This is a genomic window from Candidatus Kuenenbacteria bacterium (genome assembly GCA_012797775.1).
GTDB lineage: Bacteria > Patescibacteriota > Patescibacteriia > UBA2196 > GWA2-42-15 > JAAZMX01.
In genome coordinates, this window is record JAAZOM010000029.1 from 1 (window position 1) to 57,671 (window position 57,671).

General features: G+C 40.6%; 49 protein-coding genes, 11 tRNA genes and 2 rRNA genes (1 of these 62 running past the window's edge). 31 read left to right on the top strand and 31 right to left on the bottom strand.

What is annotated here, in order from left to right; translation table 11 throughout:
* The 3 genes from GYA54_04255 to GYA54_04265 all read left to right on the top strand — a co-directional run.
* Positions 1-436 (top strand): 23S ribosomal RNA (locus GYA54_04255); the annotation flags it as partial.
* A 64-nt stretch (positions 437-500) separates the two neighbouring features.
* Positions 501-609, top strand: a 5S ribosomal RNA gene (gene rrf, locus GYA54_04260).
* A gap of 77 nt (positions 610-686) precedes the next feature.
* Positions 687-974, top strand: a complete 288-nt coding sequence (locus tag GYA54_04265) for a hypothetical protein (protein ID NMC51908.1) — start codon at positions 687-689, stop codon at positions 972-974.
* A gap of 56 nt (positions 975-1,030) precedes the next feature.
* Here GYA54_04265 and amrB read toward each other — a convergent pair whose 3' ends face one another.
* Entirely contained in the window at positions 1,031-2,578 is a 1,548-nt protein-coding gene (gene amrB, locus GYA54_04270) for an AmmeMemoRadiSam system protein B (GenBank protein NMC51909.1), read from the bottom strand.
* 62 nt (positions 2,579-2,640) lie between these two features.
* Here amrB and GYA54_04275 point away from each other — a divergent pair, with 62 nt between their 5' ends.
* Entirely contained in the window at positions 2,641-3,951 is a 1,311-nt protein-coding gene (locus GYA54_04275; GenBank protein NMC51910.1) for a DNA helicase UvrD, read from the top strand.
* Positions 3,952-4,586: 635 nt separating this feature from the next.
* On the opposite strand, the gene GYA54_04280 is transcribed toward GYA54_04275, so the two are convergent.
* The 4 genes from GYA54_04280 to GYA54_04295 form a co-directional block, all read right to left on the bottom strand.
* Positions 4,587-4,660 (bottom strand) — tRNA-Ala (locus GYA54_04280).
* Between the two features lie 8 nt (positions 4,661-4,668).
* Positions 4,669-4,926 carry a hypothetical protein gene (locus GYA54_04285; protein ID NMC51911.1) on the bottom strand — a complete coding sequence of 86 codons (258 nt, stop codon included), beginning with the start codon at positions 4,924-4,926 and terminating at the stop codon, positions 4,669-4,671.
* 24 nt (positions 4,927-4,950) lie between these two features.
* A tRNA-Val gene (locus tag GYA54_04290) sits at positions 4,951-5,027 on the bottom strand.
* A gap of 173 nt (positions 5,028-5,200) precedes the next feature.
* Positions 5,201-5,275, bottom strand: a tRNA-Glu gene (locus tag GYA54_04295).
* Between the two features lie 136 nt (positions 5,276-5,411).
* On the opposite strand from GYA54_04295, the gene tsaD reads away from it, so the two are divergent.
* The gene (gene tsaD / locus GYA54_04300) at positions 5,412-6,527 is read left to right on the top strand and encodes a tRNA (adenosine(37)-N6)-threonylcarbamoyltransferase complex transferase subunit TsaD (protein ID NMC51912.1); all 1,116 of its coding nucleotides are present in this window, start codon (positions 5,412-5,414) and stop codon (positions 6,525-6,527) included.
* Positions 6,528-6,582: 55 nt separating this feature from the next.
* On the opposite strand, the gene GYA54_04305 is transcribed toward tsaD, so the two are convergent.
* The 4 genes from GYA54_04305 to GYA54_04320 all read right to left on the bottom strand — a co-directional run bounded on the left by GYA54_04305 (position 6,583) and on the right by GYA54_04320 (position 8,604).
* Positions 6,583-7,146, bottom strand: coding sequence for a hypothetical protein (locus GYA54_04305; GenBank protein ID NMC51913.1), 564 nt, complete (start codon positions 7,144-7,146; stop codon positions 6,583-6,585).
* Between the two features lie 31 nt (positions 7,147-7,177).
* Positions 7,178-7,254: transfer RNA gene (locus GYA54_04310), tRNA-Ile, on the bottom strand.
* 64 nt (positions 7,255-7,318) lie between these two features.
* Positions 7,319-7,395: transfer RNA gene (locus tag GYA54_04315), tRNA-Val, on the bottom strand.
* A 69-nt stretch (positions 7,396-7,464) separates the two neighbouring features.
* The gene (locus GYA54_04320; protein NMC51914.1) at positions 7,465-8,604 is read right to left on the bottom strand and encodes a hypothetical protein; all 1,140 of its coding nucleotides are present in this window, start codon (positions 8,602-8,604) and stop codon (positions 7,465-7,467) included.
* Positions 8,605-8,755: 151 nt separating this feature from the next.
* On the opposite strand from GYA54_04320, the gene GYA54_04325 reads away from it, so the two are divergent.
* The 8 genes from GYA54_04325 to GYA54_04360 all read left to right on the top strand — a co-directional run bounded on the left by GYA54_04325 (position 8,756) and on the right by GYA54_04360 (position 15,515).
* Positions 8,756-10,756: a translation initiation factor IF-2 gene (locus GYA54_04325; protein ID NMC51915.1), complete on the top strand. Its 2,001-nt coding sequence runs from the start codon at positions 8,756-8,758 to the stop codon at positions 10,754-10,756.
* Positions 10,743-11,102 (top strand): ribosome-binding factor A, encoded by a 360-nt coding sequence (locus tag GYA54_04330; GenBank protein ID NMC51916.1) that lies wholly within the window; start codon positions 10,743-10,745, stop codon positions 11,100-11,102. Before GYA54_04325 ends, GYA54_04330 begins: the two co-directional genes overlap by 14 nt.
* Before the next feature lie 33 nt (positions 11,103-11,135).
* Positions 11,136-12,119, top strand: coding sequence for a hypothetical protein (locus tag GYA54_04335; protein NMC51917.1), 984 nt, complete (start codon positions 11,136-11,138; stop codon positions 12,117-12,119).
* A gap of 30 nt (positions 12,120-12,149) precedes the next feature.
* On the top strand, positions 12,150-12,728 hold the full coding sequence (gene clpP, locus GYA54_04340; GenBank protein ID NMC51918.1) for an ATP-dependent Clp endopeptidase proteolytic subunit ClpP: 579 nt from the start codon (positions 12,150-12,152) through the stop codon (positions 12,726-12,728).
* Positions 12,729-12,787: 59 nt separating this feature from the next.
* Complete coding sequence (rpmF, locus tag GYA54_04345; protein NMC51919.1) at positions 12,788-13,012, top strand: 50S ribosomal protein L32; 225 nt, start codon at positions 12,788-12,790, stop codon at positions 13,010-13,012.
* A 75-nt stretch (positions 13,013-13,087) separates the two neighbouring features.
* Positions 13,088-13,567: a transcription antitermination factor NusB gene (gene nusB, locus GYA54_04350; protein NMC51920.1), complete on the top strand. Its 480-nt coding sequence runs from the start codon at positions 13,088-13,090 to the stop codon at positions 13,565-13,567.
* A gap of 140 nt (positions 13,568-13,707) precedes the next feature.
* Positions 13,708-14,400 (top strand): ribonuclease III, encoded by a 693-nt coding sequence (gene rnc, locus GYA54_04355; GenBank protein NMC51921.1) that lies wholly within the window; start codon positions 13,708-13,710, stop codon positions 14,398-14,400.
* Positions 14,401-14,957: 557 nt separating this feature from the next.
* Complete coding sequence (locus tag GYA54_04360; GenBank protein ID NMC51922.1) at positions 14,958-15,515, top strand: hypothetical protein; 558 nt, start codon at positions 14,958-14,960, stop codon at positions 15,513-15,515.
* Between the two features lie 434 nt (positions 15,516-15,949).
* Here the strand turns inward: GYA54_04360 and GYA54_04365 are convergent, their stop codons facing one another.
* The 8 genes from GYA54_04365 to tig all read right to left on the bottom strand — a co-directional run bounded on the left by GYA54_04365 (position 15,950) and on the right by tig (position 20,818).
* Positions 15,950-16,279, bottom strand: a complete 330-nt coding sequence (locus GYA54_04365; protein ID NMC51923.1) for a hypothetical protein — start codon at positions 16,277-16,279, stop codon at positions 15,950-15,952.
* A 32-nt stretch (positions 16,280-16,311) separates the two neighbouring features.
* A tRNA-Gly gene (locus tag GYA54_04370) sits at positions 16,312-16,386 on the bottom strand.
* 44 nt (positions 16,387-16,430) lie between these two features.
* Entirely contained in the window at positions 16,431-16,649 is a 219-nt protein-coding gene (locus tag GYA54_04375) for a DUF167 domain-containing protein (GenBank protein NMC51924.1), read from the bottom strand.
* Between the two features lie 58 nt (positions 16,650-16,707).
* Positions 16,708-17,493 (bottom strand): inositol monophosphatase, encoded by a 786-nt coding sequence (locus tag GYA54_04380; GenBank protein ID NMC51925.1) that lies wholly within the window; start codon positions 17,491-17,493, stop codon positions 16,708-16,710.
* Entirely contained in the window at positions 17,490-18,050 is a 561-nt protein-coding gene (locus GYA54_04385; GenBank protein NMC51926.1) for a DUF4202 domain-containing protein, read from the bottom strand. Before GYA54_04385 ends, GYA54_04380 begins: the two co-directional genes overlap by 4 nt.
* Entirely contained in the window at positions 18,047-18,544 is a 498-nt protein-coding gene (locus GYA54_04390; GenBank protein ID NMC51927.1) for a metallophosphoesterase family protein, read from the bottom strand. The genes GYA54_04385 and GYA54_04390 overlap by 4 nt, the downstream gene beginning before the upstream one ends.
* A 49-nt stretch (positions 18,545-18,593) precedes the next feature.
* On the bottom strand, positions 18,594-19,445 hold the full coding sequence (locus GYA54_04395; GenBank protein ID NMC51928.1) for a deoxyribonuclease IV: 852 nt from the start codon (positions 19,443-19,445) through the stop codon (positions 18,594-18,596).
* An 89-nt stretch (positions 19,446-19,534) separates the two neighbouring features.
* Positions 19,535-20,818, bottom strand: a complete 1,284-nt coding sequence (tig, locus tag GYA54_04400; protein NMC51929.1) for a trigger factor — start codon at positions 20,816-20,818, stop codon at positions 19,535-19,537.
* Between the two features lie 117 nt (positions 20,819-20,935).
* Here tig and GYA54_04405 point away from each other — a divergent pair, with 117 nt between their 5' ends.
* The 6 genes from GYA54_04405 to GYA54_04430 all read left to right on the top strand — a co-directional run bounded on the left by GYA54_04405 (position 20,936) and on the right by GYA54_04430 (position 28,816).
* The gene (locus GYA54_04405; protein ID NMC51930.1) at positions 20,936-22,378 is read left to right on the top strand and encodes a hypothetical protein; all 1,443 of its coding nucleotides are present in this window, start codon (positions 20,936-20,938) and stop codon (positions 22,376-22,378) included.
* A 628-nt stretch (positions 22,379-23,006) separates the two neighbouring features.
* Positions 23,007-24,557, top strand: a complete 1,551-nt coding sequence (locus GYA54_04410; protein NMC51931.1) for a CCA tRNA nucleotidyltransferase — start codon at positions 23,007-23,009, stop codon at positions 24,555-24,557.
* 74 nt (positions 24,558-24,631) lie between these two features.
* Positions 24,632-25,573 (top strand): RluA family pseudouridine synthase, encoded by a 942-nt coding sequence (locus tag GYA54_04415; GenBank protein ID NMC51932.1) that lies wholly within the window; start codon positions 24,632-24,634, stop codon positions 25,571-25,573.
* A 34-nt stretch (positions 25,574-25,607) separates the two neighbouring features.
* The gene (locus GYA54_04420; GenBank protein ID NMC51933.1) at positions 25,608-26,177 is read left to right on the top strand and encodes a hypothetical protein; all 570 of its coding nucleotides are present in this window, start codon (positions 25,608-25,610) and stop codon (positions 26,175-26,177) included.
* An 84-nt stretch (positions 26,178-26,261) separates the two neighbouring features.
* Positions 26,262-27,989 carry a 2-oxoacid:acceptor oxidoreductase subunit alpha gene (locus tag GYA54_04425; GenBank protein ID NMC51934.1) on the top strand — a complete coding sequence of 576 codons (1,728 nt, stop codon included), beginning with the start codon at positions 26,262-26,264 and terminating at the stop codon, positions 27,987-27,989.
* A 14-nt stretch (positions 27,990-28,003) separates the two neighbouring features.
* Complete coding sequence (locus tag GYA54_04430; protein NMC51935.1) at positions 28,004-28,816, top strand: 2-oxoacid ferredoxin oxidoreductase; 813 nt, start codon at positions 28,004-28,006, stop codon at positions 28,814-28,816.
* Between the two features lie 43 nt (positions 28,817-28,859).
* On the opposite strand, the gene GYA54_04435 is transcribed toward GYA54_04430, so the two are convergent.
* The 3 genes from GYA54_04435 to GYA54_04445 form a co-directional block, all read right to left on the bottom strand.
* Positions 28,860-28,944 (bottom strand) — tRNA-Leu (locus GYA54_04435).
* A gap of 1 nt (position 28,945) precedes the next feature.
* Positions 28,946-29,020: transfer RNA gene (locus GYA54_04440), tRNA-Gly, on the bottom strand.
* A 101-nt stretch (positions 29,021-29,121) separates the two neighbouring features.
* A tRNA-Leu gene (locus GYA54_04445) sits at positions 29,122-29,203 on the bottom strand.
* Positions 29,204-29,324: 121 nt separating this feature from the next.
* Here GYA54_04445 and GYA54_04450 point away from each other — a divergent pair.
* The 4 genes from GYA54_04450 to GYA54_04465 are packed head-to-tail and all read left to right on the top strand — an operon-like array spanning position 29,325 to position 34,389.
* Entirely contained in the window at positions 29,325-32,174 is a 2,850-nt protein-coding gene (locus GYA54_04450; GenBank protein ID NMC51936.1) for a hypothetical protein, read from the top strand.
* 17 nt (positions 32,175-32,191) lie between these two features.
* Complete coding sequence (locus GYA54_04455; GenBank protein NMC51937.1) at positions 32,192-33,124, top strand: DUF4931 domain-containing protein; 933 nt, start codon at positions 32,192-32,194, stop codon at positions 33,122-33,124.
* Positions 33,125-33,131: 7 nt separating this feature from the next.
* Positions 33,132-33,701, top strand: a complete 570-nt coding sequence (locus GYA54_04460; GenBank protein NMC51938.1) for a L,D-transpeptidase — start codon at positions 33,132-33,134, stop codon at positions 33,699-33,701.
* A 31-nt stretch (positions 33,702-33,732) separates the two neighbouring features.
* Entirely contained in the window at positions 33,733-34,389 is a 657-nt protein-coding gene (locus tag GYA54_04465; GenBank protein NMC51939.1) for a threonylcarbamoyl-AMP synthase, read from the top strand.
* Positions 34,390-34,408: 19 nt separating this feature from the next.
* On the opposite strand, the gene ychF is transcribed toward GYA54_04465, so the two are convergent.
* Positions 34,409-35,464 (bottom strand): redox-regulated ATPase YchF, encoded by a 1,056-nt coding sequence (ychF, locus tag GYA54_04470; protein ID NMC51940.1) that lies wholly within the window; start codon positions 35,462-35,464, stop codon positions 34,409-34,411.
* A gap of 129 nt (positions 35,465-35,593) precedes the next feature.
* Here ychF and GYA54_04475 point away from each other — a divergent pair, with 129 nt between their 5' ends.
* Entirely contained in the window at positions 35,594-36,049 is a 456-nt protein-coding gene (locus GYA54_04475; GenBank protein ID NMC51941.1) for a putative toxin-antitoxin system toxin component, PIN family, read from the top strand.
* A gap of 87 nt (positions 36,050-36,136) precedes the next feature.
* Here GYA54_04475 and GYA54_04480 read toward each other — a convergent pair whose 3' ends face one another.
* Together GYA54_04480 and GYA54_04485 are read right to left on the bottom strand one after the other, a co-directional pair.
* Positions 36,137-37,906, bottom strand: a complete 1,770-nt coding sequence (locus GYA54_04480; GenBank protein ID NMC51942.1) for an ABC transporter ATP-binding protein — start codon at positions 37,904-37,906, stop codon at positions 36,137-36,139.
* A gap of 1 nt (position 37,907) precedes the next feature.
* Entirely contained in the window at positions 37,908-38,738 is an 831-nt protein-coding gene (locus GYA54_04485) for a bifunctional 5,10-methylenetetrahydrofolate dehydrogenase/5,10-methenyltetrahydrofolate cyclohydrolase (GenBank protein NMC51943.1), read from the bottom strand.
* A gap of 213 nt (positions 38,739-38,951) precedes the next feature.
* Between GYA54_04485 and GYA54_04490 the strand changes: the two genes are divergently transcribed.
* On the top strand, positions 38,952-39,518 hold the full coding sequence (locus GYA54_04490) for a hypothetical protein (GenBank protein ID NMC51944.1): 567 nt from the start codon (positions 38,952-38,954) through the stop codon (positions 39,516-39,518).
* A 183-nt stretch (positions 39,519-39,701) separates the two neighbouring features.
* Here the strand turns inward: GYA54_04490 and GYA54_04495 are convergent, their stop codons facing one another.
* From GYA54_04495 to GYA54_04510, 4 genes are read right to left on the bottom strand one after another with little or no spacing between them, the layout of a single operon-like run.
* Complete coding sequence (locus GYA54_04495) at positions 39,702-40,967, bottom strand: serine hydroxymethyltransferase (GenBank protein NMC51945.1); 1,266 nt, start codon at positions 40,965-40,967, stop codon at positions 39,702-39,704.
* A 1-nt stretch (position 40,968) separates the two neighbouring features.
* Positions 40,969-41,373 (bottom strand): hypothetical protein, encoded by a 405-nt coding sequence (locus GYA54_04500; GenBank protein ID NMC51946.1) that lies wholly within the window; start codon positions 41,371-41,373, stop codon positions 40,969-40,971.
* Positions 41,348-41,857: an NUDIX hydrolase gene (locus GYA54_04505; protein NMC51947.1), complete on the bottom strand. Its 510-nt coding sequence runs from the start codon at positions 41,855-41,857 to the stop codon at positions 41,348-41,350. Before GYA54_04505 ends, GYA54_04500 begins: the two co-directional genes overlap by 26 nt.
* Positions 41,858-41,875: 18 nt before the next feature.
* Positions 41,876-43,498: a tRNA uridine(34) 5-carboxymethylaminomethyl modification radical SAM/GNAT enzyme Elp3 gene (locus GYA54_04510; protein NMC51948.1), complete on the bottom strand. Its 1,623-nt coding sequence runs from the start codon at positions 43,496-43,498 to the stop codon at positions 41,876-41,878.
* Between the two features lie 137 nt (positions 43,499-43,635).
* Between GYA54_04510 and GYA54_04515 the strand changes: the two genes are divergently transcribed.
* From GYA54_04515 to GYA54_04525, 3 genes are all read left to right on the top strand, one after another.
* Positions 43,636-44,448 (top strand): class I SAM-dependent methyltransferase, encoded by an 813-nt coding sequence (locus GYA54_04515; protein NMC51949.1) that lies wholly within the window; start codon positions 43,636-43,638, stop codon positions 44,446-44,448.
* 29 nt (positions 44,449-44,477) lie between these two features.
* The gene (gene polA, locus GYA54_04520; protein NMC51950.1) at positions 44,478-47,336 is read left to right on the top strand and encodes a DNA polymerase I; all 2,859 of its coding nucleotides are present in this window, start codon (positions 44,478-44,480) and stop codon (positions 47,334-47,336) included.
* A 194-nt stretch (positions 47,337-47,530) separates the two neighbouring features.
* Complete coding sequence (locus tag GYA54_04525; GenBank protein NMC51951.1) at positions 47,531-47,812, top strand: HU family DNA-binding protein; 282 nt, start codon at positions 47,531-47,533, stop codon at positions 47,810-47,812.
* A 119-nt stretch (positions 47,813-47,931) separates the two neighbouring features.
* On the opposite strand, the gene GYA54_04530 is transcribed toward GYA54_04525, so the two are convergent.
* On the bottom strand, positions 47,932-48,978 hold the full coding sequence (locus GYA54_04530) for a PilT/PilU family type 4a pilus ATPase (GenBank protein ID NMC51952.1): 1,047 nt from the start codon (positions 48,976-48,978) through the stop codon (positions 47,932-47,934).
* 162 nt (positions 48,979-49,140) lie between these two features.
* Here GYA54_04530 and GYA54_04535 point away from each other — a divergent pair, with 162 nt between their 5' ends.
* Positions 49,141-51,429, top strand: a complete 2,289-nt coding sequence (locus GYA54_04535) for a hypothetical protein (GenBank protein ID NMC51953.1) — start codon at positions 49,141-49,143, stop codon at positions 51,427-51,429.
* A gap of 52 nt (positions 51,430-51,481) precedes the next feature.
* Here the strand turns inward: GYA54_04535 and GYA54_04540 are convergent, their stop codons facing one another.
* The 3 genes from GYA54_04540 to GYA54_04550 all read right to left on the bottom strand — a co-directional run bounded on the left by GYA54_04540 (position 51,482) and on the right by GYA54_04550 (position 52,254).
* Positions 51,482-51,667 carry a hypothetical protein gene (locus GYA54_04540; GenBank protein ID NMC51954.1) on the bottom strand — a complete coding sequence of 62 codons (186 nt, stop codon included), beginning with the start codon at positions 51,665-51,667 and terminating at the stop codon, positions 51,482-51,484.
* 352 nt (positions 51,668-52,019) lie between these two features.
* Positions 52,020-52,090, bottom strand: a tRNA-His gene (locus GYA54_04545).
* 89 nt (positions 52,091-52,179) lie between these two features.
* Positions 52,180-52,254: transfer RNA gene (locus tag GYA54_04550), tRNA-Arg, on the bottom strand.
* 419 nt (positions 52,255-52,673) lie between these two features.
* Here GYA54_04550 and GYA54_04555 point away from each other — a divergent pair.
* Complete coding sequence (locus GYA54_04555) at positions 52,674-55,967, top strand: DNA-directed RNA polymerase subunit beta (GenBank protein ID NMC51955.1); 3,294 nt, start codon at positions 52,674-52,676, stop codon at positions 55,965-55,967.
* Positions 55,968-55,987: 20 nt separating this feature from the next.
* On the top strand, positions 55,988-57,671 hold the 5' portion of the coding sequence (gene rpoC, locus GYA54_04560; GenBank protein ID NMC51956.1) for a DNA-directed RNA polymerase subunit beta'. It continues 2,216 nt past the right edge of the window; the window shows 1,684 of its 3,900 coding nt (coding positions 1-1,684); it begins with the start codon at positions 55,988-55,990; the stop codon falls past the right edge of the window.

Genomic DNA, 57,671 nt, shown 5'->3' on the forward strand with positions numbered 1-57,671 from the left:
GATAACAGGCTAGTCTTGCCCAAGCGTCCACAGCGACGGCAAGGTTCGGCACCTCGATGTCGGCTCATCGCATCCTGGGGGTGAACAAGCTCCCAAGGGTTTGGCTGTTCGCCAATTAAAGCGGTACGTGAGCTGGGTTCAAAACGTCGTAAGACAGTTTGGTCTCCTATCTACTGTGAGCGTTTAAATCTTGAGGGACCCCTTCTCTAGTACGAGAGGACCGAGAAGGACGAACCGCTGGTGTATGAGTTGTCCTGCCAAGGGCACAGCTCAGTAGCTAAGTTCGGGTTGGATAAGCGCTGAAAGCATATAAGCGCGAAGCCGTTCCCAAGATCAGGATTTGATAGCCACCTGGAAGACTACCAGGTTGATAGGTGGCCGGGTGTAAGCCCCGTAAGGGGTTCAGCCTAGGCCATACTAATTGGCTTTGCGGATTCCTAAAAGTTTGTATTGAATTTTTTCTTCAAAAATATTGAACAATTCACCAAGGGTGGCATTGTTCTGGTGCTTCAAGAGAAAGGGTCACACCTGATCCCATCTCGAACTCAGAAGTTAAGCCTTTCATCGCCGATGATAGTCCAATAGGGCGAAAGTAGGCCAGCGCCAGAACAGTGCCACTCTTTTTAGTTTGACCAAAATGGCTGGGCAGTTTAGAATAAAGGTAGTTATTAATTAAAGTAAAAAATATGGGAGAATACGGTGATGTGTCAAAAGAGCAAGAAGCTATTTGGCAGCAGATCTCTAATTTTATAAAGGTTGATAGACTGGAAGACGAGGGTTTGGCCAGCACATTGGAGACGACAGAGGGAATAGATTTGAGTAAGGTTCAGGTCGCGGTGGAGATGGTTGATGGCGTGCCAAAAATAAAAGTAATAGTAGAGGGTGGAACAAAGGAAGGGAAAATACATTTGCAAGAAAAGATTATTGACTTTATTATAGACAAATATCCTGGAGCAGAAATAGAACTTAATTAGAGAATGATGATATTTAAAAACTCGGCTGAAAGGCCGAGTTTTTTGGTGGACAATTTTTATTTTTCTTCAAACACCTGCGCTTCAAAGGTGTAAATGTCTGCCGAACCGTCGAGCCAGCAGTTGGCAGGGAGGCCGGCTTTGTCGGCACAGAGGTGGGCCATAAAAGTATTTAGATCCCAGCCGGTTTCGGTAGCGACTTGAGGGAGGAAAACACCGGAGCGGGAACCTTTTTTGACGATGACGCCGTGACGGCCGAGCTCTATTTCTGTTTTTGGGCCAGAGATTTTTTGTGGGGGTGTGAGAACAGAAACTTCAATGGTGATATCTTTTAGTTCATTTTTTTCTAGAGACAAAAAGCGTGGATCTTCAAAAGCGGCGGCTTCGGTCATTTCAATAATGGCGGCGCTCAATTCTTTAATTGGTTCGATGAGGCCGATACAGCCGCGGAGTTCCTCATTTTTTCTCAAAGTGACAAAGATGCCTCTTTTTTCAGAGAAGACCGGATATTGTTTGTAATCTTCATTTTTGTCTGTGGTAAGGTTGAAGGCCAGTTCTAGAGTATTACGAGCTAGAGAGAGAGCGGCTGCTTGCTCGTCAGGATTGAGATTATTATTATTCATATAGTTGGATTTATTATTTGTAAAAACAACAGCACCATAGCCAACAACGCGCGACTTGTCGCCGTAATCTGGGGTGTCGCCGGAATTGGAATAATGAAGCTTATTGCCAGTGAGATTGAGTTCGTTGGCAATTATCATACCAACCTTGATAGCGGATGAGCCGCAGGCACAGGTGTCGAGATTGGGCCGGCCTTCGGCGATAATAGCGGAGAAGGTTTGATCAAAATTATTAATATCTTTAGTTAAAATTGAGTCAATTATTTTGGTGTCAGAGTAAAGGGCGTTGGCGTAGCTCGGGTAATGAGACAGGTCAGAGCTAATGATTAATAAAACATTTTTGCCAGAAATGACTTTTTCTATAGAATCGGCGATGGAAGCGAGAGTTTCATTGTCGTCGCTATTAATTAAACCCAAGATTGATTGCCAGCCGGGGACTAGTGTTTTTTGTAAAAAAGGTAGCTGGACTTCCAGCGAGTGCTCGGGCTCGTGGATTTTATTATCGGCAGAAATGTTTTGGTTGGTGGCGATTAACTCTTCGGTTAATTTTTTATCAACAGACACTTCACCAAGAGGCGTAGACACAGCATCGCCATTGTAGAGGATCAAGCCATCAATAGGATAATTGTGGCTACCGCCAAGAACAATTACAGTGTCATAAGATATATCAGCGACGGTTTTAAAAGCATAAGCAGCGGTCTCACCAGAAAAGACATAGCCGGCATGGGGAACAATAAAAATTTGCGGCTTGCCAGTAATTGTGGTAGTGGCATTGGCAAGAAGTCTCTCGATCATGGAGGATAGTTCTTTTTTGTCAGTTGGGTAGAATTGACCGGCGACTGCTGGCTGGCGGATAATTTTTGGGGTAGTCATAGTATTTTGATTATTATTTAAAATAGAGGAGGTTGGTTTTTGTTTGGGAAAAACTATGATTAAAATAATAATTGTAAAGCTTAAAAATAGGGCAAAGAGAAAGAGTTTTTTCATAAGGGTATTTTAGCACTGATTGTAGGATTTGTTTATTTGACAAATGGTGCTACACTGGAGTTATGAAAATTATAGCCGACTTACATATTCATTCGAGGTTTTCGCGGGCATGTTCGCGGGATTTGGTATTGGATAAAATTGATGAGACTTGCCGGACAAAGGGTGTGAATGTGGTCGGGACTGGAGATTTTACACATCCAGAATGGTTTTCGGAAATGAGAGAAAAATTGGCGGAGAAGGAGAAGGGGCTTTATACCTTAAAATCACAAATCCAAAATCCAAATTTCCAATCAAATCCAAAATCCAAAACCCAAGAATTTAAACAGGCACGATTTATTTGTTCGGCGGAGATTGCCTGTATTTATTCCAAGGGCGGTAAAGTAAGAAGATTGCATGTCATGGTTTTGGCGCCGAGTTTAGAAGCGGTGGAGAAGATCAATTTGGCCTTAGGAAAAATCGGAAATTTAAAATCAGATGGGCGACCGATTTTGGGGCTGGATGTGGAAAAATTGGCAGAGATAGTTTTTGGGGTTGATGAGGGGTGTGTGGTTATACCAGCCCATATTTGGACGCCGTGGTTTGCGATGTTTGGTTCAAAGTCAGGCTTTGATAGTGTGGAGGAATGCTGGGGTCAGATGGCTGACCAGATTTTCGCGATAGAAACAGGCTTGTCCAGCGACCCAGAGATGAATTGGCGGGTAAAAAATTTGGACCGGATGAGTATTATTTCCAATTCTGATGCGCATTCCTTGCCCAATATTGGGAGAGAGGCCAATGTCTTTGAAGTGGAGGAAGATAAATTGAGTTTTAATGAGATAATGAGAATAATAAAAAGCAAGAATCCAAAAGAGTTTTTGTATACTGTTGAATTTTATCCAGAAGAAGGGATGTATCATTTTGATGGTCACCGAGCATGCAGGACAGGTATGACACCAAGTGAATCAAAAAGAAATAAAAATATTTGTCCTAAGTGTAAGAAAGAGTTAACGATCGGAGTCTTGAATAGAGTAGAAGAATTGGCCGAAGAAGAAAGGGGAGAGGGGCATGTGGATAAATCACGAGTACCTTTTGTAAAGTTGGTAGAACTAGACAAAATAATTGCTGAAGTGCTTGGTGTAAAATCTAGAAATTCAAAGCAGGTAAAACTAGAATATAATAGTTTGATAAAAAATTTTGGTAGTGAGTTTGATATTTTGCTTCAGGTTGATTTAAAAAAGATTGCGGAGAAAAATAATTTTGATATTGCCGAGGGGATAAGAAGAGTAAGAGTGGGCGAACTTTTTATCAAGCCGGGCTATGATGGGCAGTATGGAGAAATAAAAATTTTTGGTTCGGAGAAAGAAAGAAAAAGACAAATGAATTTATTTGAGTGAGGTTTTTTAAAAGCCAAAAATTCCCTAACATTAGGGAATTTTTGGTTTTCTAGAGAACCTCTAGAGGTATCTAAAATTAGACTATTTCCTCTTTTTGGTCTTTTTTGCCTTTTTCACTTTCTTAACTGTTTTTTTCACTTTCTTTTTAGCTGCCATTTTTATCACCCCCTTTCTGGTAAGATGCTTTCCTCATGTTGAGCGTTGAAAAATTCAGTAGAAAATTTTTCAACAAACGACGAGCACGGGAAAGAAAATTACTTTATAAAATTTATAGAAATATTTTTCGCAAATTTTTTTTAAAATATTTTTATAAATTTTTAAAGAAAAAAGTTATCCACAAGTGAACTGATATATTAATTATAAAATTATTTTAATAAAATGTAAATAGTGAAAATAAAGTTGGAGAAAATAAAATAGAAAATTATAGAAATAAAATTTTTAAAATAAAAAACATTAATTGTTGTGTTAATGTTTTTTAATAAGATAAAATAATTTTGGCTGACCGTGTGAGATACGAACTGTTTTAAAACCCTCCTGCTCGCAAAGCAGGCGCCCCGTCTGCCATCGCCTTGAACACTACCGGGCTCGAACCGTTTGAGAGTAATACCAGGCCCTCCGCCCTGCTTTCAAGAAATTGGACTGTGCGAGATTCGAACTCGCGACCTCCTGCTTGCAAAGCAGGCGCTCTAACCAACTGAGCTAACAGCCCAAAATATTTTAGTATGGTTGAGTAAAATTGCCACCCATGCGCCCAAAGATTGAGACTAAAAGAGATTCACCAATACCGCTGATAGCTAGTAAGGCGATTATAATAATAGTAATGCCGATTAGCTTCCACATGAGGCGCGTGCCCCCATAGGTTCCAAGATAGTGATCAGCCCACTCTGTGTGCCCAAAGTTGTCAACAATGCTATTGCTATATTTGACAATAAAAAATCCGGCGACGATGGCGAGGAAGCTAAAAAAATACTTCATACTTTTGTTTTTTTAAAATTATACTGGTGGACGATGTAGGGTTCGAACCTACGACCTCCTCGGTGTAAACGAGGCGCTCTAACCAACTGAGCTAATCGTCCTTGTTGGTACCGCTACGGGGGATCGGGTCCGGGGCAGCGGCAAATCCTGCGCCAGCTCTGATTTGCCGTCGTCTCGCTCGCCAATTTCGGCGGGCTCACTTCTGCCCTTCGATTCCCTGAGAATCAAAAATGTTTTGCCTTAAATCAGAATAATCAAAATTTAAAATATTCGGTGGTACCGCTACGGGGGATCGAACCCCGATTTTCAGGATGAAAACCTGATGTCCTAACCATTAGACGATAGCGGCGCAAAAAGGTAAAGGTAGATTGTATTTTTAAAAAATAACCCTTTTTTGGGGTGAATACAAAAATATGGTATCATTATCTGGACAATTTGGCAAGGTTGAGGTAATAATATCTTTGTTATTATAAAGGATAATAAATATGTTGATTTTGGGTATTGAAACATCTTGTGACGAAACAGCAGCAGCCGTTTTGGAAATAAAGAACGGCAGTTTTAGAATTTTGTCCAATTTGGTCTCTTCGTCGGTAGAATTACAGGCACGGTATGGCGGTATTGTGCCAGAAGTGGCGGCCAGAAAACAGGTAGAATTTGTAATGCCGGTTTTAGAGCAGGTTAAAAAACTAGGAATTCCAAAAAATATTGATTATATTGCAGTAACAAGTGGTCCGGGGTTGATTACTTCACTTCGAGTGGGGGTGGAGGCGGCTAGAACATTGAGTTATATTTGGAAAAAACCCTTAATGCAGGTTAATCATTTGGAAGGACACATTTATTCAGCTTTGCTGAATAAAATTCAAAATTCAAAATTCAAAGTCCCTGCCTCGCCGGCAGGCGGGCAAAATAAACCACAAATCCAAAATAAAAATTTTCAAAGGTTGCCAAAGCTGGTATTCCCAGCGTTGGCGTTGGTGGTGTCTGGCGGGCACACGCAGTTGGTTTTGATGAGGAATTATTTAGATTACAAAATTATTGGGGAGACTCTGGACGATGCGGTGGGAGAGGCTTTTGATAAAGTGGCAAAAATTTTGGATTTAGGTTATCCTGGCGGGCCGGTTATTGCAAAAATGGCCGAAGGGGGGGATAAAAGTAGTTTTGAATTGCCAAGGCCAATGATGAATAGCGGGGATTATAATTTTTCTTTTGCAGGATTAAAGACGGCGGTTTTATATAAAACTTTAAATCATAAAAATGTTAAATCATTAAAACAAAAAAGAGATTTGTGTGCTAGTTTTCAGGAGGCCTGTGTAGATGTTCTCATCAATAAAACAATCAGGGCGGCAAAAGAATATAAAGTAAAGACAATATTGGTGGGTGGTGGTGTGGCGGCGAATAAAGAATTAAGAGAAAGATTGGAGAGAGAGGCTGGCGAATTGAAGGGAGTAAAATTATTGATACCAGAAATAAAGTATACTGGTGATAATGCGGCGATGATCGCTTTGGTAGGGTATTTTAGGACAATAAGAGCATTAAAGCGCAAAAGTATTAAAAAGGTAGACTGGGGGAAGGCAAAAGTGGATCCGAATATGGAGCTATAAATAAGAAGAATAATACCGTCGGTTATGTAACCGACGGTATTATTTTTTATAAAAGTTATATTTTATCGCGGAGTTTGAGATCGTAGATGATCGATTCTATTTTCTTGAGATTGGTGCCGATGATTTCTAGTTTGGTCCGAGTGGAATTATTTCTAGTGATACTCAAAGGAATAATCAAATCATAGATTTTGGAGACATAGTCGTGAATGGCTTTAACCTGTTTTTCGTTTTGATGGGCTAGCCGGACGAGTTCACCGGTCAGATCGGAGAGACCGCCGAGATAAGTGTCGGGCGTGACCTTGAGCGAGGTGGCAGTGGGCAGGGGTTTATTTTTTATATAATTGTAAAGTAGGACAGCCTCGACGTATTCTTCAAAACCGACATTGATGGCGGGGATGGCATAAAGATATGGATGGCGACCTAACTTTTTTTGAAGGACATCAAAGATTTTGTGCATTTCCGGTAAGTTTTTGACCACGGCCTCGGAATTATTTTTAATCAGAAAACTGATAGTTGATTTGGATAAAATTCGTAGCTTGTCGGAGAGATTCATGCAAGCGCTGCGTTCGCGGTTGTGCTCTTCGTAGAGCCTGTAGGGGATCTGGGGAAGTTTGGGCATAAAATAAATTAAAAAATAAAAGCAAGGATCCTGGTGGGCATGCTGGGATTTGAACCCAGGACCCCCACTTTATAAGAGTGGTGCTCTAACCAACTGAGCTACATGCCCATATAAATTAACCTAAAATTCAAAGCCTAAAGCTCAAAAGCAAAATAATAAAAAATATTTATTATGGTGGGTCCGAGAGGAGTTGAACCTCTGACCTCTTGCGTGTCATGCAAGCGCTCTAACCAACTGAGCTACGAACCCAATTTATTTTATTGACAATTAAAACTAGAACTATGATTATTTAAATTATAGAGTATTATGGTTTTATTTTCAATGGATGGGCCGGATAAATTCCCTTAGTTGATTTATAACTGCTTGTTCCGCCAAAATCAGTCGGGTTTCTTTTAGTTGAAAACAGGCCCGATTTTTTGTACCAGTGCCCTGCCATGGACTGGCAAGATCAAGGGCGTTGTAGTTGGGTGAGGTATAGATCTCTCCATTTATATTGCCAGTATTTGTTTCAAATAAAAGAACGGTAATTTTGATATGCGGGGAACGAGAGAGGAGTTCGTTTACTACGCCCTCTAGATCTTCAATAGAGCCACCGGATTTTTGAAAGTCAGTTTGGCTGACAAGAGACCAGGCCAGATTATAGTGGGTGTCTTGTTTGAGACGAGCCAAGATGCGGCCCCAGAGATTGAGGGTGGTGATGCTTTTGTTTTTATTGAGATTATTGATAATGTAGCTTTGATCTGCCCCGAGCTTCATAAGGTAAGAGGCATTGTGCAAACACTCCGGGGTAATAGCAGGGGTGCGGAAGTTTTCTGTTTTTAAAATAATACCGGAGAGTAGATTGGTAGCAATTTCTGAATTTATGTTTTCTGGTTGAGTGCTGTTTAAAAGATTGAAAAGCAACTCTGAGCAAGAAGAGGTGTTTAGGCTGATGTGGTTTATCTGCCCAAACCTTTCATTGGCGGGGTGATTGTCAATATTGATAATAGTAGTTTGGAAAAAAAATTCTGGCTCTTTAGAATAAAGACGCCCAAGAGATTCAAGGTCTTGGCAGCCGGCGGTAATAATTAAGTCATATTTATAATTACTGGGTTCTATCGTAATAGATTCTTTTTTAATTTCACCAGACAGGGGGGTAATATAAATTTTTAATTGATTGTTTTTGAGGTTGTAATTAAAATCTTTGACGGGATTTTTTTCGACATCTAGAGTTATGATTAGTTTTTTTAGTGGTTCATTGATTGTTTTAATGTTTTCTGAACCAAAGAGAAAAGAAAATTTATTTTTTAATTTTTCACTCACGACAATATCTGCTGGCTTGTTTATTTTTTGGAGAAACAATTTGAGCGCCAAGATAGAGGCGATGCCGTCGCCCGTATCGTTTTCGTTAGTAGTGAGTAGAATATGGTGTGAATTTTTGATTAATTCAGAAATTTGTTGGTTGAGGGTGAGAGACATTGGAGGAGCAATAAATTAAAAAATATTAAGTTAATATATAGGAGCACCCGGGATGTGTCAAGGGCGTAAATTGGCAAAAGAGCCTCAAATAAGGAGAAAAGGCTTCTTTTTTATTTGACTTTGCTTATTTTTTAACGTAAGATTGAATAATATGAATGTGACAGAATTGGCGAGAAAATTAAAGATTACACCAAACAAGTTGAAGGAAATAATGCCGCAACTCGGTTTTGATATTGGGGCGAGGGCGATAAAGGTGGATCCCAAGATGGCGCAGGCAATAATAGAAAAAATGTCTGATCCAGCGGTGAGAGAGAAATATTTGAATGAGGGTGAGCCTATGACAAAGAGAGAGACAGCCCAAGAAGAAAAAAAACAAGAAGGGGAAGTCGGTATTATAAAAGTACCAGAGAAAATAGTGGTAAAAGAGCTAGCGAGAAGAATGAACATACCGGTGGCTAATCTAATTTTAGAATTGATGAAAAATGGAGTGATGGCACCACTGAATCAATATATTGATTTTGAGACAGCGTCTATCATCGCTGAAGATATGGGTTTTGGGGTAGAAAAATCAGAGGAGAGTGATCTGGAAATAGATAATGAAGCGGAACAGAGGAAACTTTTGGCGATAGATCAGGACAGTGCTAGCCCAAGGCCGCCGATAGTAGTGGTGATGGGCCATGTGGATCACGGTAAAACAAAATTGTTGGATGCTATTAGAAATACAAATATAATGGAAGGGGAGGCCGGTGGTATTACTCAACATATTGGAGCTTATCAGGTGGAAAGAGGGGGAAGACTCCTGACCTTTATTGACACTCCAGGACACGAGGCTTTTTCGGCAATGCGTTCAAGGGGGGCCAAGGTGGCTGATATTGCGATACTTCTAGTGGCGGCTGATGATGGGGTCCAGCCGCAAACAATAGAGGCCTTGGCGCACATTAGAAAAGCCGAGCTACCATTTATTGTAGCAATAAACAAAATAGATAAACCCGGAGCCAACATAGAAAAAGTGAAGGGCGATTTGGCAAATATTGGTCTTGCACCAGAAGACTGGGGCGGAAAAACTATTTGCGTAGAAATATCGGCCAAGGAAAATATAAATATTTCTTTACTTTTAGAAAATTTATTTTTGGTGGCTGATTTAAATAAAGAAAAGATTGTAGCCAATATTTCCGTGGCGGCCGCCGGGACGATTATTGAATCACACATAGATAAGGGTGAGGGTCCAGTAGCGACTGTCTTGATCCAAAACGGGACGCTGATGGGGGGTGATTTGGTAAAGATCGGTAATGTGGTTGGCAAGATCAGAATAATGAAAAATTGGAAGGGAGAGCAAATAGAAAAAGCGACACCCTCAATGCCAGTAAGGATTTTGGGCTTAAAGGCGATACCCAGAGTGGGCGATATTTTGCAAGTAGTAGAGAATCAAAAAGAGTTGAAAAAATTGTCAAAGATAAAAATTAGCGAGCCGCAGAGGGTGGTCAGTAATACTTTTAACAGTCGGGATAAAAACAATGAGGAAGAAAATGAAAAGCCCAAAGTAAATATTATTCTCAAGTCAGATGTGTTGGGTTCGGTGGAGGCGATAATAGAGTCTTTACTAAAAATAGAAAAAGGGGGAGTCTCGGTCGCCGTGATAAAACAGGGCCTTGGTAATATAACCGAAAAGGATATAGAGCAGGCGGCGGCTCTTGGCGCGGAGGTGCTTGGGTTTAATGTAAAAATTACACCGGAGGCTAAAAAGATGTCTACAGACAAAGGGGTTGAAGCGGTCGTGTCTGGGGTTATTTATGATCTACTTGATTTTGTAGAAAAAAAAGTAATTGACTTGGCCGGAGTAGAAATAATAGAAAAGGTGGTTGGTCGCTTGAAGGTAGTGGCAATATTTAGAACAGAAAAGAGAGAACAGATTATCGGAGGAAAAGTGGAGAGTGGACGGGCGGTTCCAGAGATACAAGCGAGGGTTTTCCGGAAAAATCAATTGGTAGGCGAAATTAAAATAAAAGAGGTTGAGGCCGGTCGGACGAAAGTAAAAGAGGTTTTGGAGGGAGAGGAATGCGGCATGAGAATAGAATCAAAGATAGAAATAGAAAAGAATGATGTTCTGGAATTATTTACAAGAGAAGAGAAAAAGAGATATGGACAGTCATAAGGGAGAAAGAATGAACAATTTGATAAAAGAGGGCCTGGGGGAGATACTGCAGAATGAGGTGGAAATTGGGGAGGGAATTTTTGTTAGTATAGGTTCGGCAGAGGTGACGCCGGATTTGTCGCTGGCCAAGATATGGATAAACGTTTGGCCTTTAGAAAAATCCAATGAGGTATTAGAAATTTTAAAAAAGAACAATTTTAGATTGCGCCAAGAGCTGGCTGGTAAGATGGATTTGCGTCGGGTGCCAAGATTGTTTTTTCAGATAGATACGGAAGAAATAGAAGATGAGAAGCAGAGAAGGGTGGTGGATGATATTCTGGATAAAATAAGAAAAGAAGAAGGTTGACAGCTCTTTATCTGGCTGGTAGACTGGGATGATATGTTTAAAATAAATGAGGATAATAAAATAATTAGCCAGGCCACAATTTTGGCAGAAAAGATAGAGGGGGCTACGAATATTTTGATTTTTACCCATAAGGATCCAGACACTGATGCGATTGGCTCCCTTATGGTGATGTCTCGTTTTTTGTCCAAGAGGGGGAAAAATCACCAGATTTTTTTATCAATGCCTTTATTAGAAAGGTTTTTTTATTTAAAAGAGAGTGTCAGGATAATCGATGATAAGACAGAAATAAAAAGAGAAAATTTTGATCTGATTATTGGATTGGATTGCTCAAATTTGGATTGGAGCGGCATTGAGGAAGTATTGGTCAGAAAGAAAGCAGAGGGTGTTTTTTTTGTAAATATAGATCATCATCCAAATAGTAATTTTGCTGATTTAAATATAGTAGACAAGGGAAAGGCATCAACTACTTTATTGCTTTATAATTTATTTGTTTTGTGGAAAGTAGAAATTGATGAAAGGACGGCAACTCAAATTTTAGCTGGCTTAATAGCTGATACGAATTGTTTCACCAATACGGCTACTGGACCAGAGGCTTATTTCGCGGCGGCAGAGCTGTTGCGTCTGGGTGCACGCTATACTTATGTGGTGTCACAATTTCAAAGAAATGATCAGAGTAATTGGTTTGCCACTTGGTCAAAGATATTATCAAGATTGACAAAAAATGATAAAATTAATTTGGCTTATTCGGTGGTGTTACCAGAGGACGTTGAGGGCGGGGGCTCTGGGATATTGGATGGCGCAACCAATTTTTTGAGTAATTTGTCGGGCATTAGGATGGCGATGATAATTAAGGAAAGCGCCAGTGGGGAAATAAAGGTAAGCATGAGGTCGCTTGATGGCAAGATAAATGTAGCAAAATTGGCTCACGTGTTTGGCGGAGGGGGGCACGAGAAGGCGGCTGGGTTTTCGCTTCGGGGTAGAATAGAAAGGGAAAATAGATATTGGCAGATAGTATAAAGTAATTTTAAATTTTAAAATACTCAAATTATGTTTTTGATACCAACAGTGATAGAAAAATCTCAAATGGGGGAAAGGGCTTATGATATCTATTCTCGTCTTTTGAAAGATAGGATAATTTTTTTGGGTGATATGATCAGCGATCCTTTGGCCAACACAGTCATCGCCCAGATGCTCCTTTTGGATTCGCAGAATAAGGAAAAAGACATAAAACTTTATATAAATTCCCCCGGGGGGTCGGTGACGGCAGGTTTGGCCATTTATGATACGATGCAATATATCAAATCTCCAGTGCAGACGATCTGTATTGGCACAGCCGCCAGCATGGCAGCAGTGCTTTTGGCGGCAGGTGAAAAGGGGAAGAGGCTGTCTTTGCCCAACGCCGAGATAATGTTGCACCAGGTGATGGGCGGGGCAGAGGGGCAGGCGAGCGACGTAAAGATAAGGGCGGAACACATTTTAAAGATAAAAGACAAATTAAACAAATTAATAGCCAAGCATACTGGGCAAGAGCTCAAAAAGATAGAAAGAGATACAGACAGGGATTATTTTATGAGTGCAGAAGAGGCTAAAGACTATGGAATTATAGATAAAATTATAAGCAACTGATGGTCTTGCCAGTAGGTAAAAAAAATAGTAAGATAAGAATAAATTAATATAATAAAAATATGTCGACACCCACACAGAAACATACCAAGTCAAGAAAAAATATAAGAAGAGGAGCAATTCGCCTGAAAAAGATATCTTTGGCCAATTGTCCAAAATGTAAAAAACCCGTAAAACCACATACTGCCTGTGCTTTTTGTGGTAGTTATAAAGGTAAGGTGGTAAAAAAGGTGAGAGTGCCAAAATCCTTGCGTAAGTCCAAAAAACAGGAGAAGTCCAAAAAGTAACTAGTAACTAGCCCGCCTCGACTCGCATCGATGCGAGGCAGGTAACTGGTAATTTAAAATATTAAAAATAAAAATATGTCCAACCGTCATTTGGCGAGAACTGTGGCAATGCAGATTTTATTTGAATGGGATTTTAATAATCGTTCACAAAAGCTGAATGAGGTTATTGATTATAACATGGCAGAGTTTGGAGTCGGGCTGGAGGAAGATCGGGAATTTGTAGAAAAATTGGTGCGTGGGGTGGTGAAGAATATGGCAGAGATAGACAAGCTCATCGTACAATATGCGCCCGAGTGGCCAATAGAAAAAATAACAATTATTGACAGGAGTGTTTTGCGTCTAGGTATTTATGAACTGACGTTTGGCAAAGAGGTGCCACCAAAGGTGGCCATAAATGAGTCAATAGAGGTGGCCAAAACATATGGTGGTGAATCTTCGGGGCGATTTGTAAATGGGGTTTTGGGATCTGTTTATCGCGATGTTCAGGGCGAGCAGGAGGGGATAATTACACCGGAGAGTTTTAAAAAACAAAATAATATAGTAACTAGTAACTAGGAATAGGTAATTTATTATAAATTAATAGGACCAGATAGAGGGCAGATAGACTACAAATTTACAAATTATTTATTTGTGAGTTTGCAGTTGATTTGCGGATGTTTGGCCTTTGAAAAAATAATATGGAAAAAAGTGAGCAGATGAAAGATTTGGAAAAAAGATTGGGAGTAGAATTTAAAGATAAAAATTTGTTGAAAGAAGCATTGGTGCACCGTTCATATATCAACGAACACCCCAGTTTTGCCGTAAATCATAATGAGAGATTGGAATTTTTGGGAGATGCGGTACTGGAGCTAATTGTGACGGAGTATTTGTTTAGAAATTATCCAAATCCGGAAGGAGAAATGACGAATTGGCGGGCAGCGCTTGTTAATGCCAAGATGCTCGCGGAAATCGGAGGATCTTTCGACCTGTATGCTTATCTTTATTTGTCGAGGGGGGAGTCAAAGGATAATAATATTAAGGCAAAAAATTATATTATTGCCAATGCAGTAGAGGCGGTGATTGGGGCGATTTATATCGATCAGGGGTTTGAGGCAGCTAGGGTTTTTATTACCAATAATATTTTAGCGCGTTTGAATTATGTTTTGGAACACAAGCTGTACATGGATGCCAAGTCACACTTTCAGGAGATAACACAGGAAAAAATGGGGATTACGCCGAGCTACAAGGTGGTAGAAGAAAGCGGACCGGACCATAATAAAAAATTTGTCATCGGAGTATATTTGGGAGAGGAATTGATCGCTCGTGGCGAGGGTACGAGCAAGCAGGAAGCACAGATGGCCGCGGCGGAAAACGCGCTGATACAGTGGGAGAATGAGGGAAAGATATAGATTAATTTTTAATTTTATAATTTTTAATTTTTAAACAATTTTCAATTTTATAATTTTTAAAATAAGAAAGAGTGCCATGAGGCGCTCTTTTTGGTTTATAAAAAATAAAAAACCTGCCAAGACAATTTCGTCTGGCAGGTTTGCTCTGTGGGGGTGCCCCGACACTTTTTTCTGCCGCGCTCGGCAGGTGCGATGCGGGATTATGCCACAAAGGCTTCACCAGGGTGTTACGCCGCGGAACCTTCCGTCATCAGGTTGAAGGTTTGGCCGCGAATTTTGGTGGTGAGCATAAGCTCCCTCCTTTTTACCAGTATCGGCCACATTGGACCAGGATCTTCCTCTGGTCACAGTTGACTGCTATTTCAGTTTAACCCCGGGTTGTTTTTTTGTCAAAACCTTGACTAATTTTGATAAAAGTGTTAGGGCAAAAATAGGTCTTTGTGACTTGCAAAAAACATAAAAAATTAAATAGGGGCCGTGCAAACCCCTAGGAGGAAACGCTTGCACAATAATTCACGTGGTACAGAGCAGTTCATTTCCAACTCTCGGGAGGGAGTATGAAACAGCTCTTGCTTTTCTGCGCGTTTGCGCTTCTGCTGGCGGTCCTGGTGGCCGCATCGCCCCCGGTGATCCTCGGTGCGATGACCAGCGAATCCAACTTCGGCGCCATCGGCTCGATCGGAAACCCCTGCGAACAGGACAAAAATCTGCAAGGCGGCGCCGACAACAAATTCCCGGCCGGCGAATTCGCTGGCGCCAATGTCGCCAAGTTGACCTATGCCTATATGACCACCTCAGCCGCCCTGAACGGCGCCGCGACCGCGAATAAGAACTTTTCGCCGCGGCTGGCCGTCACCACCGACCTCGTGGCATCATCGAAAAACGCCCAGGTCGCTTTGAACGAAATGATCGAATCGATTCAGACCTCCGGCACGGTAGAGTCCGCCGGTATGGTCGAAAATTACAGCAGAGAATTCGCCGAGAACGGCCGGATCAGTTCGAATGTGGGTGGCGCCGATAACAAATTCCAGCGCGCCGTCAGCACCAGCTCCACCCTGTCCGGGAAGAAGAGTGCCGTCGTGAACAAGACCGTGAACTGCGTCTACCGCGCCTAGCCGAATCTCGGCCAAGCCGGTAGTCTCCAAAAGAGACCCGTGAAGTCTCACGAGGGGTGATGCTTGTCATCGCCCCTCTTTTTTATTTTTGACTTTGGGCAAAATTTATGCTATACTGATATTAGATTAAGAACTATCAGGTGAGCAATGATAGTTTTTAATTTGGCAAAACAGAAGAGAAAACAAAAATTAACAACCAAGGAGCAGAAATATTTTTATAAGTTTTTGAAAAAATGATCGCAGGATCTGGGCGGTAGTAAAAAGTATAAAGGATATCGCCGCAAAAATATGAAGCCCAAACAATAATTAGATTGTTAGTTTTAGAACAGAAAGAGAGAGCGGCCCAGAGGAGCACTTTGACAAATCGGGAAAGTAAAAACAAAAATCAAAAATCCCTAAGAAGGGATTTTTTGTTTTTAGAATAAATAATTCAACTAAATTTTTTCTATGTCTAGACCATTTTCAACAAAGAACTGAGAATAATATCTTTCTGGACCATCTAGCTGCTCATTAAATTTAATAATAATTGAGTCATCTTGTCTTTCTACCATACCCTGAAATGCTTGGTCGCAATAATTTTGTGTTTCTATGTCACTTCTCTCCCCACCAAATCCAAACTCTCCAATATCTGGCAAACTAAATAAAAATTCTTTTGAGAATCCTTGCTTTATTTTTGTCCAGTCGTCAAATTTTATAGATACTTGTTCATTTGGTTTAAAAAATTTTTGACGCATGTCTTGCTCGGTTCGTTCAGCGGCTGTCATATTTTTATTAATTGATAATTATATAAATATTTTGGAGCGGGTAGGGGGAGTCGCACCCCCATCTTGTCCTTGGCAAGGACACATAATAGCTGCTATACGATACCCGCATATTTTTAGCTTATTGGTATATTAGCAAAAGTTTTTTGGGCTGTCAAAGTATTTCTATGATTTTTTGGCGAGAGGTTTCACCTTTAATTATGGCCAGCCGTGATTTGGGGATTTTGAGGCGAGTAGATAAAAGCTTGATGACTGCTTCGTTGGCTTTGCCTTTGTCTGGAGCGGCAGTGGTGTGAACCACAAAATGAGCGTCGTCGATTTGGGTGGCTTGGTTGAGTTTGGATTTGGGGGTTACTTTTACGTTTATAAGCATATAAATATTTTTAAGCTACTACAAATTTACAAATATTATACAAATATACAAATAGATTTTATTTGATTTTTTTTATTGTCTTGAGAAGTGTTGGGTGGATATTTTTATTACTAGCCAGAATGCCCTTGGATTGGATGGTCCAAGGTCGGCCGGTCATATCGGTGACAATACCGCCGGCTTCACGGACGAGAAGAGCTCCGGCGGCAACATCCCAAGGATTAACACCCGGGATAATAATGGCTTCGGTTTTGCCACGGGCGACCCAGGCGGTTTCTAGGGCGGCGGTACCGATTTGGCGCAAGTCCCTGGCCAGTGGTTTCAATTTTGAGTAAAGATGGATGGCTTGTTTGACGCTGGCTTCATTGTTGCCGTGGCAAAAAGTGAGAAAAGATTTTTTAATTTTATTTTCTTCGGAGCTGTAAATCTTTTTGCCGTTGAGGAAGGCGCCCTTGTTTTTTTCAGCCAGATATAAATCTTTTAGAAAAGGGATATAGACTAGGGCCATAATTATCTCTTCTTTTTTCGCGAGGGCGATAGAAACCGAGAAGAGGGGATTGCCCATGGCAAAGTTGGTGGTGCCGTCGAGAGGATCAATGATCCAGAGATAATCAGATTGTTTTTTATTATCGCCAGCCTCTTCAGAAAGAATGCGGTGGCTAGGGAAGTTTTTCTTGATAGCGGAAAGAATAATACGCTCGGCGGCTAGATCAGCTGGGGTGATGATTTCGTGTTTGCTTTTTATTTTGACCAGCGAGCGGCTGATTTTATTGAAATGTTTCATTAGCTCAGTACCGGCCTTTTGGGCGGCCAGAATGGCGATTTGTTTAGGAGAGGGATTTTTCATATTTTTTCTAATTTATTTATGGCCTTTAAATATAAAGGTTTGATTATTTTTTTAACTTTTTGGTTAGTGATTCTGCTGAACATAAAGTCGAATTTGTCTTGAATTAATCTTTTACTGAAATCGGGAAAGCGATTTAGGAAGTGCTGAATGTTTTTTTCAAAAAAACTAGCAGAGTCTGCGTCTTTTAGAATATTTGATTCTTTATCTCCGCCGTATTCGTGATTTTCTATCAGGTGTTTAACTTTGTTTATAATTTTTTGTTCGACATTATTTTGTTTTAAAAAATTTGCCATGATTTTTCCGCCGGTTGTTTGATGTTCGTGCATATATGATTTTCCCATAAAGCCATATTTTTTATCATGGACTTCGGTCGACTTTTTTCTGGCGGGTCGCTCGATATCATGCGAGTAAGCGGCTATTTGCAGAGCGACATCGGCATTGGGTTTAATTTTTTTAACCCATTTAAGTGTGGCGGCAAAGTGGGGGGATTTACCATTATTTATTTTGTCTACAAAATTAATAACTTTTTTCAGTAGTTGGTGTTCTTTTTCGGTCATATTAATTCCAAAATTTTTAATTCTAGTTTATTAGTCTCAGTATTCCAGATAGCGAAAGTGGCTTTGGAAAACATGCCGGCCAAAGTGCCAGGATTGGCAAGAGTGGTCCTGCCCACTTGCTCGATCCATGGCTTATGATTGTGGCCGTAGAAGACAAAGTCATATTTTTGGGTAGCGGCCAATTCTTTGGCGATGTCAGGATAATGAGTAAGGGCTATTTTTTTATTGTCAATTTTCAATTCAGCCAAGTCGCCATAGTGGGTGATATGCGTAAACTCTTTTACAACTTTTGGTTCGTTTTCCCGATCACAAACATTGCCAAAAACAACATGGATTTGGCTGTTAAATTTTTTTGCAATTTCTCTTAAGGTTGATGGTGCGCAAGTATCGCCACAAATAATTAATTGTTTGATGTGGTTTTCTTTGGCGAAGGCGAGAAATTTTTTCAGATTGGTGAGGTTGTCGTGAAGGTCGGAGATGATGGCGATGAACATATTAACATTTAAACATTTAAGCATTTAAACATATAAACATAAAACAAGTTTATTTTTTATCGCGGAAGGATTTGAGGAGGGCGATATCTTTTTTACGACGGGATTCAGTCGGAGTTTCAAGAATTAGATCAATATTAAGTTTTTTCTTTTGGAGATATTTAATCAGAGCGGAGAAGCCAGTAAGGCCGATTTGGCCAGAACCCAGGTCTTCATGGCGGTCAGCGTGCGAGCCGAGAGAGACTTTGGAATCATTGAGGTGGATGAGTTTTAATCTTTTCAAACCAATAGTTTTATCAAATTGGTTAAAAGTTTTTTGGATAGCTTGGGCGTCGCGGAGATCATAGCCGGAGGCAAAGGCATGGGCGGTGTCAAAGCAAACCCCGAGTTTTTTTTGAATTATGAGTTTAGAATTATGAATTATGGAGGCCACCTCTTCAAGGGTGTCGCCGATGATGGCGCCAGAACCAGCAGACATTTCGATCAGAAATTGAGTGGCGCCTTTATAGTCAGTAAGAATTTTTTCCAGGCCGGTGACGACTTTTTTGAGTGATTCTTTTTCGCCCAGATCTTTGGCTGAACCAAGGTGGGTCATGAGATATTTGACACCGAGCAGAGAGCCGCGTTCCAGTTCTTCCCGCAAAACAGAAATAGAGCCATGATAAATGCGATTATTGCTTGAAGCGAGATTGATAAAATAGGGGGCGTGAATATAAAAATTTGTAAACCCAAATTTTTGATTGGCGAGTTGGAATTTTTTTATATCTTCGGAGGTGATTTTTCTAGCCGGACCACCTTGGGGTGGACGCGAAAAGAATTGGTAGCATTCACAACCTTGATTCTTGGCGTTGGCTGGGGCATTTTCTAGGCCGCCAGCGGCAGAGATATGGGCGCCGATGAACATAATAGTATTTAGTATTAAGTATTTAGTATAATAATTTTAACAGGAAAAGAGAGGAAAGTAAAAACCGCCTTTTGGGCGGTTTTAAAAAGTTATTTGACAATTTTTTCTTTTAGCCAGGCGATGACTTTTTGGCTGGTTAGGGATTGGGATAGGTAGTCGCGGTAGGCCGGAGAGTTTATTTGTTCTAGATTTTCTTGGTTGTCTTGATAAAGGCCTGTAATTTTTTGTATTTCCTCATCTATTTCTTTTTTGTCGGTGGTAATGTTTTCTTTTTGTGCAATGTCTCTAATAATCAAAATGCTTTTAACTCTTAGTTCTGCCCCGGGTCGCAGATCTTTTTCGAAGGCTTCCTCTGTTTTGTTCATGTTGGAGAGCCAGGTGTGGAGATCCAGCCCGCGCACAGCCAAATCATCTTCAAGCTCATGAGACATGAGGTGAATTTCGTTGGCGATGAGTTTTTCTGGGATTATTTCAAAGGAAGTTTTTTCAATAATATTTTTCAGAAGGTCGTTTTCCAGTTGGCGGTTAACTTCATTTTCTTTTTCATTTTGTAGGTTTTCTCGGATCTGTTTTTCGAGCTCCCCAAGGTTGTGAAAATGGCCTAGACTTTTTGCAAACTCGTCATTTAGTTCCGGGATTTCTAATTTGTAGACACCATTAATGGAGACGGAAAACTCGCACTCTTTGCCGGCGAAATGTTTTTGAAAATAATCTTTAGGAAAAGTAATATTAAATTTTTTATGATCACCGGCAGAAAGGCCAATAATTTGTTCTTCGAATCCGGGGACCATATGGTGTTCCCCCAGAAAGACAGAGGAATTTTTTTGGGTAGCATTTTCTTGGGGAACGCCGGCGACAGAAATTTGATAATCAAGTTTGACCAGATCGTTTTCGTTGGCTGGCCTGTTTTCCAGAATTTCAACAGCTCGTGATTTGGCTAGGCCGAGTAAAAGTTTTTTTATTTCATCGTCTTTAATATTGATAGTTGGTCGGGAGATTTTGATGGTGGATAGGTCTGGCAGGGTGACTTTGGGTAGTATGGATATTTTGGCTTCGTAGATGAGAGAGTCACCGGGAGCCATTTTTTTGATAGTGATTTCTGGCGAGCCAACGGTTTCCAGCTTTTCCTCTGTGACAACCTTAACAAAAGTATGGGTGATTATTTCCGAGAGAGCTTCTTCTAGGATAGCGGCTTCGCCGAATTTTTGTTTGATAATATCATAGGGAGCAAGGCCGGGGCGAAAGCCGGAGACTTGGTTTTTTTCGGATATCTTTTTGGCGGCCGGAGCGAGGAACCCCTGGTACTCATCAGGAGATAATTCCAAGGTTATTTGGGTTTCGCCCCCGGGTAGGGTTTTTATGTCTTTTTGCATATAAAACGATCAATTGATTAAATATAATATTAGCATTTATGGGATAATAGGCAAGGAGTATAAAGGGAATTGACCAGAGTTGTGTTTATTTGTTAATATCAAAACAAGGACTTTTTTATGAAACAACACTGGTTAAAAATTTATATTTTGATTGTGGGGTCTGCTATTTTTGTTTTAGTTGGTGTTCTTTGGTTTGGTATAAGCAACTACACAAGAGCTGGAAAGTTGTGGCAGTATGCGCCGCGGGAGACAGATTTTTTCGTAGAGATAAATTTGGCAGACAAAAATTTGGTTGATTTTTTACAGCAAAATAGAACAGCAAAAGATATGTTGGAAAAATTTTTATTAGACAATGATTTACCTGCGGAATTGTGGAAATCCGAAAACGAATTGATTGAGGTGGGCATGTTTATTATTAAAGCAGATAAAGAGGGTGAAAAAAATAAGAGTGGTTGGATAATAAGAACAAGGGGAGACGCCGGGCAGCTTGGTGTTTATTTGGGGGGTTATTATTATACAACAGCAAAAGCAAACATAGCAGTTATTTCCAGAGAGAAAGAACCAATAAGGGAAATTGAGAATAAAAATTTTTTTAACAAGATGAGTAGAGATCAAGAGAAAAGGATGAAGGGGTCTTTGGCTGGTGGCTTTTGGGATTTAGATTTTTGGCCTGGCAATTTAGATGTCGCTTGGCCTTTGAAAAATATCGTAAAGGCAAATTTTAAAATAACTAGAGAGGCGGTTTTCTGGCAGATAACAAAACGCGAAGAGTCTTTTGATTTGTTTTTAGAATGGCCAGCTGGAGTAGAAAAACAAAAGATAGAGGCGGTTAAGACCAACAAAGATGTTTATTTTATAGAGGGCGCTATGGTTTTAAATATTTGGGAGCTGGGTGATATATGGGAGAAGATAGCGGCCGGAAACATAGACCAGTATTTGGACAGAGCGGCAATAGAAGAATATTTAAATAATAAATATAAAATTCGCGTGGATAGATTGTATACAATTTTTGAACAGCCATTCTTTTTGGTTGTACAGCCTACCCAAAAGAGCGACGGCCTTTATAAAAATTATCAGAGCGGAATAAACCATTATGTTTTAGATGCCAGCGTGCCTAGTGGTCAAGACGGAGGAGTAATAATTAGTGAGCTGGAGTCTTTTATGAGAAACTATATGGCTTATAAGTTTCCCGAGAAGCGCTTAAAAGTTTTGCCAGACAAAACAAGCGGTTATGAAGTGGTGGCCAATTCCGATAAATTTTTATTGGCAACAGAAAAATATGGTGAGGGAGATTTGAGGTATATCAGAAAGGATAATTTTGAGGCGGGTTATTATTTGAGTGATAAAAAATTGATGATCTTTGACTCCGTAGAATTGGCGAAGAGTGTTTTGGATAACAAAAATAGAGAAGTGCCGTGGTTGGTTGATAGAAATAGCGAGTGTTTACTGGACCCAAATATTTTTGGTTGGCAGATAGCTGATTTTATAAGGGCGGTAGGAATGGATTTTGAGTGGGGGGTGGAGAGTTTTAATGTTCGAGCAACTCTATATAATAAATAGGGGGCAAGAAGCTCCCGGTAGATTTGATGAGTGGTGGCGCTGTCTAAAATTATAGATGTTGGAGCCAAAAAGGTTTTAATCTTGTGGATAAGTGTTGTTAAAAAAACAAGTTAGGAAAAAATATTACAAAATTGTGGTTTTTTTGACTTTGACCTCTTTTAAAAAATGTGCTATACTTATAGTGTAAGTGTTTTTTGGACTTTTATTCACAGTAGAGGATAATTGTCCCAAATGAAAACAAAAAGCAAAAATCAAAATTTGGTACAGTTATTCTTTACTGTTCGTAATAGGTTCCTGGAGGCGCGAGAACCTGTTTCTCAAAAAATATAAAACAAAAATAAAAAGGTAACTTTTTATCCCATAAAGATAGAGAGATTACCAGAAGAACGGTAGAGAATAAAAGCTTTTTGACAAATCGGCCCAAAAAGCACTTTGTCCCTAATACGGGAAAATCTTGGCCGCGCACCACCATCTGAATTTTTTTAAAAAAAGAATTTAGGTGCCGGTGCGCTCCAAGTCCCACTAGGGATTTGGAGGCGTGTGACCTCATTAATCAATTTTAATTGGAGGCTCACCGCCTCCTTTTTTGTTACTTGAAAAAAGGCGTATAAAAGGTTACGATAAAGATATGAAAAAGGAAAATCTCAAAAAGACAATTATGCAGTTGAAGGAGGAGGGCTTTTTTGATTGGCAAAAAGAGATAGAAAAAAATAAGGGCGAGGTTTTTTTGGTGGGCGGAGCAGTGAGAGATGCCCTGCTTGGGGACAAAGAAATAAAGGATTATGATTTTGTGGTGAGAGGAATAGAGATAGAGGAGCTTGGTAAAATTTTAAAGAGCTTGGGTAGGGTGGAACTCGTTGGTAAGAGTTTCGGTGTATACAAATTTGTACCGGCTGGTAAGAAAATGAAAATAGCTTTTGATATTGCATTGCCCCGAACAGAGATTGCTCTGGCAACTGGTGGGTATAAAGATTTTAAAGTGAGGTATAATCACAAATTAAAAATAGAAGATGATTTGGGTCGTAGAGATTTTACAATTAATGCCTTGGCTTGGGATTTAAAGAAGGAAAAATTAATTGATGAGTTTGGAGGTTTGGAAGACTTAGAAAACAAATTGATCAGGACTGTGGGCAATGCTCAAGAGAGGTTTCGGGAAGATTATTCTAGGATGCTTCGAGGAGTGCGTTTTGCTTGTCAGCTGAATTTTCAAATAGAAAAAAGTACCAGGGTGGCTTTGCAGAAATTGATAAAAAATATAAATGATGAGCGCGGCGGAGAAAGGGTGGTGCCGTATGAAATTTTGGGCGAGGAGATTTTGAAAGCTTTTGTTTATAATCCCATGGAGGCTTTTGATCTGATGGATAAATCTGGAGCGATGAGAGAGACAATGCCAGAGCTTTTAAAAATGAAAGGGTGTCCACAGCCAAGGAATTGGCATAGTGAGGGCGATGTCTGGACGCACACAAGATTGTGTTTGAAAAATTTAAATAGCGAGGCTTTTCGGGAAAGATTTGGAGACCCAATTATTTTTGATGATAAAATCAAAAACCAAAACTCAGAATTCAAAAGCAAGGTTAGATTATTAAATGCGGAATTAGTGATGGCCGTTTTGTGGCATGACGTGGGAAAGCCGGTAACAATTATGACACCAGAAAAAAATGGCTCTGATAGAATTCGTTTTAATAATCATGATGAGTTGGGCGCCAAGATGGCAGAAGAGATTTTTAGAAAAATGAAATTTTCAGCCGCACCGGATTTTGATTTTGAGCCAGAGCGAGCTGCTTGGCTGATAAGAAAGCATCATTTATTTGATAAAAAAAGGATAAAAGAAATGAAGGCGGCAACAATTGAAAAGTATTTTTTTTGTGAGAGATATAGTGGCGAGGATTTATTAAAACTCGGTTTTATTGATGGGCTGAGCTCAATACCGGAGGACGAGGAAGAACAGTTGGCGAGTTTTAATTTGATGATTGGCAGAATAGAGGGGTTAAAGAAGTTGGGTAAGGATAGAAAATTGCCAAAGCCATTACTTGATGGCAACGAGATAATGAAGATTTTGAAGATAAGGCCGGGCAAGAAAGTGGGTAAGATTTTGGAAGGGTTGAGAGAAAAACAGTTGGCGGGGAAGATAAAAAATAGAAAAGAGGCGGAGAAAGAGATCGGGAAGGTGGGGAAGTAGGGAGGTAGGTAAGTCGGGTAAACTGTAGTGTTTCATTGTTATGTTGTTGAATTATTAAATTGTTAAGTTATTATATGACAAAATTTTTAGTCGAATTAGGAGATGGGGGCAAAAGATTGGACCAATTTTTACAAGGAAAGCTGGGGGAGCTGTCGCGTTCACAGATACAGAAAATGATTAAGGCCGGAGAAATAACCGTTGACGGAAAAGAGGTGGCAGTACATTATTTTTTAAAACCGGGGAATGAAATTAAAGTCAAAAGTCAATCCGCCAGCCGGCGGACAAAAGTCAATCCGCCAGCCGGCGGGCAAAAGTCAAAATTGGCGGGAATAAAAGTTATAAAAGAGGATAAGGATTATATTGTAGTAAATAAGCCAGCGGGGATGGTGGTGCACCCAGATACTATATACAAAGATAACGCTTTGGTTGATTGGCTAGTAAAGAAATATCCAGAGGTAAAAAAAGTGGGTGACGATCAAAAGCGACCGGGGATAGTACATCGTTTGGACAAAGATGTTTCTGGTCTTATGGTGGTAGCACGGACGCAAAAAATGTTTGATTATTTAAAAAAACAATTTCAAGATAGAAAAGTGGAGAAAGAATATCTGGCCTTGGTTCATGGTGTGGTAGTAAAAGATGAGGGCCTGATTGATAGGCCGATTGGCAGGACAGTTGGTGGGGTGATGGGTGTGGGATCAAAAAATAAAAAAAGTCGAGAAGCGGGAACACAGTATAGGGTGGTGGAAAGATTTAAAAATTTTACTTTATTAAAAATAAAGATTTTTACTGGGCGGACACACCAAATCAGGGCGCACATGAAATCGATTGGGCACGGCTTGATTGGCGACAATCTTTATGTGACGCGTGATATAAAAAGGAAAAAGAAACAAGAGGATTTGGGGCGAGTGTGGTTGTATGCTTGTCGGCTGGGTTTTAAAGATCTGGATGAGAAATGGCAGGAGTTTGAGGTGGCAATGCCAGAAGAATTAAAGTTGTTTTTGGGGAAGATAAAATAAATCAAGTAACTAGCAATTAGTAATTTTTGGGTTTATGAAAACAAAAGGGAAAATATTTATAATTTTTGGAGTATCTGGTTCGGGCCAAGACGCGGTTATCAAGGGTTTATTTAAAAAAGGACTAAGGGCAATCCGAATGATAACTACAGTGACAAGGGGCAAGCGGCCGGGTGAGAGAAATGGCCGACCCTATTATTTTATTTCTGAAGGGCGATTTAGGGAGATGATTAAAAAAAATAAATTTATAGAATGGGATGAGCACTACGGTGCTTATTATGGGTGTACTTATAATGAACTGGAGCGAGTAAAGAAAACCGGCAAGATAATTTTATGGAAAACGGAAATGAGGGGGGCCCTAGCCATTAAGAGAAAATTCCCAAATGTGATAGTAATTATGATAAAGCCGCCATCAATAAAAGTAGCCCTAGAGAGATTAAAGAAGAGGGGTGATGGTGGTCAAGTGGTGGGTAGAAGGTTGGTGGAGATAAAGAGCTATATGCGGGCGGCTAAGAATAAAAAATTTGATTTTGTGGTGACCAATAAAGAGGGCGGGTTGGACGAGACCGTAGAAAGGGTAAAAAAAATTATAGAAAAAAATATCTAATAATTATATTTAAAAACACCTTGATGAGCAGGTGTTTTTAAATTTATATTTTTTTGTTATAATAAAGAATATTAAGATTGATTTATGAAAAAACAAATTGCCATAAAGATTGGTGGTGAGGCGGGGCAAGGAATTAAGGTTTCCGGCTTGATTTTGGGGCGGGCGTTTTTTGGTGCCGGGGCCTATATTTTTGGTTATAGCGAATACCCGTCACTTATTCGCGGCGGGCATAATACTTATCAACTGAATATTTCAGAACAGCCAATATGCTCAGCGACAAAGAAGGTAGACGTGCTTTTGGCCCTAGACAAAAAGACAGCAGAGTTGCACCAGAGCGAGATAAAAGAAGGAGGTTTTGTAATTTTTGATGGATTGAATTTGGATAGTAAAAGTTGGGTTGGTATAAATTTGATAGATTTACCTTTGGCAAAATTGGCAGAAGAAAATGGCGGAGTGATTATGCGCAACACCGTGGCTCTCGGAGCCCTGGCTGGCGTGGTTGACTTTGATATTAAAGCGATAGAATCAGAGATAGAAAAAAATTTTAAAAATAAAGGGGAAGGCGTGGTGGGTGCTAATAAAAAGGCCGCACGGGCAGGGTATGATTATTTGGCAAATAATTATAAAAACAAAAAAGTAATCAATGGCTGGTCTTTCGAGAAGAGAAAAAATGAAGGGAATTTATTGACTGGTAATGAGGCAATAGCCATGGGCATGCTCCAGGCCGGTTGTGATTTTTATACTGCTTATCCAATGACGCCAGCGACATCTATTTTACATATTTTAATAGATAAACAAAAAACTGAAAAGATTGTAGTTCATCAGGCCGAGGATGAGATATCGGCGATCGGAGTAGCCATTGGAGCCTCTTTGGCCGGGGCCAGGGCGGCAACGGGAACATCGGGCGGCGGCTTTTCTTTGATGACGGAAAGTCTGGGGCTCTCAGCAATAACAGAGACACCAATAGTGGTAATAAATTCACAAAGGCCAGCGCCAGCGACTGGCTTGCCGACCTGGACAGAGCAGGGGGATTTGAATTTTGTTTTAAATGCTTCGCATGGGGAATTCCCAAGAGTGGTCTTGGCGCCGGGCGATGCTGAAGAATCATTTTACGCTATTCAGGAAGCTTTTAATTTGGCGGAGAAATGGCAGTTGCCAGTAATAGTTTTGTTGGATAAATTATTATCAGAATCTGATTTTACCTTGGATAGTTTGGATAAGGATAAAATAAAGATAAAAAGAGAGGGTTTATTGAGTGAGGATGATTTGCAAAGAATAGAGAAATATAAAAGATATGAGATAACCCCCAACGGGGTTTCAAATAGGGCTTTGCCGGGGCAGGCGGGGGGTGTGCATCTGTCTAATTCTGACGAACATGATGAATATGGTTTTTCCAGTGAAGAAGCAGAGGATAGAAAAAGAATGATGGACAAAAGATTTGCCAAGGTAAAAGTATTGGGGGGTGAGATGCAAGAGCCAGTATTGTATGGCAAGGAAGAGGCCGATCTGACTGTTGTTGGCTGGGGAGCGGTAAAGGGAGTCGTTTTGGATGCGTTAAAAAATGTCGATGAGAGTAAAAAGATCAATTTTTTACACTTAAAGACATTGTGGCCATTCCCAGAAAGAAGAGTGAGAGCGGTTTTGGAAAAAAGCAAAAACATTTTGTTGATAGAAAATAATAAAACAGGGCAATTGGGTGATTTGATAAAAAAGGAGACAGGAGTGCAGATAAAAAATAGGTTTTTGAAATATGATGGCAGGCCATTTTTTAGGGAAGAAGTGGTCGATAAGATTAATGAATTAACGCATTAATAAATTAAATAATTATGCAGCAAGGACAGGAAAAATTTAATACAAAGGTAATGCCAACTTGGTGTCCGGGGTGTGGTAATTTTGGCATTTGGGCCGCTTTAAAAAAAGCTTTATTGGACTTGGGGCTGGAACCACATCAGGTTTTGATGACTTATGATATTGGTTGCTTTGGTAACGGGGCAAATTTTTTCAAGACTTATGGTTTTCATTCACTCCATGGTAGAGCGTTGCCACCGGCAGTGGGGGCCAAAATTTTTAATAGAAAATTGACAGTCATGGCCCTGGCCGGTGACGGCGGGGCATATGGAGAAGGATTGCAACATTTTATACATGCGGCTAGGTATAATGTTGACGTGACCTTTTTGGTAGCCAATAACCAAAGATTTAGCCTGACAACTGGCCAGGCATCACCGACAACAAAAAAAGGAATAATAACCAAGACAACTCCTTGGGGGGAAATAAAGACACCGTTGAATCCCTTGGCTTTGGCAATTGAAAGCGGGGCAGGTTTGGTGGCTAGGGGTTTTGCTGGAGATATAGTACATCTGACTGAAATAATAAAGGTGGCAATAGAGCACAAGGGTTTTTCTCACGTGGATATTTTGCAGCCGTGCGTATCTTTCAACCCAGAGCAGAGTTATGAGTGGTATAGGGGTGTGATTTATAAATTGGAAGAGCACAAATATATACCTGATGATAAAAGAAGGGCACTGGAGAAGGCGTGGGAGTTTGAGGAGAGTGGCAAAATGCCCACAGGCATTTTTTATAAGGAAGAAAAGGAGAGCTACGAGGAAGGGCTGCAAAAAGTAAAGAACAAAGAAGAATAAAAAAGAAAATCAAAAAATCCCGATAAGATCGGGATTTTTTGAATGGTGCCCAGGGCGGGAATCGAACCCGCATGACCGAAGCCGCAGGATTTTAAGTCCTGTGCGTCTACCAGTTCCGCCACCTGGGCGTGGAGCGGGTAGCGGGAATCGAACCCGCATCATCAGCTTGGAAAGCTGAGGTAATAACCATTATACGATACCCGCGTAAATTAATTTTAAATTTTCAATCCCCAAACAATTTTAATTAATAAATTATTAAAGCTATAAAAGTATCCTAACAGAAACAGTTTGGTTGGTAAAGATATTGCTGGAGGGGAGACTCGAACTCCCAAGCCTTGCGGCACATGCTCCTAAGGCATGCGCGTATACCAATTCCGCCACTCCAGCCAATTTTATGTGGGCTGAATTTATCTTAGCTTATGGAGGGAATAATTTCAAGATTTTGATTTTGGCGATAGTCTTTTTGATGATATAATAAAGGCCAAGGGAGGAATATCCTATAAAGGCTATGGCAAAAATGTTGAATCAAAAAATAAATTATTGGTTGGTTTTGGCGCTTGTTTTTTTGAGCGTTTTTTTGTTTATAAAAATAGCCGGGGCAGTAGCACCGGGGGAGGTGGTTATTAATGAAATAGCTTGGATGGGTACAGCTAGCTCTTCGGCTGACGAGTGGATCGAAATTTATAATAAAAGTGCTTCGGCGGTGGATTTGACTGGCTGGCAAATGAAGGCCAAAGACGGGACGCCAAGCATAGATTTGGCGGGGCAGATAGAGCCGGGTGGATATTTTTTATTAGAAAGGACCGATGATAATAGCGCGCCAGGAGTAGCGGCTGACCAGATATATAGTGGGGATTTGAGTAATAGTGGGGAAGAATTGCGACTCTTAGACAGTAACCAGGTCGTAATTGACGAAGTATTGGCTGGTAGTGGTTGGTCGGCCGGGGATAATACTACAAAGTTGACTATGGAGAGAAAGATAGATTTGAGCTGGGGGAACAGTTTGATGGCCGGTGGAACTCCCAAGGCACTAAACGGCAGTCCTGGGGATCAGCAAGATAAAGAAGAACCAACAACATATTCAACAGATTCGGTGATTAATGAGCTGATGCCCAATCCGAGTGAGAGTGACGACTATGAGTGGATAGAATTATATAATAATGGAGCCACAGTAGTGGATTTAGCCAATTGGCAGATAGCTGATAATAGCAAGGTATTTATAATTAATGCGACTGGTACTTTTACAACGATTATAGAAGCACGGGGTTTTTTGGTGATCCCCAAGGTGGTTTCAGGAATTAGCCTGAATAATACTGGGGGCGAGGGCGTGACCCTGAAAAATCCTGATGGCGTGATGGTCAGCCAGACGAGCTATAGCGAGAGCGCTCTTGATGATTATGTTTGGGCGAGAGAGGAGGGAGGCGACTATAAATGGAGTACAACGGCAACCGAGGGGCAGAAAAATATTATTACTGCGCCAGTGGAAAATATAGGAGGGAGTAGCGGTGGCGGTGGTAGTGGTGGCACAAGTCAGACCGAGGAAAAGAAAAGTGCGGGCTCTAGTTTTAAGGATAAAATAATAATTACAGAAATAATGCCCAACCCTTTTGGTATTGATGGGGGCAAAAATGAGTGGATTGAAATTTATAATACCTCGACGGAACCGGTGATATTGGATGATTGGAAAATAAAAGATAATTTTAGTTTTTATATTTTTAAAAACAAAAGGGTGGAGCCAAAGAATTTTTTGGTTTTAGGAAGAGAGGAGACTGGGTTGGTTTTGAATAATGAGGGCGGAGAAGCACTCGAGCTAATAGATAAAAATGGGGGTTTGGTGGCCAAGGCGAGCTATAAAGTAAAGGCGCCAGAAGGCTTGAGTTTCGGCTGGTGCGGTCGGAGCTTTGAATGGCTGGACACTCCGACAGAAGGAGCAGAAAATAAATGCCCAGTAGAAAATGATAAGCCGGCGGCATACTTTGAAGTAAATAAATATCAGGTCGTTTTGGGTGAAATGATAATGATGGACGCAGAGGAAAGCTATGATACTGATGGGAAAATAATAAAATATATTTGGGAGTTTTCCGACGAAGTGATGGCGAGCCAAGAAAAGAATAAGATTTTTGAAACCAATGCGCCGATTATTGGAATCAGGTTTTTAAAAACAGGGATTAATAAAGTCACTTTGAAGGTGGTGGATGATTTGGGCGGAGAGGATATTTTTAAACAAGAGATAGAAGTACAGCCAGATAAAAACAAGCCAGATTATGAAAATATTTTTATTAATGAGCTTATGCCCAACCCCAAAGGGCTTGATAGCGGTAATGAATGGATAGAATTGTATAATAACGGCAGCGGGGAGGTGGACTTGATTGGGTGTAGTTTGGCGATGAATAAAGGTAAAACATACAAGATAACAAATTTAGTTTTACCGGCCAAGGGTTATGCTGTTTTGAGTGACAAGATAACAAAGATAGTCTTGTTGAACAGTGAAGGCGATTTAAAATTGATTGATCCAGAAGGAAAGACAATAAGGGAAATAAATTATAGTAAAGTATTAGAGGGTTGGAGCTACGCGCGGGATGAAGAAAAAGGTAATAGCTGGGAATGGACCAACAAACCGACGCTGAAAGAAAAAAATATTATTGCTGGGCAAGTAGTGGGGAGTAAGGCGGTTCGCACTAGTAGCGCGGGTGATGGGCAGGCAATAAGAATTGTAGGTAAGGTAATAGTTGAGCCGGGGCTTTTGGGAAAAAATATATTTTATATACAGGAAGAAGGCGGTAGAGGAGCGCAGATTTATTCTTATTATAAAGATTTTCCAAATTTGGCAATGGGTGATAAGGTAGAGGTAGTGGGGGTAGTTGGTGATTATCAGGGAGAGAGGAGAATAAAGACAAAAAGCAGGAACGATATTAAAGTTTTGAGCAATGGAGAAATGGTGGCCCCGACAGAGGTGCAAGTTGAGGATGTGGGGGAGGATAATGAGGGAGCCATGGTAAAAATAACAGGCCAATTAACAGAGATAAAAGGTGCTAGTTGGTGGTTGGACGATGGGACGGGTGAGTTGAAGGTTTATCTCAAGCAAAATGCCAATATTAATAAGGGGCAGATAGAAGTGGGGGATACCCTGGAAGTCAGTGGTGTTGTTTCTCAATATCAGGATGAATATCGTTTACTGCCTCGTTACCCGGAAGACATAAAGGTGGTTGGCAAGGTGTTGGGGGCAGAGACCGAGGGTGATAAAACAGAAAAAGAGAATAGTGATATTTTAAAATATTTATTAGCGGTGGCAGTGGCAGTGATATTGGTTTTAATAACTTATATAAAAAAAAACAGTGGTAGTAAGAAAAATTTTTAATAACTCATTTATATATTATGATTAAAAAAAATAGGTTAATTTGGTCAGAAGTTAGAGAAGATAAAATTCATGATCGATTTGTGATTATCGCGCCAGGGAGAAGCAAGCGGCCACATAGCGGGAAGAAGCAAAAAGATACTTGCGTATTTTGTTCTAAAGAAGTTCAATTTAAAGTGCTGGCGCTTTATCAGGTGGGTAAGGGTAAGGATTGGTTGGTAAAAGTGATAAAAAATATTTATCCGGTGGTTGATGTGGGCAATCCCAAGGCCTATGGTTATCACGAAGTGGTAATAGAAACTAGGGAGCACAAAAAAGAAATGGGCGATTTGCCGATAGACCACTTGATTGCGATTATGGAGGCCTATATTGCCAGGACAAAAGAATTGGCCAAAGACAAAAAGATAAAATATATTTTGATTTTCAAAAATCAGGGCGGTAGCGCTGGGGCGTCTTTGGCGCATGCACATTCACAAATTTTTGCTTCCAGTTTTGTACCGCCGCATATTATTGATAAACTGACCAAGGCACAGGAATATAGGATTGAGCATGGGAATTGTTATTATTGTGATTTATTAAAAAAAGAAGAAAAGGGCCCAAGATTTATTATGAGTGATGAGTATGCCCTGGCTTTTACACCTTATGCCTCTATTTATGCTTATGAAGCGTGGATTATGCCCAAAAAACACGTAGATAATATTACTGTTTTGGATAGAGATGAGATAGCTTCAATGGCTGTGATGATTAAGCAACTAACAGAAAAATTGAATAAAGAGGGGATTCCTTATAATATGTTTTTGCACCAATCGATCACAGACAAAGATGAACATTTTTATATTCGTATTTGCCCTAGGCGCGATATCTGGGCCGGACTAGAGACAGGGTCGAGGCTGATTGTCAATCCAGTCAGTCCAGAAGAAGCGGCCAAGTTTTATAGAAAAAGGCATAAATAAAGTCAATATGAAGCAAAAATGGTTGAGGTTAATAAGAACAACAATATTATTTTGTTTGGCGGTGGTGATACTCGTGCCGGTTTTGGCCAAAGAAATTGACGAAAAGAAATATAAGACCGAAGATTACACTGAAATAATAAATGTTTTGCCGTTGAGTGAAGATTTTTCTTGGACGGAAAATTTACCAGAAAACGAGGAGAGGGAAAAGGTAAAAAGAATTGAGATAGATTTGTCAGAACAGAAAATGCGTTTATTGGAAAATGATAAAATAATAAGAGAGATGTCGGTTTCTAGTGGCAAGCCAGGGATGGAGACGCCAGTGGGGCAATTTCAGATACATAATAAAAATCCAAGGTCGTGGTCTAGTTATGGCTTGTGGATGCCCTATTGGATGTTAATAGAGCCGAGGCGTGGAATTGGTATTCATGAGTTGCCGGAATGGCCAAATGGTTATAAAGAAGGAGAGAATCATCTTGGCACACCAGTATCGCATGGATGTATTCGTCTAGGGGTGGGAGATGCAAAGTTTGTGTATGACTGGGCGGAGATAGGGACGCCGGTGGAGATAATTTATTAATTTTCAATTTACAATTTTCAATAAATTTTCAATGACACAATTTTTAAACATAAAAAATAAGAAAGTGGTGGGAGTTGCTGTTGAGGTGTTAAATTCTGGTGGTGTTTTGGTATTTCCGACAGAGACGGCTTATGGGCTGGCGGCGGACGCTGGGAGCAAAAAGGCGATTGAAAAGATTTATAAAATTAAAGGCAGGATGGCTAGTAAGTTTTTGCCATTAATTGTAGGAAGCTTGAAGCAGATGCAGGAATTTTTTGAATTGGGCGAAAAAGAATTAGAGTTGGCAAAGAAGCATAAGGGGTTGACAATTATATTGAAAATCAAAAATCCCCGGCCTCGACAAGCGAAGCGGGGCGGGCAAAAATCAAAAATAAGGAAGATTTATTTATTAAAAGGGCAGAATGATTGTGCGGTGAGAATTTCTAAATATAAATTGGCGAGAGAGCTGGCCCTAAAATTGGGTCGGCCAATCACAGCCACCAGCGCCAATGTAAGTGGTGGAGAGAATTGTTATGGCTTAGAAGAAGTCACCGGCCAATTAAAAAATATAAAAACTCAGCCAGACTTGATTATTGATGGGGGTAGATTAAAAAAAAGAAAACCCTCAACTATTGTGAGGGTTGAGGGCGGAAAGGTGGAAGTGGTGAGACGGGGGGAGATAAAAATAAACTCAAAAGTTAAAACTTAAAAGTCAAAACCAAGGAAGATTATTTATTAAAATGGAAATAGACTGTGTCGCCGTCTTGCATGATATAGTCTTTGCCTTCGAGATGCATGAGTCCTTTTTCTTTGACTTTGGCTTCGGAGCCACAGGTGAGGAGATCTTGCCAATTGATGATTTCGGCGCGGATGAAGCCAGCTTCAAAATCGGTGTGAATCTCACCGGCAGCTTGGGGCGCCTTAGTCCCTTTTTTAATGGGCCAAGCATGGGCTTCTTTGGGGCCGGCGGTAAAGAAGGTGATCAGATCTAAGAGTTTATAACTGGCAGTGATTAGTTGCTCCAGGCCAGTTTGGGGCAAGCCAAGTTCGGCTAAATATTTTTTGGCCTCAGCGTCATCTAATTCAGCCAGCTCGGATTCTAGTTTGGCGCAGATGGGGATGGAATTTGGGATAGAGGGAGTAAAATTTTTGAGATGGTCTTCATCAATATTTTCAATATATAATTCGGGTTTGAGAGTGAGAAGACTGAAATTTTTTATTAGCTTTAAATCGTCAGAAGAAAATTCCGAGATATCTGGTTTCTGGCCTTGGTCCAGAAAAGTTTTTATATGAGTTAGTATTTGTTCCGTTTTGATAGCCTCTTTGTCGCCGGCCTTGGTTTTTTCTTTGAGGCGATGGAGGGCATTTTCAACAGCAGTTAGATCAGCCATAGCCAGTTCTGTAGCAATGGTGGATAGATCTTCAGCTGGATCGACACGGCCTTCGACATGAATGATATTGCTATCTTCAAAATTTCTAATAACATGAGCAATAGCATCGACCTCTCTAATATGAGAGAGAAATTTATTGCCGAGTCCTTGGCCTTGGTGGGCGTCTTTGACTAGGCCGGCAATATCCACAAACTCAATTGTGGCTGGGACGAATTTTTCCGAATTGAATAGTTCATTTAGGGCATCAAGTCTTTTGTCAGGAACAGCAACCACACCAACGTTGGGATCGATGGTACAAAAAGGGTAATTGGCGGCGTCAACTTGTTTTTTGGTCAAGGCTTTAAAAAGAGTTGATTTGCCAACATTGGGGAGACCCACTATGCCTATTTGCATAAATCTACAAATTTACGAATTAGTTACAAATTTACAAATAATAAAATGGTGTATTGATTGATTTCAGATTATCATCTATACTATAGTAAATCAAGTTAATTAAGTAAAATTTAAGAAATTTATAGGGTTATGAAAATTGTAGTAGATACCAATATTTTGATGGATGCTTGGAGTGATAATTTTAGCTATGCTCGGAAAATTGTTGATGCGGTGATCCGGGGAGATATTGCGGCCGTGGCTTCACATAAAATTTGGAGGGAATACCAGTTGATTTTGGACAGGCTGGTGAATGATGAAGAACACTATAATTTGGCCAATAGTTTTTTTGCTGCAGTGGAGATGGTCGAGGTACGAAGGCGAGTAAACGTGGTTAAGTATGATCGGGATGATAATAAGTTTTTTGCCTGTGCAGAAGAAGCAGGAGCAGAATATATTGTGTCCAATGATATGCACTTAATTGAAGTGGGAGAATATAAAGGAATTCGAGCGATGAAGCCAAAAGATTTTTGGTTGGGATATGAGGCAGGGGGTAAAGATGACGGTGCGGATTGGAAGAATTGGATGAAGGGGATATTGGGAAAGTAGGGAAGTAGGGTAAAATTAAAAAATCAAAATGTAAAATCATGGTAATTAAAATAACTCCGCCGAGGCGGAGTTATTTTAATTGTTTTTTTATTTCAATTCGCCAATGGCTTGGAGACGGAGAAGATCAGTGTAGATACCATTTTTGTTTTTTAATAATTCTTCATGGGAGCCAGCCTCGGCGATGCGGCCATCTTTGACTACAAATATTTTGTCGGCATTGATAACAGTGGAAAGGCGGTGGGCAATAATAACCATGGTTTGTTTTCTGGATATTTTTTCAATTGATTTTTGGATTAATTTTTCTGAATGAGTATCTAAATTACTAGTAGCCTCATCAAAGATAAGAATTTTGGGATTGGAGAGAATTGCCCTAGCAATGCCAACCCTTTGTTTTTGTCCGCCAGAGAGTTTTATGCCTCTTTCTCCCACCAGCGTGTCATAACCATTTTCGAGAGAATTAATAAAATCGATGTTGGCAATTTTGGCAGCCTCTTCTATTTCTGTCTGAGTGGCCTCTGGTCGGCCATAGGCAATATTTTCTCGAAGAGAGGTATTAAATATTTCCACATCTTGAGGTACGATAGCCAACTGTGAACGGTAATTATAGATATCGTAGTCTTTGATGTTTTGTCCGTCGATTAATATTTTTCCGGTAGTGACATCATAGTGGCGATAAACCAGCTTGACAATGGTGGACTTTCCTCCGCCAGAGGGCCCGACCAAGGCCACTGTTTCACCGGGACTGATTTTTAGATTTATATTTTCTAAAGCTCTAAAGCGACTTTCTTTATGATAGGCGAAAGAGACGTTATCAAAAATTATTTCTCCTTTTATGGTTATATTTTGGGCGTTTTGTTTGTTTGTTAAAGAAGATTTTTCTGATAAGAGGCTGGTGATGCGTTCGACGCCAGTAGAATTTTCAATCAGGCGGTCGTAGGTGCGGGAGAGGCGGAAAAGTGCGTGGTAGGCGGTTTCGGAAAGAGTGATAAAGAAAACTAGACTGCCGACGGTAATGGTTTTTTGCCAGGCAAAATAAGCACTCAAAAGTATAACACTCACGCGGCCCAAATCAACAACGATGCTACGCAAAAGGTTGTAATTTAAAACGACTGGCCACTCGGTGTTTTCCATGATAGCTATTTTGTTTCGGATATCTTGGTATTTTTTGGTTTCGTTTTTTTCCTGGACAAATGACTGGACAGTATAGATATTGATTATTGATTGGCCGAGAATGCCGGCAGCGTTTTCATATTCTTCGTGTCGGCGGGTGCGTAGAGGGTTGGTGATTTTATTCATTTTAAGGGTGATAACAATAAAAATCGGCACGAAGGCGATAAAGACCAAAGAGACCTGCCAGCTAAAATAAAGCATGGAGAAAAAAGTAAAAAGTATTTGGGTGATAGTGGGGAAAAATTCCCAGGAGGCATTGGCCAGGAGTTCAGTTAGGCGGTCAATCCCGCGTTGAACTTTCATGATTTTGTTGCCGGTGTTTTCACGTTCGTGATAGCCGAGTGAAAGGGAAACTAATTTTTTTTGGAGATCGATCGGCAAGCTGTATTCAATAAGGATGAGGAAATCAAAGATTTTTTTGTCCTTAAAATAATGAATTAGGGTGACAAAAACGTCGGTGGCGAGCATCAAACAAACAAAGGAAATAAGTTTTAAAAATTCAATATCTTTTTGGCCGGTCAGAAGGTCAATGATCAGCTTCATGAAATAGGGATTAATGAGTTTGAGTAATTCAAAAATACTGATCATGGTGAAGAGCCAGATCATTTTTTTCTGGAATGGCTGAAGGATAGACCAAAGTTTTTGCCAAAATTCTTTGGTGATGACGTTTTTATTTTTAATATCCATATTATTTGGAAAATTTTAGAGTGTTTTTGAGTAAGATGGCGACCGTGATGGGGCCGACGCCGCCGGGCACAGGAGTAATGGCAGAACAGATATTTTTTACATTGAAATCAACATCACCGACGGTTTTGTTTTGCAGTTTATTGATGCCAATATCAATGACGATGGCGCCGGGTTTGATATATTTTTTGGTGATAAATCGTGGTTGGCCGATGGCGACAATTAATAAATCTGCTTTTCGGGTTTTAGCGGCTAGGTTTTTGGTAGTGTGATCATAGGCAGCAACCTGGCGGCATTTATTTTTTAGATGATAGTAAATAGGTAGGCCAGCGATTTGGCTTTTGCCAATGACGGCGGTTGATTTGTTTTTTAAATTTATTTTGAGTGAATCTAAAATAGCGGCAACAGCGCCGGCAGTGGCGGGCAGGACAGACGTTTTTTGGCCAGCGGCTAATGTTTTTAGATTTTTAGGATGAATACCGTCGGCGTCTTTGGTCGGGTTAATGGCAGAAATAATTTTGTCAGTATCAAGTTTTTTGGGCAGTGGCAGTTGGACTAAAATAGCGGAAATAGAAGCGTCTTGGTTGAGTTTTTGGATTAGTTCTAAAATTTTTGGTTGGCTGGTTGAGGCAGGGAAGAGATATTTTTTAAATTTTATACCAACATCTCTAGCACGTTTTTCTTTGAGAGAGACATAGAGATGGGAGGCAGGATTTTTGCCGATCAAAATTACGGCCAAACAAGGCTTCTGTTTTTGAGGGAGCTTGGAAATTTGTTTTTTGAGCCGTGATAAAAGAGTAGCGGCTATTTTTTGGCCATTAATGATTTTCGTCATAGGATTGATTATAGCCAATTTTTGCGAAAAAATCAAGGAAAGAAGCAGTAAGCGAGGTAGGCGAGATAAGTGAGTTAAGTAAATCAAGAAAGACAATAGTTATAGGGGGCTTGACTTTTTTGAGGGGGGGGGTAGAATGAGGGGAAAATAAAAGTACCAAACAAACCATATTTACAAAATTAGTTGTTGGTCTTTAAAAGTAGGAGGTGAGCTATGTTTTTTCTGTGGCTAGCTGTAGCGTTCGTCGTGTCTGGGCTTCTCTCTTTTTGGCGTTTTAAACTATTAGAAAAAAGAGAATACTATGATCGTAATTATGAAGAGCCCACATGGGAGACGTCAGGGATTATATTTTTTGTTGTTGCGGCTTTTTTGGTTGTATTGGGTTTGTTTATCAGCCTTATTTCCAATTCCAACCAAAGAGGCGATTTTGAGGATTTGCATATGCTTAAAGAGACCCAGGTAATATATCAGGAAAAAGCCGAGGCTCTAACCCAGCAGTTCGCCAAGTATTTGGCAGAACAATATCCAGATCAAGAGCGCTTCATTTTTGACAAAATCGATCCGGATAAGGTGGCTTTGTATCTGGTCAAATATCCGGAGATTAAATCGTCCGAGACCCTGATGGCATTAGTGGTGGAGATAGGCAAGTTGCAGGCTCAGGTTTACGATCAAAGGATTAAGCGCGCTCAAATTAAAAGAGACATCAGGTTTCGGCTGGTGAATCCTTGGCGGTTGAATTTTTTAATTAGTGAACCGCCCGCTGAACTGATGGGCGATTAAATAAAGTGTTGGCGTGTGGACGGAGATCAGAAGTTTGGTCTCCGTTTTTTTTATTTTTTAAAACAGGCGTCAGACCATAGGTTGAGTTCCGCATAATTAAAAGACGGCATTAGAATGTCGTCTTTATAAGTTAGTTGGGATTAATCATCGGGCTCCAAGTTAAACTTGGAGCCAACGTGCAGATTAAATTCCCGGTACTGGGAATTGCGAGCACGTGGCTTCGACTTCGGATTTTATTTCATTAAGTTTGGAGTCGTTGGTGTGGTTTTGGAGTGCGGCGATAATCCAGTGGGCGATTTTTTGCATTTCGGTTTCTTTCATCCCTCGGGTGGTAGCGGCGGGCGTGCCAAGGCGAATACCGGAGGGGCGGAGTGGGGGATTGGGATCATCAGGAATAATTTGCTTATTAACAGTGATAGAAATTTTGTCCAGAGTTTTTTCGGCCGAGGTGCCGTCTAGATTAAAACTTTCAACAGTATTAATAACCAGCATATGATTATCAGTGCCATTAGTGATGAGTTTTATGTTGTTGTCCAAAAAGATCTGGGCTAGAGTTTTGGCGTTAATTAAAATTTGTTTCGCGTATTCTTTAAATTCTGGTTGGAGTGCTTTGCCGAGAGCTACGGCGATGGCGGCAATGGTGTGCATGTGCGGGCCGCCCTGAAGACCGGGAAAAACAGATTTGTCAATTTGTTTGGCGTATTTTTCTTTGCAGAGGATCAGGCCAGCACGCGGGCCACGGAGGGATTTGTGGGTGGTGGTAGTCATAATATCAAAACCAAAATCTAGAGGGTTTTTCATGACATCGCCGGCAATGAGCCCACCGATGTGCGACGTGTCTGCCATAGTAAGGGCACCAACCTCATCGGCAATTTTTTTAAATGCCGCATAATCTAGATCGCGAGGGTAGGAAGTATAACCGCAGAGAATAATTTTGGGCTTGGCTTCTAGGGCGACACGACGGAGCTCTTCAAAGTCAATGCGACCATTTTCTTCGGGGATGGTTTTGTAGCGAATAAAATTAAAAATTTGGCCCATGTGAGAAACTGGAGCGCCATGAGTCAGGTGACCGCCGTGAGAAAGGTCCATACCAAGAATCGTGTCACCGGGTTGGCAAAAAGTCAGATAAACTGCCTGATTCATGGGTGAGCCGGAAAGTGCCTGGACATTGGCATGTTCGGCGCGAAAGAGTTTTTTGGCGCGCTCGATAGCTAGCGTTTCTACGACATCGGTAAATTTTTGTCCGCCATAATAGCGTCGGCCAGGATACCCTTCCGAATATTTATTGGTGAGAATTGAGCCATTAGCGGCAAAGACCTCCGGCCAAGTATAGTTTTCCGAAGGGATAAGCTCGATGCCTTTTTGTTCACGTTTTTCTTCACCAAGGATGGCGGCGTAAATTTCGGGGTCATTATTTTTTAATTGTTCAAGATTGGCAGAAGTATTCATGTTATTTTTTTATAAAACAATTAAAGTCTGGTAGCTGGAGGAAATTTATTTTAAAAAGTAAGAAGATAATCAGAGTATAGAGCGTGGCAATTATAAAATGTTTGAAAAATCTTTTTTTTGAATGTTCGTGTTCTTTGCCAAGTGCCTTTATGGCACCGTAATGAACAAGCATTAGCCCAACCACGTTTGTTAGCCAGTAACCGAAAATCATAGCGGGTAGAAATATTTTTTGTGAGATCAGACCAAAGGGCAAAGAAAAGAAATAAGCAATAGGGATATTGAGGATAAGATCATTCCACCAGGAAAAAGGAGAAAGGAGATAACCGATAAGCACTAAAATACCGCCATGAATTTTTTGGGGTGGTTTTTTAATTATTAATTCAGGATTTTCTTTTTGGTTTTCCACCGGCGTAAATTTTTTGATATGCCTTGATGGTTGGCTTGATATTTGGAGAACAATTTTTGGGAAGATTATTTATATCAAACCATTGTATAGCTAGAATGTCTTTTCCCTGTTTGGGGCGTTCTTTTGTTGCCGCTAAGTAATGAATAAGGATAATCAGTTCAGGTTGTTTTTGGCCAGTTTCTGGTTTTTCTTGCCAGAGGGCCATTACAGGCAGGTCACCGATTATTTTTATTTTAACTCCGATTTCTTCTTTGGCTTCACGGATGGCATTTTCTTTTAGATCCCAACCTTTGAGCAGTTTGCCGCCGCAAAATTTCCATTTGAGTTTTTTGAGGGGCTTGTCGCCATGTTTCACAAGTAGTGTTTGTAGTTTACCTTCTTTTTTTTGAATAATAACCGGGCCAGAGGCAATCATGGTTTTGAAGATGCCAATTTTTCCAGTTTTTGTTGCGTTTATATTTTTTGGGGTTTTAAGTTTATTCATATGGTTATAGTAGCAGATTTACAAACTTTTTACCATGTAGGTATTTTCTAGTTTATAGCCCAGTTTTTTATAATAACCGCGGACGCCGATGCCGGAGATAATCGAGAGTTTTTGATAATGATTTTGGTGCGTGATTTTTTCGGCTTGGGTGAGGAGTTTTTTGCCAAGGCCAGTATGCTGAACGGCACCTTTTTGATTAAGGGGGACCATTTCGCCATAAGTGTGGAGCTCGCGAAGGAGGGCGGTAGGTTGGTAGGGAGGTAGGTTGGTAGGGAGGTAGGTTGGTAAGAAGAGGCGGCAGAAGGCATAGAGAATTTTTTGGTCCGGCGATTCATAGCTCAAAAAATATTCGGTGCCGTTGGATACTGGATAGGTTCTAATAAATAATTTAGGATTTAGGACTTTGGATTTATTTGGAAATTGGAAATTGGAAATTGGAAATTGATTTTGGTGCCCGGCTTCACGGCAACGGATACATTGGCAAGTGAGATTTTGTTTAGTCATGGAAAATTTTATTTCCTGGCGGAGGTTGGTGATTTTGTTGCCAGCAATAATGGATTCTTCCGGAATGTCTCTGATAATTCTAATCAGGCGTACCCAGGGTGGAGTGATGGTTTTTATTTTAATAATTAAATTGGTCAGGGCTTTGTCTGAATAGGCATGCCATTTACCTTTTTGCCACCATTGATAGAGAAGAGAATTTCGGGCGACAACGCAGGGATAAATTTTAATTTGGTCAGGCTGAAAGTGCGGGTCGGAATAAATACGCTTGAACATCGTTAAGTCTTTGGCTGGGGTAGAGCCGGGTAGATTAAGCATCAGATGGTAAGTAATTTTAAAACCAAATTGACGGAGTAGGGCAGTAGCTTTGATAGTTTGAGCAACGAGGTGGCCGCGTTTGTTGAGTTTGAGAATTTGATCATCAAGATGCTGGACGCCGATTTCCACGCGCGTACAACCAAGGAGACGCATAGTTTGTAATTCTTTTTCATTGATATAGTCGGGCCGAGTTTCTAGGGTAAGACCAATGATACGATTGGTGGCAGATTCGTTTTTTTTCTGCTCGTGCAAGAGTTGTTTTTGCAGGAGTTGGGTATTTAACGCTTTGTTAGCTTTTTTATTTTTGGGAAAGTCATTGGCGGCACGAAAACATTCTTTAATAAACCAGAATTGATATTTTTTTGGATAATAGGACCAGGTGCCACCGAGGACAATTAATTCTAATTTATCAGTAGCGTGCCCGTTGTTTTGGAGAGCGCGGAGGCGCATCTGGACTTGTTTATAAGGATCAAATTTGCAAAGCACGGCGCGCATAACGGCTGGTTCATTTTTGAGATAGCTGACGGGCATTTTTTTCTGATGTGGACAATAGGCACAGGTGCCGGGGCAGGGATGGGGCTTGGCCAAAACGGTGACGGCGGCAATACCAGAAAGAGTGCGGACTTTGCGCTTGCGTAAAAATTTTAAAAGATGTGAATGGGGCTCATGTGTCTTTTTTAATTCTAGTAAAAGTTCAGAGTTGGTCGGCGGTTCAGCCATTTTAAATTTTTTGGCAAAGAGACGTTTGGCCACGGATAATTCTTCCTCGGCTTGAGGAGGATTTTTTTGGAGATATTTGATTAGCTCAGAAGAGATGGACATAGTGAGGTTATTATATAAGTAGGGGGGAGATAGTCAAGGAATCTACGAATATACAAATCAGTTATGAATATACGAATAAATACCATAATTCATAATACATTATTCATAATTCATTTTTTGTGTTAGATTGAGGATATATGAATAATGAACAAGCAAAAAGAATAATGGAAATTAGCAAAAAGACCTACGAGATGATTGCGGCGGATTTTTCAGCGACGAGAAATAGGGTGTGGCCCGAGATGGAGATATTGGTCAAAAAGTATGTAAAGCCGGGGATGAAGGTGTTGGATTTGGGGTGTGGGAATGGGAGACTTTTGGAGGTTTTACCGGAGGTGGAATATTGGGGAGTGGACGTGTCAGAAGGATTGGTGGGAGAGGCAGAAGATAAACTCAAAACTCAAAACTCAAAACTCAAAACAGTTTTTAGGGTGTTGGATATGTTGGAGCTGGAAAAACTGGGAGAGAAAAATTTTGATGTGGTATTTATGTTTGCGAGTTTGAACCATATTGCGGGAGAAGAAAATAGATTGAAAGTTTTGGAAGAGATAAAAAAAATATTAAAGCCGGGCGGAGTGGTGGTGATGACGAATTGGAATATGTGGCAGGTGGGGGCGGGGAAGAACATGTGGAGATATAAATTACAATTTTCAAGATACAAGATACAAGATACAAATAAATCCCAAATTTCAAATTCCAAATCCAAAATAAATCCCAAATTTCAAATTCCAAAATTTGGTTTAGGATTTAGGGATGCGATGACGAGATGGCAGAGTGGAGACAAAAAAAGGGTCGGGGAGCTTTATTACCGAGCGTTTAATTTGGTGGAGTTGAGAAAATTGATGCGGGAGGCGGAGTTTGAGGTGGTGGAGAATTATTATTCTTTGGATGGGAAGAGGGCGTGTTGGTGGAATGGAAGGAATATTGTGAGTGTGGGAAAATTTAATGGATAATTGTTGGTTTAAATGATAGAATATATTATATGAAAAAGGAAAAAATAGCTATAATTGATGCCAATGCAATAGTCCATCGGGCGTTTCATGCCCTGCCGCCTTTGATGACCAAGGACGGGGTTCTGGTCAATGCGGTCTATGGTTTTGCCAATATTTTATTGAAAGTTTTGAAAGACATAAAGCCGGAATATGTGGCGGTGTGTTTTGACGTATCGAAAGAAACTTTTCGCTTGGAAATGTATAAAGAGTATAAGGCGCAAAGGGAAAAGCAGCCTGATGAATTGTATAGCCAAATTGATTTGGTGAAAGAGATGATTGGGGCGTTTAATATGTCGATTTTTGCCGTAAAGGGGTTTGAAGCCGATGATTTGATAGGGACTATTGTAAAAAAAATCCAAAATTTTAATGTCAAACAAAATCCAAAATCCAAAATCCAAAAAGGGAACGAAATTGAGAGTGTGGTTGTGACGGGGGATATGGATACTTTGCAGCTGATAGGTGATAATACCAAAGTTTACACTCTAAAAAAAGGCATTGCAGATACAATTATTTATGATGAGACGGCGGTCAGAGCGCGGTATGGATTTGGCCCGGAGGCAATGGTTGATTACAAGGCGCTTAGAGGCGATCCGTCGGATAATATACCGGGAGTGAAAGGTATAGGGGAGAAGACGGCAACGGAATTGATAAAAGAATTTGGGACGCTGGAAAAAGTGTATGAGTATGTTGAACAAACCCAAAATCCAAAATCCAAATTTCTAATCAAATCCAAAATCCAAAATCAAAAAGATTTAAAAATAAAAGGAGCGGTATTAGAGAAATTGATGGAGCATAAAAAAGAAGCGTTTTTGTCCAAGGAGTTGGCGACGATTAAGACAGATGTGCCAATGAAATTTGACTTGGAAGGGTGCCGAGTGAGACCATTTGACGCACCAAAAATTGTAGAATTATTTCAGGCGTGGAATTTTAAATCATTGATCGCCCGAATTCCCGCAGCGGAAAAAGAGCTGACAAGGGGGCAGGGGAGTTTGTTTGCTAAAAGAGAGGAGACTAGAGAAGAAAGAAAGGTTGATTTTGAAATAGGAAAAGGATATATATTGGTTGATAGCCAAGAGAAAGTAGAAAGGTTTTTGGTGGAACTCGGAAAACAAAAAATATTTGCCATTGATACAGAGACAAATGGGCTGGATCCGTTTCAGGCTGATTTGATTGGAATTAGTTTTAGTTTTGAAGAGGGGAAAGGGTATTACCTGCCTGTCGGAAGAAATTTTCAATTTTCAATTTTCAATTTTCAATTATTATTAAATAAATTAAAACAGATTTTGGCGGATGGGGGTATTAAGAAGGTGGGGCATAATATTAAATTTGATATGGAGACTTTGGCTGGGGCGGGATTGGAACTGAAAGGAGTGGAATTTGATACCATGGTGGCGTCTTATCTTTTGAACCCGGGGACAAGACAGCACAATCTTGATGCGGTGGTATTCACTGAATTTGGTTATGAGATGACACCGATAGAGAGTCTGATAGGTAAGGGGAAAGACCAGATTACAATGGATAAAGTAGAATTAAACAGGGTGGCGGATTATGCGATTGAGGATGCTGACTATACTTGGCGGTTGTATAAAAGATTGGACAAACAATTGATAAAAAACAAATTGCGAGAATTGATGGATAAAATTGAGACGCCATTAATTTCAGTTTTGGCTGAAATTGAGAAAAATGGGGTTTTGGTTGATGTAAAATTTCTTGGCAAGATGAGTCGTGAAGCAGGGGAAAGAATAAAAGAATTGGAGAAAAAGATTTATAAAATGGCAGGGCGGGAATTTAATGTGCGTTCGCCAATACAACTTAAAGAGGTTTTGTTTGATGAGATGGGGATTTCAAGGTTGGGGTTGGCAAAAACCAAAACGGGAACCTCAACAGCCGCAGCAGAGCTGGACAAACTGCAGGGCGTTCATCCGATTATTGATTTGATTTTGGAGCATCGGGAATTGTCAAAATTGAAGAGCACCTATACAGATGCTTTGCCGGAGTTGATAAACCCAAAGACCGGCCGGATCCATGCTTCATTTAATCAGACAGTAACAGCGACCGGGAGGCTGTCATCTTCAGAGCCAAACTTACAAAATATTCCTATCAGAACAGAATTGGGCAAAAAAATTAGGCAGGCATTTGTGGCACCCAAGGGTTTTAAGATAGTAACGATAGATTATTCGCAGATAGAGCTCAGGATTGCGGCTTCAATGTCGGGTGATAAGAAAATGTTGCAAGCTTTTAAAAATAGTGAGGATATCCATCGGCGAACGGCGGCAGAGGTTTTTGGTGTAAAACCAGAAGCGGTGACACCAGAAATGAGGCGCAAGGCCAAAGAAGTAAACTTTGGGGTTTTGTATGGGCTGGGGGCTAGGGGCTTGGCGCAGAGAACCGGGACGAGTTATGAAGAGGCAATGCTTTTTATTGAAAAATATTTTGAGATATTTGGTGATTTGAAAAATTATTTGGAGGAAACCATTGAGCAGGCACATGAAAATGAATATGTGGAGACGCTTTTTGGCCGGAAACGTTATTTGCCAGAGATCAATGCTGAACACCAACAGCTAAGGGCGGCAGCAGAGAGAATGGCGGTCAATCAACCAATCCAAGGTACGGCGGCTGACCTGATGAAGCTGGCGATGATAAAAATAGATGAGATGCTTAAAAAAGATAAGCTTGGGGAGATAAAAATGGTTTTGCAGGTGCATGATGAGTTGGTATTCGAAGCTCCAGACAATATGGCAGAGGTGATTGGCAAAAAAATGAAAGAAACGATGGAAAGTGTTTATAAATTTAAGTGTCCAATAGTGGCAGAGATGTCTATTGGTAATAATTGGGGAGAATGTAAATAAAATGTAAAATTTAAAACTCAAATTTAAATTTATATATGGTATTTGCATAGTTTTTTGAAAAATGCCATAATTACTATATAAATCTAATTTTTCCAGATATTTTGGCTGTAGGCCAGAGCGATCTGGAAGATAGATCTATGGCCCTTTTATCTCGCCAAAGGCGGGGTAAAGTTATAAACTAAATGTAGAAAAATATGGCCAAAATGACGAAATCAGCCTTGTTACAAGCTTTGGCAGACAAGACTGGTATGACCAAAAAAGACGTTGCTTCTTTTTTGGAAAAAATGGTCGAATTAGCTTATTCTGAAGTAAAGAAGAATGGCGAATTCGTAGTGCCTGGTATGGGTAAAATGGTAAAGGTTATGCGCAAAGCTAGAGAGGGTAGAAACCCGGCAACTGGCGAGACTATCAAGATCCCGGCCAAAACAGTAGTAAAATTTAGAGTAGCCAAGGCCGCAAAAGAAGCAGTATTATAAGAAAAAGAATTTATAAGAACAAAAAATCCTTCCGCATACACGGAGGGATTTTTTAGCCCCTAATTTTTATAGTGTGCTTTTAAGTCCGCGGCTATTGGTGGTTTTTAAATTATGATCAATTATTCATTAAACACAGAGCCATCAATCGCGTATTTTTTGGCAATTTCCTTGGTGATTAGTTTTTCCTTGATAAGTTGTTGTAGGTATTGGTCCATACTGATCATGCCATCGTCTGAGGAGGTTTGGATAACGGTTTTTATCTGGGCAATTTTGTTTTCTCTGATGAGGTTGGCGACAGCTGGGGTGTTGATCATGATTTCTCTGGCCACGACGCGGCTTTGTCCGTCTGGAGCGGGGAGGAGTTGTTGGGCGATAACACCAATAAGACACATAGACAACTGCATACGTATCTGATCTTGCTGGTGAGGTGGGAAGATGTCAATAATTCTGTCTATTGTTTGAGAGGCATTGGGTGTGTGGAGGGTGGTCAAAACAAGGTGCCCGGTTTCTGCTAGGGTGATAGTAGACGAGATTGTTTCTAGGTCGCGCATTTCGCCAACCATAATGACGTTGGGGTCTTGTCTTAATACATGTTTTAGGGCTTCGGGGAAAGAAACAAAATCAAAACCATATTGGCGCTGGCGGATAATGCTTTTTTGCGGCTGAAAGACGAATTCAATCGGATCTTCCATGGTTATGATATTGGCAGCACGGGAGTTATTTATATAGTTGATAATGGCGGCGAGTGAGGTGGACTTACCGCAGCCGGTTGGGCCAGTAAGAATAATCAGGCCTTGATTGAGCTCGGCTAGCCGATAGACAATTTGGGGCATATTAGTTGATTCCATGGTTGGCGGTTCGGTGTTGATAATGCGGGCGACCAGTCCGGGATTACCTTTTTCAAAATGAAGATTGACACGAAAACGTTCTCCGGAGCTAAGTTCATGGGAGACATCCATTTCTCGAGTATTGATAAAATCTTCTTTTTGTTTGGGCGTTAGGATGGTATATATTAATTCTTCAACTTTCTTTTTGTTGATAATACCAAAATCATCAAGACGATAAAGAACACCATTGATTCTGATAATTGGTGGTTCATTGACGACGAGGTGGACGTCAGAGGCGCCTTTGTCGACGCCGATTTTAAAGATTTGATCCAAGAGCATAGTAGTTGGTTAATTTTTATATGGTTATTATACCACAATTGTCTCACTGGTGGTAATTTTTTGGGTGTAATTTTTTTTGACTTTTGGCGGCGTTTATGGTTAGATTGTTTAAATACTAGAAAACAAAAATTGACATATCAATATAAGGTTTGGGAGGACAAGATGAATCAAGAACTATGTTATCAGAAAGTGGTTTTGGTGGCTAAGGGCGAAAATTTTTTTAGCCAGCAATTCCATGAACGTGAAGTGCCGTTCACTCTAGCTGATGAGAATGGTCTGGAAAGTTTAGATTTCGAGCCTGACTTGATTCTTGCAGTAAATCAGGGATTGAGGCGAGCAGAGGCATTTAAGGCAAAGTTTGCCTCGGCGACGGTAGTGGTCTGTCAAGGCGGCGCAAAGCACTTCTCTCCACTTTTGACAGTGGTTTGGGGGCAGGGTGTGAATGAACACGATTACCACCATTTTGCCAGCTGGGATGCTTTTTTCAGCCTGCTTAGTACACCATTCTTGAAGCAGGAGAAAATATTGCAACAAGTCGATGACGGTGTTTTTAACATCGATAGCGACTTGGCAAAAAAGACGGTGCCCCTAATGGATGGCGACGAAACCATGAGCAAGAGAACCCATGGTTTTAACAGCATGTATTATACGGGGGAGAGATATTTAGGCTGGTATCTTGATTGGTTGGCAGAAGTAGAAAAAAAAAGGTTTCCGTGCCACTTCACCATGCGAACTGACGGCTCGGCTGGTAAAAAAAAGGTCTCCATAGTCTCGGTAAGATATTTCCCCGAAGTCCATGTCCACAAAGGGGTGGGAGTATTTAATTTGGAAGATTGGGCCATGTTTAGGGACAGTGACGGCAGAAAGTATCCGGCTTCGGTGGTGGGGGTAGATACAGGTGATCGCCAGATTATTACTTTTAAATTTGGCGTTCCATTGACTCGAAAAAAAGTATCAAGACTTACATGCTTTCAAAAAATAGTTAATAAGGCGATGCACAATAGGTATCTAGAGATGGTTCATAATTTGGAGGTGAATGAAGGAACATTGCCATTGAGAGTCTTGGCTGGCTCGGCGAATAATTCAGCGACCAAGTTTCCGGATGAAGTAAAAATTGATCCGAGAGGCCGCAAAATTTTGTGTGATCAGTGGCAATGTGAAGCTCTAGCGGCGACGATGAGCAATCAGCCAGTCACCTGCATAGAGGGTATTGGCGGATCTGGCAAGACAACACTCCAAGCTATGGCGGCTAAAAATTTTTATCAACAGGGCAAGATTATCTTTTTGGTTTCTCATAGCAATAAAGGCTTGGATGTTTTACTCAATGAGGTTGTGCTTAATTTGGGTAAAGAACAATATCCATTTATCTTTCGTCTAGGAAATGGTAGACAAATGATAGAGAAAGTCAATCTACCATTTCACCGCCTAAATAGATTTGAAGCTGGAAAAGCCAGTGAATTGGAGCTGGCTGAAATTCAGAAAGCGATTAATAGTGGGAAGGGAGTTATTATCGCTTGTACTTTAAATGGTCTCATAGTTGATGAGACTATTAAAAAGATGCTGGAGGCTGGAATTTATCCAGATGTATCTTTTCTGGATGAGGCTAGCCGTGGCCATGTCTATGAAGTAGTTTTTCTTTATAGCATAACTAGGGAAAAAGTGATAAATACCCTCGACCGGCAGCAGCTTTCGAATATTCCTTTGTCAAGAGAAGCGCGCTCGGAGCTGCAGGAAAGCGGCTCAAGATTTGAAGAGATTGACGATTTTGACGCCGGGCTTTTAAAAACTTTTCTCAAAAAGGGTTTGTTGACCAGTATTTTTTTGAGGATTTGCCGACGATCACTACCCAAAATTATTGAGGTGTTTAATGTTTTTTATGGTGGGCAGGTGATCCCTGGACGCTTTGAAGATGGCAATCAGGGGCAAGTAATTGTCTATGATTTCTGTAAGGCGCAGGATAGATGGGATGAGCCGAGCGGCAACTCTCTCATCAATAGGCGTGAGGCAAAGCTACTCGCGCAAGTTTTCAAACGCTATTGGAAACAATCACCGGATCCTGATTTGGTTGGCATTATCACTTTTTATCAGGGGCAAGTTCGGGAAGTAAGAAAGAAACTCCGAGCGCCATTGATTTTTGCCCTTAGAGTTGAGCAAGAAGAATTTGATGCCAATATACCGGAGATTGTAAACACGGTGGATGCCTTTCAGGGCTCTCAGCGGCGGAGAATTTTGCTCTCCATGGTTAACTCGAATATGCTTTTTAACATAGGATTTAATCACCACGAAGAGAGGGTCGTGGTGGCTCTGACAAGAGCCCAGGATTGTTTGGTTATTTTTGTAAATTCAGATACATATTTACAAAGTGATCAGGCATCCTCCAATACCAAGGGGGCTATCCAAAAGGCGATCGAAATTGCTAAGATGGATGGCGTGTATTTCTTGGTGAAATAATAAAAAAGGCAAAAAAAGAACGGCGATCTGCAAAATGCACAGAACGCCGTTTTTATTTGGGCGAGATGCCACCGCATTGGGCATGAATCCTTTTGCTCAATATAATTGTTGATGGTATTGAGACAGACACCTCGCCTGGAGTGCCAAGCCCAAAATGATGTGGGCGGCTTTCCATGTCCTCGACCTCATCTTTTTTTTGGGCATTCGGGTGGCCGGCTCGCAGTGAGCAGCCACCCATTGAGGTACAGTTGGGCACAAAAACCTAACTGCCACCTGGGCACTCCAATTTAGGAGTTGCGATACGAAGAACATATCCGTCCTCCTTTGTTGGAATGTTCAGTTTTTACTCTAACAAAAGAGAAAAATAAGTCAAGAGTTTATTTAAAAACAAAAACATCAATCTGATAGATTGATGTTTTTGAAAAAAGATACTCGGGGGTGACTACTCGCCTCGCTGGACCCGCCTAGACTCGTTAGGCGAGGCTGGCGCAAGTCGAAGCGGGCTGGGATTTGTCCCGAGATAAACTCGGGATAAAAACCCAGACTAGCGGGACCATCCCCCACCAAAATTTGGAGGAAGGGTGTCCGGGGGTGACTAGAGGGAATTGAACCCTCGCTAGCGGGACCACAACCCGCTGTTCTACCATTAAACTATAGTCACCCCCCAACATCCTTGTCTGCTTGGGGGTTTTGGTGGGGGACTGTTCTACTACTAAACTATAGTCACCCCTAAATATCTTTTTGTTGAGCTGGTACCCCCGAGAGGAATCGAACCCCTATAACCAGCTTAGAAGGCTGGTGTTCTATCCATTGAACTACGGGGGCATAAAATAATTAAAAAACTTTCAGTCTTAATTTCCGAATAATAATTAATTTTTATAATTTTTAAAGAAAATTTGCGGAATTGGGGACACTGGGGTAAAAAATTAGCTTTTGGGCTAGAAAACAATAAAAAAGCTAAAGTTGAAGCTTACTTAGATAAACATACACTAAAATGCTTTTTTTTTCAAGTTTTGGCCAAATATTTGACAGAACTTGTGGTTGGTGATATTGTAAAGGAAGACAATATTTTATTTATCCACACCTGCCTTTAGGATGATATTACCCAAAATATTAATGATTTTAAGGCAGTTTATCAAATCAAATAAAAATATCCTTTAATACACAAATTTCGGCCGGCTGCAAGGTGGTTGCCGAGTTATTTTTTTGTGTACATTTTTGTTATTCGTAAACTATTTTAAAAAATGTCTAATACGAACAGGAAAAATGAGAGATTTTATTTCGGGCGCAAACATGATGTTCATGATTTGCCTGATTTAATAGAGAGCCAAAAGAATTCTTATAAGTGGTTTGTAGATGAGGGGTTAAGAGAATTGTTTGAAGAGATCAATCCAATAAGAGATTATATTGGGAGAGATTTGGAATTATATTTTTCCGATTATTTTTTGGATGAACCAAGGTTTGACGAAGTGGTGGCTCGTAAGAGAAATACAACCTATGAAGCGGCACTTCGTGTAAAGACAAAACTGGTGAATAAAAGAACTGGTGAAGTAAAGGAACAGGAGGTTTATTTGGCTGATTTTCCTTTGATGACCGACAGGGGAACCTTTATCATTAACGGGATTGAAAGGGTGATAGTTTCTCAACTTATAAGATCGGCGGGAGTATTTTTTACTTCAGAATATATAATGGGTAAGAGATATTATGGAGCAAAAATTATTCCAAATAGGGGAGCTTGGTTGGAAATAGAGACAGGAGCCAATGGGGTGATCACGGTGAAGATAGATAGAAAAAGAAAAGTGCCGATAACTTCACTTATGCGGGCTTTTGGTTATACAACCGATGAGGAGATAAAGGAAATCTTTAGGGATGTCGACATATTGCCTGATTTTAAATATATAAATATCACCTTGGAAAAGGATCCAGCTAAAACAGAAGCTGATGGCTTGAGAGAAGTTTATAAAAGAATAAGACCGGGAGATTTGGCAACAACCGACAACGCTAGGACCTTGATACATTCAATGTTTTTTAATTTTGATAGATATGATTTTGGCAAGGTGGGACGTTATAAGCTCAACCAGCGTTTTGGGGAAAATTCACCTTTGGATAGAGAAAACAGGGTTTTTAAGAAGAGCGATTTGGAAAATATTTTAAAAGAAATAATTAAACTTAATATCAGCCAAAGAGAGGCAGACGATATAGACCATCTTGGTAATAGAAGGATCAGGGCGGTGGGCGAATTGATACAAAATAGATTTCGTTTGGGGATGGCCAGAATGGAGAGAGCAATAGTGGACAAGATGAGCACGGTGGACATAGCTAGCGTTAATCCAGCACAGCTTATTAATGCCAGACCAATTATGGGAGCAGTGAAGGAGTTTTTTATGTCTTCACAGCTTTCCCAATTCATGGATCAGACAAATCTTTTGGCTGAGTTGGAACATAAGCGCAGAATTTCTGCCATGGGCCCGGGGGGGCTTTCGCGCGAGAGAGCAGGCTTTGAAGTGAGAGATGTACATCGTACTCATTATGGCAGGATTTGTCCAATTGCTACGCCAGAGGGTCCAAATATCGGGCTAGTCGGCCATTTGTCTTCTTATGCCCGGGTGAATAATTATGGTTTTATAGAAACACCCTATAGAAAAGTAATAAAAAGCGAGAGCAATAAACCAAGGGTGACAAAGGAAATAGTTTATTTGGATGCTTTTGCTGAGGAAAAATCAACAACTACGGCAGCAACGACTCCGATTGATGATCAGGGTAATTTTTTACAAGAAAAAGCAGCTATTAGAAAAGAGGGCGAGCCAGTTTTGGGATCAGTAGAAGAGATTGATTATATGGATGTGGCGCCAAATCAGATAGTTTCAGTGGGGACATCTTTGATACCATTTTTGGAGCATGATGACGCCGTGAGGGCCCTTATGGGTACAAACATGCAAAGACAGGCAGTGCCAGTAATAAAGCCAGGGGCTCCGCTCGTGGCAACAGGCATTGAGAGATCAGCGGCGATTGGTTCGGGGCAGGTTTTGGCGGCAGAAAATGATGGCACGGTTTTGAATGTTCAAGCGGACAAAATAGAAATTTTGGAAGAAGATGGCAACATAAGAACTCATAATTTGGTAAAATTTGTTAGATCCAATGCTTCAACGTGTTTAAATCAGCGAGTAATAATAGAAAAAGGAGACAAGGTGAAGAAGGGGGATGTTTTGGCTGATAGTGCTGCTTGCGATCAAGGGGAGTTGGCTTTGGGACAAAATTTATTGGTGGCTTTTATGCCTTGGGAAGGCGGTAATTATGAAGATGCTATATTACTTTCCGAAAAATTGGTTCACAACGACAAGTATACTTCTATTCATATTGAGGATTATATTATTGATGTACGCGAGACAAAGTTGGGGCCAGAGGTCGTGACTAGAGACATACCAAATATTGGAGAAGAAAAACTCAAAAATCTGGATGAAGACGGCGTGGTAAGAATTGGAGCTGAAGTTTCCTCAGGTGATATCTTGGTGGGGAAAATAACACCAAAAGGAGAAACAGAGTTGACGGCTGAAGAGAGATTGCTTCGGGCAATTTTTGGTGAAAAGGCCAAAGAAGTTAGAGATACCTCTTTATATTTGGAGCATGGTGAACACGGAAAAGTTGTGGATATAAAATTATTTACTAGAGCAGCGGGTGATAAGTTGCCAGCTGGGGTAATAAAACAGATCCAAGTTTCCGTGGCTCATATGAGAAAAATACAAGTGGGGGACAAGATGGCTGGGCGTCATGGCAATAAGGGTGTAGTCTCAAGAATCGTGGCGGTAGAAGATATGCCCAGACTACCAGATGGTACGCCAGTAGATATTATTTTGAATCCTTTGGGCGTGGCATCGAGAATGAACTTGGGGCAAATATTGGAAACCCATTTGGGGCTGGTAGCTCACGATAGAGGGTTGAAGGTGGTGACGCCGCCCTTGGACGGAGTGCCAGAAGAAACAATAAAAAAAGAACTTGAGGAACTTGGTTATTCAAAGACAGGCAAGATGGTTTTGATTGATGGCAGAACTGGTGAGCCATTTAAAAATCCTAGTACGGTTGGTTATATCTATATGTTAAAGTTGGTGCATATGGTGGAGGATAAAATCCACCAGAGGTCAATTGGTCCATATTCTTTGGTAACACAACAACCACTTGGCGGTAAGGCTCAATTCGGCGGGCAGAGATTTGGGGAAATGGAGGTCTGGGCGCTTGAGGCTTATGGTGCGGCTTATACATTGCAGGAAATTTTGACCATAAAATCAGATGATGTGCCGGGCAGGTCAAAAGCCTATGAATCGATAATCAAGGGTGAGGCAATTAGCAAGCTAAATATCCCAGAATCTTTTAATGTTTTGATAAGAGAGCTCAAGGGGCTATGCCTGGATGTGGAACTAATGAAAGAGGGCGGGGTGGTGAACAAAGATGGAGAGTTTAAGATAGTGGACGGCATGACAAAGAAAGAGATAAAGGAAAAAGCTACAGAAGAGGCAGCAGGAGAAGATGGAGAGGAATCCTAATTATATATAAATAATGATTTATGTTTAATGAATTCCAACAACCAGTATTAGATTTTGATAGCATTCGTCTCAAAGTGGCCTCACCTGAGGCAATACACAAGTGGTCACATGGGGAGGTTTTAAAGCCGGAGACTATTAATTACCGCACACAGAAGCCAGAAAAAGATGGTTTATTTTGCGAGCGCATTTTTGGCCCGACTAAAGATTGGGAGTGTTATTGTGGCAAGTATAAAAGAATACGCTATAAGGGAATCGTGTGTGATAAGTGCGGAGTGGAGGTGACCAGGTCGATAGTTCGAAGAGAGAGGATGGGGCATATTGATCTCGTAGTGCCAGTCTCACATATCTGGTTTTTGCGCGGCATTCCTTCAAAATTGGGATTGGTTTTGGATATTTCCCCACAGGCATTGGAGAGAGTGATATATTTTGCTGATTATATCATTTTAAAAGTTGACGAAGAGTTGAAACAACAAACAGTAGAACAGATACAAGATGAATATAAATCTAGGAAGAAACAGATAGAGGGTGATTTTAATAATAGAATAAAGCAAGCCGGTGGCAGTGATCCAGCCAAAAAAGAGGCCCTGATTAATCAACTTAACAATGCCAAAAAAGAGGCATTGGATGAGCTAGCTGCGGCTTTGGACAAAGCTAAAAAAGAATTGTCAGAATTAAAACCATTAAAAATTATTTCCGAGAGTTCTTATCAGGATTTATCATTAAAATATGGACATGTTTTTGATGCAGGTATTGGAGCAGAAGCAGTTCATCGTATACTTCAGGATTTGAATTTGCAGGCGACAATAGATCAGATAGAGGCAGAAATGAAAAAAACTACTGGTGGGGCAAAAAAGAAGATGGCCAAAAGATTGAAATTGTTTAATGCCTTGATAAAAAATCAGATAAAGCCTGAATGGATGATTATCACAAGTTTGCCGGTAATCCCGCCGGATCTGCGGCCGATGGTCCAGCTCGACGGGGGGAGATTTGCGGCTAGTGATTTGAACGATTTGTATCGTCGGGTGATAAATCGCAATAACCGTTTGAAAAAATTGATAGAGCTGGAAGCCCCAGAGGTTATTTGTCGTAACGAAAAAAGAATGCTTCAGGAGGCAGTGGACGCCCTGATTGATAATTCGGCCAGGCATGGCAAGACGGTGACTGCGTCAACCGGACAAAAAAGAATGCTTAAATCTTTGGCGGATATTTTGAAAGGCAAGCAGGGTCGTTTTCGTCAGAATTTGCTCGGTAAAAGAGTAGACTATTCGGGCAGAAGCGTAATAGTAGTCGGACCATATTTAAAAATAAATGAATGTGGTTTGCCAAAGAGAATGGCTTTGGAATTGTTCAAGCCGTTTATTATTGCGGAGCTCATAAAGAAGGAGTATGTACATAATGTTAGAAGTGCCAATAGATTTATAGAATCTGACAGAAGTGAAGTTTGGGATATTTTGGAAAAGATAACCAAAAAGGCGCATGTACTTTTGAATCGTGCGCCAACGCTGCATCGTTTGGGTATTCAAGCTTTTAAACCGATATTAATAGAAGGTAAGGCGGTACAGCTCCATCCTTTGGTTTGTCCACCTTTCAATGCAGATTTTGACGGAGACCAGATGGCAGTGCATGTGCCTTTGACCGAAGAGGCAAAACAAGAAGCGGCTGAGATAATTTTATCTAGTAAAAATATTTTGAAACCAGCAACTG

Excerpts from the sequence above, each read along its gene's own strand:
- GYA54_04320 (NMC51914.1), bottom strand. The coding sequence starts at position 8,604 with ATGTCTCTCACCCTCAACCAACAAATTTCTGAATTAATCAAAAATTCA.
- GYA54_04450 (NMC51936.1), top strand. The coding sequence starts at position 29,325 with ATGGCAAAAATGTTGAATCAAAAAATAAATTATTGGTTGGTTTTGGCG.
- GYA54_04535 (NMC51953.1), top strand. The coding sequence starts at position 49,141 with ATGAATCAAGAACTATGTTATCAGAAAGTGGTTTTGGTGGCTAAGGGC.
- GYA54_04285 (NMC51911.1), bottom strand. The coding sequence starts at position 4,926 with ATGAAGTATTTTTTTAGCTTCCTCGCCATCGTCGCCGGATTTTTTATT.
- GYA54_04555 (NMC51955.1), top strand. The coding sequence starts at position 52,674 with ATGTCTAATACGAACAGGAAAAATGAGAGATTTTATTTCGGGCGCAAA.
- GYA54_04465 (NMC51939.1), top strand. The coding sequence starts at position 33,733 with ATGACACAATTTTTAAACATAAAAAATAAGAAAGTGGTGGGAGTTGCT.
- clpP (NMC51918.1), top strand. The coding sequence starts at position 12,150 with ATGTTTTTGATACCAACAGTGATAGAAAAATCTCAAATGGGGGAAAGG.
- GYA54_04360 (NMC51922.1), top strand. The coding sequence starts at position 14,958 with ATGAAACAGCTCTTGCTTTTCTGCGCGTTTGCGCTTCTGCTGGCGGTC.
- GYA54_04480 (NMC51942.1), bottom strand. The coding sequence starts at position 37,906 with ATGGATATTAAAAATAAAAACGTCATCACCAAAGAATTTTGGCAAAAA.
- rpmF (NMC51919.1), top strand. The coding sequence starts at position 12,788 with ATGTCGACACCCACACAGAAACATACCAAGTCAAGAAAAAATATAAGA.
- GYA54_04420 (NMC51933.1), top strand. The coding sequence starts at position 25,608 with ATGAAAACAAAAGGGAAAATATTTATAATTTTTGGAGTATCTGGTTCG.
- GYA54_04415 (NMC51932.1), top strand. The coding sequence starts at position 24,632 with ATGACAAAATTTTTAGTCGAATTAGGAGATGGGGGCAAAAGATTGGAC.
- GYA54_04530 (NMC51952.1), bottom strand. The coding sequence starts at position 48,978 with ATGCTCTTGGATCAAATCTTTAAAATCGGCGTCGACAAAGGCGCCTCT.
- GYA54_04275 (NMC51910.1), top strand. The coding sequence starts at position 2,641 with ATGAAAATTATAGCCGACTTACATATTCATTCGAGGTTTTCGCGGGCA.
- GYA54_04335 (NMC51917.1), top strand. The coding sequence starts at position 11,136 with ATGTTTAAAATAAATGAGGATAATAAAATAATTAGCCAGGCCACAATT.
- GYA54_04365 (NMC51923.1), bottom strand. The coding sequence starts at position 16,279 with ATGACAGCCGCTGAACGAACCGAGCAAGACATGCGTCAAAAATTTTTT.
- GYA54_04490 (NMC51944.1), top strand. The coding sequence starts at position 38,952 with ATGTTTTTTCTGTGGCTAGCTGTAGCGTTCGTCGTGTCTGGGCTTCTC.
- GYA54_04455 (NMC51937.1), top strand. The coding sequence starts at position 32,192 with ATGATTAAAAAAAATAGGTTAATTTGGTCAGAAGTTAGAGAAGATAAA.
- GYA54_04460 (NMC51938.1), top strand. The coding sequence starts at position 33,132 with ATGAAGCAAAAATGGTTGAGGTTAATAAGAACAACAATATTATTTTGT.
- GYA54_04410 (NMC51931.1), top strand. The coding sequence starts at position 23,007 with ATGAAAAAGGAAAATCTCAAAAAGACAATTATGCAGTTGAAGGAGGAG.
- tig (NMC51929.1), bottom strand. The coding sequence starts at position 20,818 with ATGCAAAAAGACATAAAAACCCTACCCGGGGGCGAAACCCAAATAACC.
- GYA54_04495 (NMC51945.1), bottom strand. The coding sequence starts at position 40,967 with ATGAATACTTCTGCCAATCTTGAACAATTAAAAAATAATGACCCCGAA.
- GYA54_04515 (NMC51949.1), top strand. The coding sequence starts at position 43,636 with ATGAATAATGAACAAGCAAAAAGAATAATGGAAATTAGCAAAAAGACC.
- tsaD (NMC51912.1), top strand. The coding sequence starts at position 5,412 with ATGTTGATTTTGGGTATTGAAACATCTTGTGACGAAACAGCAGCAGCC.
- GYA54_04510 (NMC51948.1), bottom strand. The coding sequence starts at position 43,498 with ATGTCCATCTCTTCTGAGCTAATCAAATATCTCCAAAAAAATCCTCCT.
- GYA54_04525 (NMC51951.1), top strand. The coding sequence starts at position 47,531 with ATGGCCAAAATGACGAAATCAGCCTTGTTACAAGCTTTGGCAGACAAG.
- GYA54_04380 (NMC51925.1), bottom strand. The coding sequence starts at position 17,493 with ATGAAAAATCCCTCTCCTAAACAAATCGCCATTCTGGCCGCCCAAAAG.
- GYA54_04430 (NMC51935.1), top strand. The coding sequence starts at position 28,004 with ATGCAGCAAGGACAGGAAAAATTTAATACAAAGGTAATGCCAACTTGG.
- amrB (NMC51909.1), bottom strand. The coding sequence starts at position 2,578 with ATGAAAAAACTCTTTCTCTTTGCCCTATTTTTAAGCTTTACAATTATT.
- polA (NMC51950.1), top strand. The coding sequence starts at position 44,478 with ATGAAAAAGGAAAAAATAGCTATAATTGATGCCAATGCAATAGTCCAT.
- GYA54_04305 (NMC51913.1), bottom strand. The coding sequence starts at position 7,146 with ATGCCCAAACTTCCCCAGATCCCCTACAGGCTCTACGAAGAGCACAAC.
- GYA54_04405 (NMC51930.1), top strand. The coding sequence starts at position 20,936 with ATGAAACAACACTGGTTAAAAATTTATATTTTGATTGTGGGGTCTGCT.
- GYA54_04390 (NMC51927.1), bottom strand. The coding sequence starts at position 18,544 with ATGTTCATCGCCATCATCTCCGACCTTCACGACAACCTCACCAATCTG.
- GYA54_04385 (NMC51926.1), bottom strand. The coding sequence starts at position 18,050 with ATGACCGAAAAAGAACACCAACTACTGAAAAAAGTTATTAATTTTGTA.
- GYA54_04485 (NMC51943.1), bottom strand. The coding sequence starts at position 38,738 with ATGACGAAAATCATTAATGGCCAAAAAATAGCCGCTACTCTTTTATCA.
- GYA54_04425 (NMC51934.1), top strand. The coding sequence starts at position 26,262 with ATGAAAAAACAAATTGCCATAAAGATTGGTGGTGAGGCGGGGCAAGGA.
- GYA54_04395 (NMC51928.1), bottom strand. The coding sequence starts at position 19,445 with ATGTTCATCGGCGCCCATATCTCTGCCGCTGGCGGCCTAGAAAATGCC.
- rnc (NMC51921.1), top strand. The coding sequence starts at position 13,708 with ATGAAAGATTTGGAAAAAAGATTGGGAGTAGAATTTAAAGATAAAAAT.
- GYA54_04540 (NMC51954.1), bottom strand. The coding sequence starts at position 51,667 with ATGGGTGGCTGCTCACTGCGAGCCGGCCACCCGAATGCCCAAAAAAAA.
- GYA54_04265 (NMC51908.1), top strand. The coding sequence starts at position 687 with ATGGGAGAATACGGTGATGTGTCAAAAGAGCAAGAAGCTATTTGGCAG.
- GYA54_04325 (NMC51915.1), top strand. The coding sequence starts at position 8,756 with ATGAATGTGACAGAATTGGCGAGAAAATTAAAGATTACACCAAACAAG.
- GYA54_04330 (NMC51916.1), top strand. The coding sequence starts at position 10,743 with ATGGACAGTCATAAGGGAGAAAGAATGAACAATTTGATAAAAGAGGGC.
- GYA54_04375 (NMC51924.1), bottom strand. The coding sequence starts at position 16,649 with ATGCTTATAAACGTAAAAGTAACCCCCAAATCCAAACTCAACCAAGCC.
- GYA54_04505 (NMC51947.1), bottom strand. The coding sequence starts at position 41,857 with ATGAATAAACTTAAAACCCCAAAAAATATAAACGCAACAAAAACTGGA.
- GYA54_04475 (NMC51941.1), top strand. The coding sequence starts at position 35,594 with ATGAAAATTGTAGTAGATACCAATATTTTGATGGATGCTTGGAGTGAT.
- ychF (NMC51940.1), bottom strand. The coding sequence starts at position 35,464 with ATGCAAATAGGCATAGTGGGTCTCCCCAATGTTGGCAAATCAACTCTT.
- nusB (NMC51920.1), top strand. The coding sequence starts at position 13,088 with ATGTCCAACCGTCATTTGGCGAGAACTGTGGCAATGCAGATTTTATTT.